The 48368-nt window shown below is 66.0% G+C and carries 46 protein-coding genes and 1 pseudogene; 34 read left to right on the forward strand and 13 right to left on the reverse strand.

Annotation, left to right across the window (positions count from 1 at the left end; all coding sequences use genetic code 11):
* The first annotated feature begins 110 nt into the window (after nt 1-110).
* The 18 genes and pseudogenes from B4E30_RS01675 to B4E30_RS01760 all read left to right on the forward strand — a co-directional run bounded on the left by B4E30_RS01675 (nt 111) and on the right by B4E30_RS01760 (nt 15947).
* The gene (locus B4E30_RS01675) at nt 111-2126 is read left to right on the forward strand and encodes a heavy metal translocating P-type ATPase (RefSeq protein ID WP_194385376.1); all 2016 of its coding nucleotides are present in this window, start codon (nt 111-113) and stop codon (nt 2124-2126) included.
* A gap of 44 nt (nt 2127-2170) precedes the next feature.
* Nucleotides 2171-2638 carry a hypothetical protein gene (locus B4E30_RS01680; RefSeq protein WP_194384186.1) on the forward strand — a complete coding sequence of 156 codons (468 nt, stop codon included), beginning with the start codon at nt 2171-2173 and terminating at the stop codon, nt 2636-2638.
* Between the two features lie 91 nt (nt 2639-2729).
* Nucleotides 2730-3398 (forward strand): DsbA family protein, encoded by a 669-nt coding sequence (locus B4E30_RS01685; protein ID WP_194384187.1) that lies wholly within the window; start codon nt 2730-2732, stop codon nt 3396-3398.
* 26 nt (nt 3399-3424) lie between these two features.
* Entirely contained in the window at nt 3425-4417 is a 993-nt protein-coding gene (locus B4E30_RS01690; RefSeq protein WP_237673316.1) for a flavin-containing monooxygenase, read from the forward strand.
* Nucleotides 4418-4427: 10 nt separating this feature from the next.
* Nucleotides 4428-5156, forward strand: a complete 729-nt coding sequence (locus B4E30_RS01695) for a copper resistance CopC family protein (RefSeq protein ID WP_194384189.1) — start codon at nt 4428-4430, stop codon at nt 5154-5156.
* The gene (locus B4E30_RS01700; protein WP_194384190.1) at nt 5146-5688 is read left to right on the forward strand and encodes a signal peptidase II; all 543 of its coding nucleotides are present in this window, start codon (nt 5146-5148) and stop codon (nt 5686-5688) included. Before B4E30_RS01695 ends, B4E30_RS01700 begins: the two co-directional genes overlap by 11 nt.
* Nucleotides 5685-6020 carry a DUF6804 family protein gene (locus B4E30_RS01705; RefSeq protein ID WP_194384191.1) on the forward strand — a complete coding sequence of 112 codons (336 nt, stop codon included), beginning with the start codon at nt 5685-5687 and terminating at the stop codon, nt 6018-6020. The genes B4E30_RS01700 and B4E30_RS01705 overlap by 4 nt, the downstream gene beginning before the upstream one ends.
* On the forward strand, nt 6017-6622 hold the full coding sequence (locus B4E30_RS01710; protein WP_194384192.1) for a TlpA family protein disulfide reductase: 606 nt from the start codon (nt 6017-6019) through the stop codon (nt 6620-6622). The genes B4E30_RS01705 and B4E30_RS01710 overlap by 4 nt, the downstream gene beginning before the upstream one ends.
* Nucleotides 6619-7383: a cytochrome c biogenesis CcdA family protein gene (locus B4E30_RS01715; protein ID WP_194384193.1), complete on the forward strand. Its 765-nt coding sequence runs from the start codon at nt 6619-6621 to the stop codon at nt 7381-7383. Before B4E30_RS01710 ends, B4E30_RS01715 begins: the two co-directional genes overlap by 4 nt.
* Nucleotides 7364-9055 (forward strand): cytochrome c biogenesis protein ResB, encoded by a 1692-nt coding sequence (resB, locus tag B4E30_RS01720; RefSeq protein ID WP_194384194.1) that lies wholly within the window; start codon nt 7364-7366, stop codon nt 9053-9055. The genes B4E30_RS01715 and resB overlap by 20 nt, the downstream gene beginning before the upstream one ends.
* Nucleotides 9052-9312 (forward strand): zf-TFIIB domain-containing protein, encoded by a 261-nt coding sequence (locus tag B4E30_RS01725; RefSeq protein WP_194384195.1) that lies wholly within the window; start codon nt 9052-9054, stop codon nt 9310-9312. Before resB ends, B4E30_RS01725 begins: the two co-directional genes overlap by 4 nt.
* A gap of 21 nt (nt 9313-9333) precedes the next feature.
* On the forward strand, nt 9334-10275 hold the full coding sequence (locus B4E30_RS01730; RefSeq protein ID WP_228480878.1) for a cytochrome c oxidase assembly protein: 942 nt from the start codon (nt 9334-9336) through the stop codon (nt 10273-10275).
* The gene (gene lnt, locus B4E30_RS01735; protein WP_194384196.1) at nt 10275-11888 is read left to right on the forward strand and encodes an apolipoprotein N-acyltransferase; all 1614 of its coding nucleotides are present in this window, start codon (nt 10275-10277) and stop codon (nt 11886-11888) included. The genes B4E30_RS01730 and lnt overlap by 1 nt, the downstream gene beginning before the upstream one ends.
* A 98-nt stretch (nt 11889-11986) precedes the next feature.
* Entirely contained in the window at nt 11987-13258 is a 1272-nt protein-coding gene (locus tag B4E30_RS01740) for a M23 family metallopeptidase (RefSeq protein WP_194384197.1), read from the forward strand.
* A 189-nt stretch (nt 13259-13447) separates the two neighbouring features.
* On the forward strand, nt 13448-14146 hold the full coding sequence (locus B4E30_RS01745) for a M23 family metallopeptidase (protein WP_286793236.1): 699 nt from the start codon (nt 13448-13450) through the stop codon (nt 14144-14146).
* 36 nt (nt 14147-14182) lie between these two features.
* On the forward strand, nt 14183-15190 hold the full coding sequence (gene ccsB, locus B4E30_RS01750; RefSeq protein WP_194384199.1) for a c-type cytochrome biogenesis protein CcsB: 1008 nt from the start codon (nt 14183-14185) through the stop codon (nt 15188-15190).
* Nucleotides 15191-15226: 36 nt separating this feature from the next.
* A pseudogene (locus tag B4E30_RS01755) lies at nt 15227-15517 on the forward strand (cytochrome c oxidase assembly protein); the annotation flags it as partial.
* 34 nt (nt 15518-15551) lie between these two features.
* The gene (locus B4E30_RS01760; protein WP_194384200.1) at nt 15552-15947 is read left to right on the forward strand and encodes a DUF4307 domain-containing protein; all 396 of its coding nucleotides are present in this window, start codon (nt 15552-15554) and stop codon (nt 15945-15947) included.
* 46 nt (nt 15948-15993) lie between these two features.
* Here B4E30_RS01760 and B4E30_RS01765 read toward each other — a convergent pair whose 3' ends face one another.
* Nucleotides 15994-18027 (reverse strand): heavy metal translocating P-type ATPase, encoded by a 2034-nt coding sequence (locus B4E30_RS01765; protein WP_286793237.1) that lies wholly within the window; start codon nt 18025-18027, stop codon nt 15994-15996.
* A 78-nt stretch (nt 18028-18105) separates the two neighbouring features.
* On the opposite strand from B4E30_RS01765, the gene B4E30_RS01770 reads away from it, so the two are divergent.
* The 3 genes from B4E30_RS01770 (at nt 18106) to B4E30_RS01780 (ending at nt 20863) form a co-directional block, all read left to right on the forward strand.
* Complete coding sequence (locus B4E30_RS01770) at nt 18106-18447, forward strand: ArsR/SmtB family transcription factor (protein WP_194384202.1); 342 nt, start codon at nt 18106-18108, stop codon at nt 18445-18447.
* 933 nt (nt 18448-19380) lie between these two features.
* Nucleotides 19381-20211: a hypothetical protein gene (locus B4E30_RS01775; protein ID WP_286793238.1), complete on the forward strand. Its 831-nt coding sequence runs from the start codon at nt 19381-19383 to the stop codon at nt 20209-20211.
* A complete protein-coding gene (locus B4E30_RS01780) occupies nt 20204-20863 on the forward strand; it encodes a uracil-DNA glycosylase (protein WP_286793239.1) in 660 nt (219 codons plus the stop codon). The genes B4E30_RS01775 and B4E30_RS01780 overlap by 8 nt, the downstream gene beginning before the upstream one ends.
* A 226-nt stretch (nt 20864-21089) precedes the next feature.
* Here the strand turns inward: B4E30_RS01780 and dndA are convergent, their stop codons facing one another.
* Entirely contained in the window at nt 21090-22256 is a 1167-nt protein-coding gene (dndA, locus tag B4E30_RS01785; protein WP_286793240.1) for a cysteine desulfurase DndA, read from the reverse strand.
* Nucleotides 22257-22344: 88 nt separating this feature from the next.
* Between dndA and dndB the strand changes: the two genes are divergently transcribed.
* Genes dndB through B4E30_RS01820 form a run of 7 tightly spaced genes read left to right on the forward strand, consistent with a single transcriptional unit; the run spans nt 22345 to nt 29827 of the window.
* The gene (gene dndB / locus B4E30_RS01790; RefSeq protein WP_286793241.1) at nt 22345-23478 is read left to right on the forward strand and encodes a DNA sulfur modification protein DndB; all 1134 of its coding nucleotides are present in this window, start codon (nt 22345-22347) and stop codon (nt 23476-23478) included.
* The gene (gene dndC / locus B4E30_RS01795) at nt 23475-24989 is read left to right on the forward strand and encodes a DNA phosphorothioation system sulfurtransferase DndC (RefSeq protein WP_286793242.1); all 1515 of its coding nucleotides are present in this window, start codon (nt 23475-23477) and stop codon (nt 24987-24989) included. The genes dndB and dndC overlap by 4 nt, the downstream gene beginning before the upstream one ends.
* The gene (gene dndD, locus B4E30_RS01800; protein ID WP_286793243.1) at nt 24986-26956 is read left to right on the forward strand and encodes a DNA sulfur modification protein DndD; all 1971 of its coding nucleotides are present in this window, start codon (nt 24986-24988) and stop codon (nt 26954-26956) included. Before dndC ends, dndD begins: the two co-directional genes overlap by 4 nt.
* A complete protein-coding gene (gene dndE, locus B4E30_RS01805; RefSeq protein WP_286793244.1) occupies nt 26953-27336 on the forward strand; it encodes a DNA sulfur modification protein DndE in 384 nt (127 codons plus the stop codon). The genes dndD and dndE overlap by 4 nt, the downstream gene beginning before the upstream one ends.
* A gap of 1 nt (nt 27337) precedes the next feature.
* Nucleotides 27338-28777 carry a DNA phosphorothioation-associated putative methyltransferase gene (locus B4E30_RS01810; protein WP_286793245.1) on the forward strand — a complete coding sequence of 480 codons (1440 nt, stop codon included), beginning with the start codon at nt 27338-27340 and terminating at the stop codon, nt 28775-28777.
* Nucleotides 28778-28805: 28 nt separating this feature from the next.
* Nucleotides 28806-29441 (forward strand): hypothetical protein, encoded by a 636-nt coding sequence (locus B4E30_RS01815; RefSeq protein ID WP_286793246.1) that lies wholly within the window; start codon nt 28806-28808, stop codon nt 29439-29441.
* Nucleotides 29438-29827: an HIT domain-containing protein gene (locus tag B4E30_RS01820; RefSeq protein ID WP_286793247.1), complete on the forward strand. Its 390-nt coding sequence runs from the start codon at nt 29438-29440 to the stop codon at nt 29825-29827. The genes B4E30_RS01815 and B4E30_RS01820 overlap by 4 nt, the downstream gene beginning before the upstream one ends.
* Before the next feature lie 6 nt (nt 29828-29833).
* Here B4E30_RS01820 and B4E30_RS01825 read toward each other — a convergent pair whose 3' ends face one another.
* From B4E30_RS01825 to B4E30_RS01855, 7 genes are all read right to left on the reverse strand, one after another.
* The gene (locus tag B4E30_RS01825) at nt 29834-30274 is read right to left on the reverse strand and encodes a DNA phosphorothioation-associated protein 4 (RefSeq protein WP_286793265.1); all 441 of its coding nucleotides are present in this window, start codon (nt 30272-30274) and stop codon (nt 29834-29836) included.
* Between the two features lie 23 nt (nt 30275-30297).
* A complete protein-coding gene (locus B4E30_RS01830; protein WP_286793248.1) occupies nt 30298-32361 on the reverse strand; it encodes an AAA family ATPase in 2064 nt (687 codons plus the stop codon).
* Complete coding sequence (locus tag B4E30_RS01835) at nt 32358-32519, reverse strand: hypothetical protein (RefSeq protein WP_286793249.1); 162 nt, start codon at nt 32517-32519, stop codon at nt 32358-32360. Before B4E30_RS01835 ends, B4E30_RS01830 begins: the two co-directional genes overlap by 4 nt.
* A 27-nt stretch (nt 32520-32546) precedes the next feature.
* On the reverse strand, nt 32547-34607 hold the full coding sequence (locus B4E30_RS01840; protein WP_286793250.1) for a DEAD/DEAH box helicase family protein: 2061 nt from the start codon (nt 34605-34607) through the stop codon (nt 32547-32549).
* Between the two features lie 65 nt (nt 34608-34672).
* Nucleotides 34673-36868 carry a sigma factor-like helix-turn-helix DNA-binding protein gene (locus tag B4E30_RS01845; protein ID WP_286793251.1) on the reverse strand — a complete coding sequence of 732 codons (2196 nt, stop codon included), beginning with the start codon at nt 36866-36868 and terminating at the stop codon, nt 34673-34675.
* 208 nt (nt 36869-37076) lie between these two features.
* Nucleotides 37077-37340, reverse strand: coding sequence for an antitoxin Xre/MbcA/ParS toxin-binding domain-containing protein (locus B4E30_RS01850; RefSeq protein WP_286793252.1), 264 nt, complete (start codon nt 37338-37340; stop codon nt 37077-37079).
* A gap of 70 nt (nt 37341-37410) precedes the next feature.
* Nucleotides 37411-37692, reverse strand: coding sequence for a helix-turn-helix domain-containing protein (locus tag B4E30_RS01855; RefSeq protein ID WP_286793253.1), 282 nt, complete (start codon nt 37690-37692; stop codon nt 37411-37413).
* Nucleotides 37693-37753: 61 nt separating this feature from the next.
* On the opposite strand from B4E30_RS01855, the gene B4E30_RS01860 reads away from it, so the two are divergent.
* Together B4E30_RS01860 and B4E30_RS01865 are read left to right on the forward strand one after the other, a co-directional pair.
* Complete coding sequence (locus B4E30_RS01860) at nt 37754-38179, forward strand: hypothetical protein (protein ID WP_286793254.1); 426 nt, start codon at nt 37754-37756, stop codon at nt 38177-38179.
* A 68-nt stretch (nt 38180-38247) separates the two neighbouring features.
* Complete coding sequence (locus tag B4E30_RS01865; RefSeq protein ID WP_286793255.1) at nt 38248-39024, forward strand: metallophosphoesterase; 777 nt, start codon at nt 38248-38250, stop codon at nt 39022-39024.
* Here B4E30_RS01865 and B4E30_RS16560 read toward each other — a convergent pair.
* The 4 genes from B4E30_RS16560 to B4E30_RS01880 form a co-directional block, all read right to left on the reverse strand.
* On the reverse strand, nt 39013-40575 hold the full coding sequence (locus B4E30_RS16560) for a zinc-ribbon domain-containing protein (RefSeq protein WP_414683177.1): 1563 nt from the start codon (nt 40573-40575) through the stop codon (nt 39013-39015). The two genes, B4E30_RS01865 and B4E30_RS16560, sit on opposite strands and share 12 nt — an antisense overlap.
* Nucleotides 40576-40934: 359 nt before the next feature.
* A complete protein-coding gene (locus B4E30_RS01870; RefSeq protein WP_242086716.1) occupies nt 40935-41984 on the reverse strand; it encodes a TniB family NTP-binding protein in 1050 nt (349 codons plus the stop codon).
* Nucleotides 41981-44017 carry a Mu transposase C-terminal domain-containing protein gene (locus B4E30_RS01875; protein WP_286793256.1) on the reverse strand — a complete coding sequence of 679 codons (2037 nt, stop codon included), beginning with the start codon at nt 44015-44017 and terminating at the stop codon, nt 41981-41983. Before B4E30_RS01875 ends, B4E30_RS01870 begins: the two co-directional genes overlap by 4 nt.
* Nucleotides 44014-44841, reverse strand: coding sequence for a hypothetical protein (locus B4E30_RS01880; RefSeq protein WP_286793257.1), 828 nt, complete (start codon nt 44839-44841; stop codon nt 44014-44016). The genes B4E30_RS01875 and B4E30_RS01880 overlap by 4 nt, the downstream gene beginning before the upstream one ends.
* Before the next feature lie 249 nt (nt 44842-45090).
* Here B4E30_RS01880 and B4E30_RS01885 point away from each other — a divergent pair, with 249 nt between their 5' ends.
* The 4 genes from B4E30_RS01885 to B4E30_RS01900 all read left to right on the forward strand — a co-directional run.
* Nucleotides 45091-45474 (forward strand): ArsR/SmtB family transcription factor, encoded by a 384-nt coding sequence (locus B4E30_RS01885; RefSeq protein WP_286793258.1) that lies wholly within the window; start codon nt 45091-45093, stop codon nt 45472-45474.
* 10 nt (nt 45475-45484) lie between these two features.
* Nucleotides 45485-46465 carry an SRPBCC family protein gene (locus tag B4E30_RS01890; protein ID WP_194384255.1) on the forward strand — a complete coding sequence of 327 codons (981 nt, stop codon included), beginning with the start codon at nt 45485-45487 and terminating at the stop codon, nt 46463-46465.
* A gap of 63 nt (nt 46466-46528) precedes the next feature.
* Complete coding sequence (locus B4E30_RS01895) at nt 46529-47428, forward strand: TerC family protein (RefSeq protein ID WP_194384256.1); 900 nt, start codon at nt 46529-46531, stop codon at nt 47426-47428.
* A 38-nt stretch (nt 47429-47466) separates the two neighbouring features.
* Nucleotides 47467-48368, forward strand: a 902-nt coding sequence (locus B4E30_RS01900) for an ABC transporter ATP-binding protein (RefSeq protein WP_286793259.1), incomplete at its 3' end; no start/stop codon positions are given.

A 48368-nucleotide genomic window follows, 5' to 3' on the forward strand; every position in this document is an offset into this window, starting at 1 on the left:
TCAGACCAAACTGACACAGTCACAAGACCACGACGATCGTGAAGCGGCTGCAGCTGAGCAAGCCGCTGGCCACCGGCGACGCCTGCTGCGGCCCGGTCGACGAGCCGGCCATGGCCGGCAAGGCACGTCGCGCACACCACGATGCCGGTGACGCATGCTGCGGACCCGACGAGAAGACCGCCACGCACGCGCCCGGTCACGACGACCACGATGATGACGACGGACTCGAGGTGCGGCCGCCGTGGTGGCGGGACACCGCGCTGCTGCCCTCCGCGATCGCCGGGGTCACCCTGCTGGCCGGGTACATCTTCGCGTGGACCGGCATCCCGATCCCGGCGCTGATCCTGCAGTGGGTCACCCTGCTGGCCGGGGCGTACACGTTCGTGCCTAGTGCGATCCGCCGCCTGTTTCGGGGCAGGCTCGGCGTGGGGCTGCTGATGACGATCGCCGCGATCGGAGCGGTGCTACTGGGTCACGTCGGGGAGGCGGCAACACTGGCGTTCCTGTTCTCGCTCGCCGAGGCACTCGAGGACCGTGCAATGGATCGCGCGAAGGAGGGGCTGCGCGCACTGCTATCCCTCATTCCCGAGACCGTTCGGGTCTCGCGCCTCGCGGGAGACGTCATAATCCCTGCGGCGGAGGTGCGTGAGCTCGACATCTTCGTCGTCGGCGCCGGTGAGCGGATCGCCACTGACGGCGTGATCGTGGAGGGCCGCTCGAGCCTGGACACATCCGTGATCACCGGTGAGTCCATTCCGGTGGAAGTCGGTCCCGGCGCCGCGGTCGCCGCGGGCTCTGTGAACGGGTCGGCGACGTTGCGGGTGGAGGCGACCGCGGATGGGCGCGACAACTCACTCACGCAGATCGTCGCCCTTGTAGAGCAGGCTCATGCTCGCAAGGGCGAGCGGGCACGACTGGCGGACCGGATCGCGCGGCCGCTCGTGCCGGCGGTGCTGATCGCGGCCGCGCTCGTCGCGCTGTTCGGTCTGGTCGTGGGCGACCCGTGGACGTGGATCGAGCGGGCGCTCGTGGTGCTGGTTGCGGCATCCCCGTGCGCATTGGCGATCGCGGTGCCGGTGACGGTAATCAGCGCGGTCGGGTCTGCATCGAAGTTCGGGGTGGTGATCAAGTCCGGGGAGGCCTTCGAGCAGCTCGGCACGATCCGCACCGTCGCCCTCGACAAGACCGGAACCCTCACCCGCAACGAGCCGACCGTCGTCGACGTGCGCCCCGCTCCCGGCATCAACCGGGACGAGCTGCTCGGCTGGGCCGCCGCGCTAGAAGCGACGAGCACGCACCCCCTGGCTGCGGCGATCGTCGCCGCCAGTCCCACGACCCCCACTGCGGCCGATGTGATCGAAGAGGCCGGGCGGGGCATGACCGGACGCGTCGATGGGCGCGCCGTGCGAGCGGGCAACGCCCGCTGGCTCGACCCCGCCGCGCTCCGGGACGCGGCCGAAGAGATGGCCTCCAAAGGTATGACCGTCGTGGTCGTCGAGGCCGAGGGGCAAATCGCCGGTCTCATCGGGGTGCGGGACGAGCTTCGCGCAGAATCGGCCGAGACGGTGCGGATGCTGCAGGCTCAGGGCATCGAGACGGTCATGCTCACCGGCGACAACGAACGCACCGCCCGCGCGATCGCCGGGGAGGCGGGGATCACCGACGTGCGTGCGGAACAGCTGCCCGCGGATAAGGCTGCAGCGATCGAGACTCTCGTGATGACGCGCCCGACTGCGATGGTAGGCGACGGCATCAACGATGCGCCCGCGCTTGCGACCGCGACGGTGGGGATTGCGATGGGCCTGAAGGGATCGGCCGCGGCCATCGAGTCTGCCGATGTCGCCTTCACTGGCCACGATCTGCGTCTCATCCCCGGGGCGCTGGCACACGCCCGCCGAGGTCGGCGGATCATGACCGTCAACATCGGCCTCGCCCTGGCGATCATCATCGGACTCTTCCCCCTTGCACTGTTCGGTGTGCTCGGACTGGCGGGCGTCGTGCTGGTGCATGAAGTCGCCGAGGTCATCGTCATCCTCAACGGTGTACGCGCCGCTCGTCGCCCCCGCTCGGTCCCCGCCGCTCACGATTCTGCGTCTGTGAAGGAGCCTCACCTGGTAAGTGTCTGAGCCTGTTTACAGACCTGGAATAAACCCACGGTAAGCTTTCGGTGATGATCCCGACGACTCGAACCCAGCACAATACTGTGCTGAGCGAGCGTCTTCTGATAACGAGGATCATTACTGGTCTAGGGTTGGCACTCCTGCTCGTGCTGGGCATCGCCGCTGCAGGACACCTCGAGACCGATGGCACCACACCTGTGCCGCTGGGAATATCCGCACTCTTGGACCCGCACGTCGAGCCGCTGAGCGACAACGCTACCGATCCGAGCGGCGCCGGCGAACATCAAGCGGCGGTTGGCGAATCCTCGGGGACCAGCGCTCTGATGGGGGCAGCGCTATGTGTTCTCGGGGTTCTCTGCGGGCTGGTGTTCGCAGTGCTGACTCACCGGCTGTGGCGTCGCCGCGTCCTTCCTGAACGCGGGATCTGGCCGCGGATACTGTCGCTCTTTCCCCACCCGTCGACATTTTCGCGGGTGCGCACCCTCTCACTGACGCAGCTGAGCATCTCCCGAACCTGACATTCGGCATGCCGTCCTCTCTGGACGGCGCTTCGCCCCGGGCTCACGCCCGGGTCCTGTCATGCGCCGTGTCTTGGTTTGGAGTACCCGAATGAAAACCCCTGTGAAAGCGACGTTGATCTCCGTCGCCGTTGTCGTCGTGCTGGTGCTGGTCGCGATCATCTACGCCCTGGCCAATCAAAGCCCCGCCCCACCCCCGGAGGAAGGAAGCAGCACCGGCGGCTCCTCCGTGGTGCGGGAGAGCTCGCACGTGCTGGACGACGGCGGACCGGATGCGGTGACCGTCGTGGAGTTCCTGGACTTCGAGTGTGAGGCGTGCGGGGCGTTCTACCCGATCGTCGAAGACCTGCGCGAGACGTACGCCGGTCAGATCACCTACGTGGTGCGGTACTTCCCCCTGCCCGGTCACTTCAACTCGAAGAACGCGGCGATCGCTGCGGAAGCGGCCGCACAGCAGGACCGATTCGAGGACATGTATCACCGGCTGTTCGAGACACAGGCGGAGTGGGGCGAGGCGCAGGAATCCCGCGCCGACCTGTTCCGCGGCTTCGCCGAAGAGCTCGGACTGGACATGGCCGCCTACGACGCAGCCGTCGCCGATCCCGCCACCACCGAACGGGTGGAGCTCGATTTCAACGAGGGACGCGCTCTCGGAGTCGACAGCACGCCGACCTTCTTCCTCGACGGGGAGAAGCTCGATCTGCAGACGCTGAACGACCTCGAAGACGCCATCGCGGCTGCCGTCTCCGGTGGTCAGTGATGCGGACGGGCCTGTCACACCGGCGAGTGATCATCGTCGGAGCCGGGCAGTCGGGACTAGCCGTTGCCGCGGCGTTGAACGCCGAGGGTCTGCGTCCGCAGCAGGACTTCGTCGTGATCGACGCCGCCGGCAAGGGGCAGCGCAGCTGGGCATCCCGATGGCATTCGATGGAGCTGCTCAGCGACGCCCGGCATAGCGCGCTCCCGCCTCGCGGACTCCCCGGGGATCAACGCCGGCGTCCCCGCGTAGACGAGATCGTCGACTATCTCACCTTCGTCGAGGCGGGCCTCCGCGTCGAGACGGTCTGGGGTGTCCGCGCCACCGGGGTAGAGCGTCCCGGCACCGGAACCACACTGCTGCTGTCCACCACCGCAGGGGAGGTGCAGACCCGCAACGTCGTGTGCGCCACCGCCGCCGCGGCGTATCCGCGCATGCCGGAGTGGGCCGCACGTGTGAGCGTCCCTGGCATCGTGCTGCACAGCAGCGACTACCTGTACCCGAACCAGATCCCGCCGGGCAAGGTGCTCGTCGTAGGAGGCGGCAACAGCGGCGTGCAGCTAGCCCGTGAGCTGACCGCGTCTCACACGGTCACCATGTCCGTGCGCAGCCCCCGCCGACACCGGCCGAGCAGCAGCTACCCGGCAGCTGCTGGACCGGCCGTCTCGTGGCTTACCCGCCGGCGGCATCCCGAACCGATCTTCAGCGACAGCTACGACCAGCTGCGACGCGCCGGCGTCACCATCGTCCCCGCCGCAACCGCCGCAGACGGTGGCGTGGTGACACTCGCCGATGGCAGCGAGCTCGCACCGGACTCCGTGATCTTCGCCACCGGCTACGAACCGGGCGACGACTGGCTGCCCGATGCCGCGCGCACCGATCGGGCAGCCCGCACCCAGACCGGGATCCCGGGACTATTCGTGGCCGGCATGCCGCAGTACAGCGGCCGCGGCGCAGACACGATCACCGGGGTCTGGCGAGACGCCACCACCATCGCCCACCACATCATCAACCGTCCCTGAAAGCCACGCCATGACACCCTCCTCACCTACCGACACCAGCCCGGGCATCGCGCGGATGCCGCACAGGTTCCGCCCGGCCGCGTTCCTCGGCCTGTTGGCAAGCCTGCTGCTGGCAGCCGGCATAGTGCTCTCCACCGCATCGTCCGCGGCCGCTCACGACAGCATCGTCTCGGCCACCCCCGAGGCTGACGCGACCATCGGCGTGGTGCCGCAGGAGATCTCGTTGACGTTCAGCGGCGAAATCCTCACCGTGGGCAGCGCCGTCGTCATCGAAGTGATCACCCCGGGCGGTCAGAACCTCGCGACCGAACAGCCGCAGATCGACGGCACGACGGTCACTCAGGCTCTCACCGGCGATCAGGAGCCCGGTCTCTACACGGTGCGGTGGCGGGTCGTCTCCAGCGACGGCCACCCCATCAGCGACGAGTACACGTACACCCTCGAATCCGCCGCGATCCCCGACAACACCCCCACTCCCGCGCCCACCGCCACAGAGCACACGCCCGAACCATCTCCCACATCCTCCACCGCCGAATCCGCGGATGACGGCTACGGCGGTCAGGCCTCCGGCGGGGGAGAGATCTTCCCCGTTCTGGCTGTCATCAGCGGTGTGATGATCGTCGGCGGGGCACTGGTCGTGGTGCTCATGGTGGCCAGGGAACGGCGCCGCCGCGACCGCGCCGCCGCAGCAGCGGCCCAGGCAGATTCCTCGACGAGTGGCAAGACAGATGGCTCGTAACCGAGGCACACGACTCGCGATCGCCTGCGTGATCGCCGCGGTGGTGGTGCTGATCGACCAGGCCACCAAGGCGGCCGCGCTGTCCGGGCTGAGCACGGAGCAGCGCATCCCGCTGCTGGGAGATCTGCTCGGGCTGCAGCTCGCGTTCAACCCCGGTGCGATCCTCTCCCTCGGCGCCGGGTTCACCGGGCTGCTCACCCTCCTCGGGGTGGCTGCCGTGGTGCTGCTGGTGATCGCCGTCGTCCGAGCTCGCACCGTGTGGTGGGCCGTGGGGCTCGGGCTGATCCTGGGCGGCGCGATCGGGAATCTCATCGACCGACTGTTCTCCCCGCCCGGGTTCGGTGTCGGGCACGTCACCGATTTCCTCGCCTACGGCACCTGGTTCATCGGTAACCTCGCCGACGTCGCCCTCGGCGCGGGCGTCATCGTCCTCGTCGGCGTGCTGTGGGCACGGCGGCGAGCTGCCACCGCGCAACGCGCCGACACGACGCAGGACGGGCAGGAGCCCGTCGCGGAGGGGCAGAGACCATGATGGCCAAGCAACGAGTGCCGTCCGTCTATCAGCGCAATGCGTTCGCCCCGGGATTGCTCGCGGCGGTCGTCCTGTTCCTGGCCCCGGTGCTGATGGGCGGAGACTGGTTCCTGCTGGTGCTGTTCGTCGCCGCGATCCTCGCCGTCATCGTCGGCTGGTTCGCCGTGCAGGCTCGGCAGTGGTGGTGGCTGCCGGTGTTCGCCGCGATCGCGGTGCTGTGGAACCCGGTGTTCCCGTTCCCGTTCTCCGGGCCGGTGTGGACGGCCGCGCAACCGGCTGCCGCGGTGGTCTTCCTGGTCGCCGGAGCGATGATCAAGGTCCGCCGCTCGTGACCCGCGGCCGCGTGTTCGCCGCAGCCGTGGTGCTGCTGGCAGTCGTCGTACTGGCCGGGTGCGCGAGCAGCGATTCGCTCGCCCAGCAGTACCGGGACGGGAACGAGAAGGGCTACATCGCCGGCGAGTTCCAAGTGGTGGAGATCCCGGAGCCCGACCGCGGCGAACCGGTCGCGTTCGAGGGGGTCACCGAAACCGGCGAGCGCGTGTCCAGCGACGACTACCGCGGCGGGGTGCTGGTGGTGAACTTCTGGTACGCCGCATGCGGACCGTGCATCGTCGAGGCGCCGCTGCTGGAAGAGGTCTGGCAGGAGTACCAGGACCAGGGCGTCTCGTTCCTCGGCGTGAACACCTACGACCAGCCCGCCACCGCCCTGTCGTTCGCCCGTGACAACAACGTCACCTACCCGAGCGTGATCGACGTGAACGACGGCAAGGTCAAGCTCGCGTTCGCCCAAGTCACCCCGATCCAGGCCACCCCCACCACCCTCGTGCTCGATCGGAACGGGAGAGTCGCCGCCCGGGTCATCGGGCAGCTGGCCAGCGCCTCCATCCTGTCCACCCTGGTCGCCGACACCCTCGCCGAGGAGAACCCGTCATGAACCCCGGGCAGCTGGTCGTCGACGGCGCCCTCTGGATCGCGATCCCGATCGCGGCCCTCGCCGGCCTGGTCTCATTCCTCTCCCCCTGCGTGCTGCCTCTGGTGCCCGGTTACCTCGGCTACCTCGGCGGCGCCGCCGGCAGCAACCCAGGTGCCGCCGCGACCGGGTCGACGGTCACAGCGGAACGCACCCGCCTGCTGCTGGGGGTGGGCCTGTTCATCGCCGGGTTCACGGTGGTGTTCGTCACAGTGACGATCCTGGGCGGCACGTTCGGGTTCCTGCTGCTGCAGTACGGCAACATCCTCACCCGGATCCTCGGGGCGGTCGTGATCGTGCTCGGCCTGGTGTTCATCGGGTTCTTCGGCATCGCCCAACGCACCCTGCGCCCCCGGGTGCAGAGCCGCGCCGGCCTGATCGGCGCCCCGCTGCTCGGGTTCGCGCTCGGAGTGGGGTGGACCCCCTGTATCGGTCCGACGCTCGCGGCGATCCTGTCGATGTCGTGGAACCTTGGCGACCCCGCCCGCGCCGGCCTGCTCGGTCTTGCCTACTCGCTCGGGTTGGGCATCCCGTTCCTGCTGCTCGCCGTGGGCTGGGGATGGGCGTCCCGCTCGGTGTCGTTCCTGCGCCGCCACATCCGCGCCCTGAACATCGTCGGCGGCGCCCTGCTGGTGCTGCTCGGAGTGCTGATGGTGACCGGGCTGTGGACCACGCTGATGTCTGCTCTGCAGCAGGTGGTGATCAATGTTCCCGCCCCGCTCTGAGACCGACACGGTCGTCGACCCACTGCGCCCCGCCGATCACCTCGACTCCGACGCCCCGTCCGAGATCACCGGTCCTGCCCTCGGCATGGTGGGTTGGGCACGGTGGGCGTGGCGGCAGCTGACCAGCATGCGTACCGCCCTGGTGTTGCTGCTGTTCCTCGCGATCGCCGCCGTCCCCGGGTCGCTTTTCCCGCAACGCACCGCCGACCCGAACGGGGTCACCCAGTGGCAACGCGACAACCCTGACGTGTTCCCGTTGGCGGACGCGGTCGGCCTGTTCGACGTGTATTCCTCGCCGTGGTTCTCCGCGATCTACCTGCTGCTGTTCGCGTCCCTTATCGGCTGCGTCATCCCCCGCGCCAAGCACCACTACAAGGCGCTTCGGTCCCTGCCGCCGCGTACCCCCGCACGACTGTCCCGCCTAGTCGACTACCAGGACACGACGGTCGCGGCCGATGAAGCCGCCCCGGATCCGGCGGAGGAGGCGGTGCGGCTTGCGGAGCATCAGCTGCGCCGCGCCGGCTACCGGGTGCACCGATACGACGGACCGGGATGGGCGTCGGTCTCGGCCGAGCGTGGGTATCTGCGGGAGACCGGCAACCTGGTCTTCCACGTCGCCCTGGTCGGGGTGCTCGCCTCGGTCGCGATCGGCGGCGGGTTCGCCTACACCGGGCAGCGTGTCGTGGTGGAGGGCACCACGTTCGTCAACGCGCTCAGCGACTACTCCTCGTTCAACCCCGGCCGGTTCGTCGACGGCGCCGGCTTGGCCCCGTACTCGCTCACCCTCGACGACTTCCGAGTCTCCTATCAGCTGCCCGGCAGCCCGGGGGCCGGGCAGGCGGGTGACTTCTCCGCCGACGTCACCATCCGCAGCGCCGGTGAGGACGCCCGGGCGGAGAGCGTGATCGTGAACTATCCGATCACCGTCGCCGGCGACCGCATCTACCTGCTCGGCAACGGGTACGCCCCGACCCTCACCGTCCGTGATGCCGCAGGAGAGATCGTGTGGAGCGAATCGCAGCCGTTCCTGCCGCAGGACTCGAACATGACCTCGCTCGGGATCATCAAGATCCCCGACGGGCTGCCCGAGCAGCTCGGCCTGGTCGGCTTCTTCTATCCCACCCAGGGTGTGCTGCCCTCCGGCGCGTTCACGTCGGTCTATCCGGACGTGGTCAACCCGGTACTCACCCTCAACGTGTTCAGCGGCGACCTCGGCATCGACGACGGCACACCCAGGTCGGTGTACACCCTCGAGGTCGACGGACTCACCCAGCACACCGGCGGCGACACCGGCCTGGACTCCCTCGAGCTCACCCCCGGCGCCACCGTGGACCTGCCCAACGGGTGGGGAACGATCACCTGGGAGGCGGCGTCCGAGCAGGAGCCGGTGAAACGGTTCGCGTCACTGCAGATCCAGAACGACCCCACCAGCGGATGGGTGCTCGCCTTCGCGATCCTCGCCACGGTGGGACTGTTCGCCGGACTGTTCGTGCCCCGTCGACGCATCTGGGTCAAGGCTCGCACCACCCCCGAGGGCGTGCACGTCGAATACGCGGGACTCGCCCGCGGCGAAGATCCCACGCTCCACAAGGCCGTCCGCGACATCGCGAACGACCACGCCGCCGCCCTGGATCGCGCGCGCGGCGCGAACCCCGAAGGAGGAACCCGATGAAATGCCCCGTTGATGACACTCAGCTCCTGGTGAGTGAGCGTTCCGGCGTCGAGATCGACTACTGCCCAGGGTGCCGTGGCGTCTGGCTGGACCGCGGCGAGCTGGACAAGATCCTCGACCGTGCCACCGACACCCGCGCCCCGAGCAATCCCGCACCCGATAGCCGGGACTCCCACCACGGCCGAAGCGACTCCCACCACGGCCGGAACGGGCGCCGCCGCCGCGACGGCTTTCTGGGAGAGCTGTTCGACTTCTGATCCCCTGACAGGCATGACACCGTGAACGACTGGATCCCCGGGACGCCGCCGACTCTGCTCGGCTTCCTCAGCCCCGCACCGTTGCCGTTCCCACTGCTGCCGGTGATCGCCGCAGTGATCGCCGCCGCTTACCTGGCCGGCGCGATCCGGCTGTGGACCAGCCGGCGGCGGTGGCCGGTGTGGCGCACGATCAGCTTCCTGCTCGGGTGCCTCACCCTGGCCGCGGTCACCGGCCTGGGCGTCGAGGCGTACGGGTACGCGCTGTTCTCGGTGTTCATGTTCCAGCAGCTCACCCTCATGATGGCCATCCCCCCGCTGCTGGTGTTGGGATCCCCGGGCACGCTCCTGCTTCGAGCCACCCCCCATCACGGGCTCGGCCGGCTCGCGCTCCGGGCCGCTCACGCGGGGCTGCGCAGCCGGGTCGCGCGGTGGGCGCTGAGCCCCTGGGTCGCGCTCCCGCTGTACCTGTTCGCGTTCTACGGGCTCTACCTCGCCGACGCCGCCGACCGCATCCTGCAAGCACCCGGCGGGCATGTCGGCCTCGAGTTCGGGTTCCTGGTCGCTGGGATCCTGTTCACCATCCCGGTGCTCTCCGCCGACCCGCTGCCGGTGCGGCTCAGCCACGGCGGCCGCGCGCTGGACGTGTTCGCCGAAGCCGCCCTGCACGCATTCTTCGGGGTGTTCCTGATGATGGCCACCACGTTGCTTGTCGACGCGTTCGCCGCGCCCACGCTGGCGCTGGGCATCGACCCGATCGAGGACCAGCGTCTCGCCGGCGGCCTGGCCTGGTCCTACGGAGAAGCACCGACTCTGCTGATGCTGATGTTCGTCATGCACCGCTGGTTCCGCGACGACACCGCCCGCGACGCCGCCGCCACCCGCTACGCCGACACTCACGGAGACCCCGAACTGGACGCCTACAACGCCTACCTCGAAAAGCTCCGCCAAAAGGACAGCCGCTGATGGCCACGACTACTCTCGTCACTCCGGCTCGGCCGGTCACGACCACGGCGACGCCCGTGGATCGCACGGCGCGGCTGCCGCTGTGGGCCGCGATGGCGGTGGCGGGCGCCGGCGGGTTCGCGCTGGATCTGGCCACCCCGGCGATCGGCTGGTGGCCGCTGGCGTTGGTGGCGGTCACGATGTCGCTGATCAGTCTGATCGGCCGCAGCATCCTCACCGCATTCCTCGTCGGCACGGTCTTCGGCGTCGTGTTCTTCTTCACCCATCTGGCCTGGGTCGGGCAATTCCTCGGCCCGATACCCTGGGTCGCTCTCGCCAGCCTGCAGGCTGTCCTCTTCGGCGCCGGCGCCATCCCGCTCACCCTCGCCTACCGGTGGACCGGGCGGTATCGACCGCGCGGGACCGTGCAGCTGGTCGCCGTGCCGCTGCTGATCGGCGTCCTCTGGGCTACGCGTGAGGTCGTGATGGGGGCGTGGCCGTACGGCGGGTTCCCTTGGGTGCGGATCGGGATGACACAGGTCGAGGGCCCGTTGGCGCAGGCCGCGTCCTGGACCGGGGTGACCGGACTGAGCCTGCTGGTCGTGGCGCTGTGCGCGGGCATCCTGCAGTGGGCCCGCGCGGGCGGCCTCCGGTTCCTGCGCGGCATCATCCCCGCCGCGATCCTCACATTGATCCTCGTCGTGACACCGCAATTCCCCACCACCGACGCCGGGACACTGCGGGTCGGGTGGGTGCAAGGCAACGGCCCGGCCGGCTACTTCGATCCCAAGGCGCCCGGCGACATGCTCGCCGCGCAAACCGCCGGCTCCCGGCCGCTGCTGGGCCAGCAGATGGACCTGCTGGTGTGGCCGGAAGGCAGCGTCGATGCCGACCCGCTGCGAACCCCCGCGGTCGCGACTCAGCTGGATCGTGTCGTAGCGGGGGCGGGTGCGCCGCTGCTGATGAACGCGGCCACCACCCGCGGTGAGGACGTGTTCAACACGTCGCTGCTGTGGACGGCTGATGCCGACGCACGCCAGTGGCACGACAAGGTCAACCCGGTCCCGTTCGGCGAATACGTGCCCGACCGGTGGCTGTACGAACGTATCGTCCCCGACCTCGTCGGGCTGATCCAACGGGAGTACACCCCCGGCAGCAACCCGCCGATCGTCACCGTCAACGACATCGACGTCGGGCTGGCGATCTGCTTCGACGTCATCTACGACCAGGTGATCTGGGACAGCGCCCGCGCCGGCGCGGAACTCTACGTCTTCCAGACCAACAACGCCGACTTCCGCGGCACCGACGAGAACCTGCAACAACTCGCCTTCGCAAGGATGCGCGCCATCGAGACCGGCCGGGCCGTGGTCAACGTCTCCACCGTGGGCACCAGTCAGGTCATCGCCCCCGAGGGTGCCACGACCGACAGCGTCGGCGTCGACACCGCGGCCGCGCAGATCAGCACCATTCCGTTGCGCACCGGGCTCACCGCGGCCGTGGTGATCGGCCCGTGGCTGACATTGCTGATCCCCGTCGCCGCGTTCGTCGCCCTCACCGCGCTCGGGATCCACCACCGCGCCCGGCCCGCAGCCCCTCGTGTACACGCCGATTCAACGAGGTCAACACGAGCATGAGACCAACAAACCCCATCGTGGATGCCCGGTCCCACCCGCCAGGTGAAGGGCCGCCGAGCACAGAGTTGGGCTGCGGCTCATCGCCTGCCGAGCAGCGGATGCTGGGGCTCCCCCTGACCCGCCGTGGGGCGCTCAGGGCGGGGCTGCTCGGTCTCGTCGCCGGGAGCTCGATCGTCGGCTCCGCGCGGCCGCTGCCCGCCTTCGCCGCCGACTACCCGTCGTGGGATGACGTGCAGGCGGCGAAGGCGAACGAGACGGCGAAGACCGCCGAGATCACCCGGATCCAAGGTCTCATCCAGAGCCTCACCAGCGACGTGCAACGTACTCGCGCGGTGGCCGAACAGGCGGCCGATGCGTTCTACACCGCACAACAGGACTACTTCGCCGCCGTCCAACGAGCTGACGCGCTCCAATCCCAGGCAGACGCCGAAGCCGAAGCCGCCGCTGAGGCCTCTGACCGGGCGGGACGGCTCGCCGCGCAGCTGTACCGCACCGGCGGCGACGACACCGCGCTGAAGCTGTTCTTGTCCGGGTCCGCGGCGAACGCTGACGATCTGCTGGCACGACTGGGCACGATGGACAAGCTCCTCGAACGCAACCAGGGCGTGTATGCCGCCGCGCTCACTGCGCGCAACGCGGCGCAGGGGTTGAGCGATCAGGCGGCCGTGGCCCGTGACGAACGTGACCGGCTGCAGCAGCTCGCCGAGCAGAAGATGCGCGAATCGCAGCAGGCCGCCGACGCCGCTCAGACGGCGCTGGACGCGCAGACCCTCCACCTCGGCGAGCTCGAAGCGCAGCTCGCCGCCCTCCAAGACACCACCGCGCGGACGATTGCCGACTATCAGGCCGGAGTAGAAGCAGCCCGGCTCGCCGAAGAGCAGCGCAAGGCCGCCGAACGCGCCGAAGCCGCACGCCGTGCCACGGAGGGGAGTGCTGGCGGCGGTGTCGCCAGCTCCGGGTGGGCACGTCCCACATCTGGACCCCGGACATCCGGCTTCGGCCCCCGCAGCTCGCAATGCGGCAACGGGTATTGCTCCACCAGCTACCACTACGGCGTCGACCTGAGCGGAGGCTGCAGCGCCGGAATCTACGCGGCCGCTGCCGGCACGGTCGTCTACGCCGGATACAACGGCGGCTACGGCAACTACATCAAGATCGACCACGGCGGCGGGATCGGAACCGGATACGCGCACATCCGCAACGGCGGGTTCTTCGTCGGCTACGGCCAGCGCGTGAACGCCGGAGATCTGATCGGCAGCGAAGGCAACACCGGGAACGCGTTCGGCTGCAACCTGCACTTCGAGGCCTACGTGAACGGCGCTCCCGTCAACCCCATCGACTTCCTGGCCGCCCGTGGCATCTCCATCTGACCCGAAACGAAGGAGGACATCATGACGGAACAGCTCACCCCCGAAGCTGACCAGCCTCAGACGCCCCCCACCCGCCGCAGCCTCCGACAACAAGGCTCTCCGCCGCGCAAGATTGTCGCCCCCACCCGGCGACAGGCCGCCGCCGCCGCGCCAGCGCGCGGACCCCGGACGATGCGTCCGGTGCGGAGCGTGGCTGCCCTCGCCATCGTCAGCGGCCTGATCGCGACGGTGGCGTTGCCCGCATACGGCGCCTGGCAGACCACAACCCCCGAGCCGCTGACCCTGCAGCAGATCGCCTCGGACAACGCCCAATCTCTCATCGTGGCGTCCGACGCGACGCAGACACAGCTCACGCGGGACAGCTACGCGGCCACCACCCAGGAGGAGATCGACCGGAAGAAGGAGGCAGAGGCGGCCGCTGCTCGCGCCCGCACCTCGACCCGCGTGGCGTCGGTGCCGTTCGACTACAGCATGGTCGCCCCCGGCAGCGGTACGGTGCGCTGGCCAGTGGGCGGCCCGTTCACCGTCACGGACCGGTTCGGCGACCGGGGCGGTGCGCACATGGGCACCGACATGGTCGCCGCCGGCGGCACCCCGGTGTACGCGTCCGTCGACGGCGCCGTCAGCGTCTCGCAGGACAGCTATGGCGGCTATGGGGTCACCGTCGTGATCGAGTCCGTCCTGAACGGTCAGCGCGTCCGCACCGTCTACCCGCACATGCAGACCGGAAGCCGACAGGTCACTGTCGGTCAGACGGTCACCGCCGGTCAGACGGTCGGGCTGGTCGGCAGCACCGGACGCTCCACCGCCAACCATCTGCACTTCGAGGTGTACATCGACGACACGGCCGTCGACTCACTGGTATGGCTCCAAGCAAACGCCGGCTGAAACCGGCATAACCCTGAAGAAGAGGACACCTACATCATGACCGGATCACTCACACTCGACGGCATCTCGCTGCTGCTGGTCTGGACCGCGATCGCTACCTACCTGCTCGCATTCATCGCCTACACCATCGACCTCGCCCGCCGCTCCGTCCCCGCCGCCGTGCCGCTGCGTGAACCGGCGCTGGTCAGCGCGGCGACGGCACCCGCGGTCACGGAGGCCTGGCAGGAACAGCACCCCGGCGCCCCCGAGCCGCGAGCATCTCAGCCGCGGCTGCTGTGGGCACGGATCGGGACGGCGCTGACGATCCTCGGTTTCCTGTTCCACCTGGCCGGCACCGTTCTGCGGGGGATCGCGGCCGGGCGGGTGCCGTGGGCGAACATGTACGAGTTCGCCCTGACCGGCACCGTCCTGATCGTCGCCGTCTACCTCGCCGTCCTGCGCCGCTACGACCTCCGCTTCCTCGGCGCGTTCCTGATCGGCATGGTGGTGCTGCTGCTGGGCGGCGCCACCATCACCTTCTACGTCGACGTCGTTCCCCTGATGGATCCGCTCAAGAGCGTGTGGCTGGTCATCCACGTATTCGTCGCATCCCTGGCCACTGCCCTGTTCGCGATCGGATGCGGCCTCTCCGTCACCCAGCTCCTGCAGGCCCGCCGCGAACGCCGCACGGCAGCCGCCTCTGCGGATGGCGCACCGCGCAGCGGCCCGCGGTTCCTGGCCACGTTGCCGCCCGCGGACGCGCTCGAGTCCCTCGCATACCGGTTTGTGATCGTCGGGTTCGTGTTCTGGACCTTCACGCTGATCGCCGGCGCGATCTGGGCCAACGACTCCTGGGGAAGGTACTGGGGGTTCGATACCAAGGAGGTCTGGACCTTCGTGATCTGGGTGCTCTACGCCGGTTACATCCACGCTCGCGCGACACGCGGCTGGCGAGGCACCCGCTCCGCGTGGCTGTGCATCATCGGCTTCATCGCGGTGCTGTTCAACTTCACCATCGTCAATATGTTCTTCAAGGGACTCCACGCCTACTCCGGCCTCAGTTGACCCCGAATAGAACCACGTTCTACTGAAACTGAAACCATCATGATGCAGTCCGGGCTGATGGTCGCCGAGTGGTTCGGGGCAATGGGGCGCACCTGGGGGGCGACACCACTGGAAGACCAGTACACCGGCGGCGGCATCGCCTGGTCGATCGGTGAGATCCCCACCCTCATCCTCGCGATCACGGTCACGATCCAATGGAGCCGCAGCGACGACCGCGAGACGAAACGCCGCGACCGGCACGCCGATCGGACGGGAGATGCCGAGCTCGACGAGTACAACGCGCGCCTACTCGACCTTGCCGCCCGAGACGCCCGCAGCCGCAGATGAGATCACCGAGAGACTCCACAGAGAAGCGCATCTGGTGACCACGAAGCAGCAGCTCGACGACCGCTATGGCCGCAGGCCCCGCCCCGCTCGCCGCCGCGCGTTCTGGATCATCGTCGGAACCATCGCTGTAGCGTCCGTTGCCGGACTGTCGTGGCTGACCATCTCCAATTCTCTCGATGACGTCGGATACGACGAGACAGGTTTCGATCTCGTCGACGCTCGCACCGTGACGGTGTCATTTCAAGCGACCCCGCCCGCTGGCATGAGCTTCGCCTGCGCGCTGCAAGCGCTCGATGAAGACTTCGGCATCGTCGGCTGGCGTGTCATCGAGTACCCCGCATCCGAGACGATCACCCGGACATTCGTCGAGACGATCCCCACCGTCGCGCAGGCCACCACCGGCACCGTTCACTCCTGCTGGGCGACCTAGCCGGAGTCCCGCCCTGCGCCGTGCTAACGGTTCTCGAGTCTGCAGCTCACGCCGTGGGCTTGTCTTCGTGGTCGATGCCGTGGTGCTCCTTGCCGCGCTCGAACGCGAGGAGCCGGAGAGCGTTGCCGACGACGATGAGCGTGGATCCTTCGTGGATGAGAACGACGGCGCCGATGTTCAGGCCGACGAAGGTGGCGATGATCAGGAAGAGGACGACGGCGAGACTGGCGATCAGGTTCTGGCGGATGATCCGGCTGGTGGCGCGGCTGAGCCGGACGGCGAAGGGGACGCGGCCGAGGTCGTCGCTCATCAAGGCGATGTCGCAGGTCTCGAGCGCGACGGTGGAGCCGGCGGCGCCCATCGCAATGCCGATGTCGGCCCGCGCCATCGCGGGCGCGTCGTTCACCCCGTCGCCGACCATCGCGATCGGCCGGTGGCTCTGGGCCAGCCGGGTGATCTTGGCGACCTTGTCCTCGGGCAGCAGCTCTCCGATGGCGGTGTCGACGCCGACCTCACGGCCGACAGCGTCGGCGACGCGCTGGTTGTCTCCCGAGATCATCACGAGCTGCCCGACATTCGCTCCGCGAAGCGCGGTGAGCACCTGGACGGATTCCGCGCGGGAGGCGTCCATGACGCCGACGAGACCGAGGAACCGGTCGCCGCGCCGCACGATCATCAACGTCTGCCCGGAGTCGCGGGCCTGTTCGTACGCCGCGTTGAGCGCAGCGGGGAGGGTGAGCTGCTGTTCGTCGAACATGCGGAGGTTGCCGACCTCCACCGTCTCACCGTCAATGGTGGCGCGCACACCCCGGCCGACGACCGCGTTCAGGTCTGTCGCTTCGACCCGGTCGGAGTCGGAGATGCGGCCGGTGAGGTCGCGGACGATCGCCGCGGCAAGGGGGTGATCGCTGAGCGACTCCACCGCGACCAGGGTCGGGATCAGCAGCGCCCCGTCGTCGCCGTCGACCGGGGCGACGGAGGTGACGCGGGGAAGGCCCCAGGTGAGCGTTCCGGTCTTGTCGAACGCTATCGCCCTAACCCGGCCGAGGGTTTCCAGTGGTGCGCCACCCTTGACGAGCACGCCGGCGCGTGCGGCGCGGGCCACCCCGGCGAGCACGGCCGCGGGGGTGGCGATCGCGAGAGCGCAGGGGCTTGCCGCGACCAGCACGGTCATGGAGAGGTAGAACGCGTCGGGGAACTGCTGCCCGAACCCGAACATCGCCACCAGCAGGGTGGCCGCGACGCCGACGATGACGGCGGGCACGTACCAGCGCTGGAACCGGTCGATGAACTGCTGGGTCGGGGACGTGGCCTGGTCGGCGGTGCGGACCAGCTCGACCACCTTGCTCAGCGTCGAGTCCGCCGCCGTGGCGGTGACCTTGACCTCGAGCACCCCCGAGCCGTTGACCGTGCCCGCGAAGACGCGGTTCGCGGCCGGCAGGGTGTCGACGGTGCGCATCGCACGCTCTGGATCGGTGACAGGTTCCTTCTCCACAGGGATGGACTCGCCGGTGACCGCCGACTGGTCCACGGCAGAGACCCCGGAGATCACGAACCCGTCCGAAGGGATTCGCGAGTTCGGACGGATCACGATAATGTCCGCGACCGCGATCTGCTCGACCGGCACCTCAACCGGCTCGCCGCCGTCACGGCGGACCAGTGCCGTGCGGGGAGCGAGTTCCGCGAGCGCCTCAATGGACTTGCTCGCCCTGCTCAGCGCGTACTCTTCCAGGGCGTGTCCCAGGCTGAACAGGAACAGCAGCACCGCACCCTCGGCCCACTTCCCGATCAGGGCGGCACCGATCGCCGCGACGAGCATGAGGAAGTCGACCTCGAACTTGCCCCGCAACGTCGAGGCGATCGCTGAGCGGAAAGTGAAGAACCCGCCGAAGAAGTAGGTGGCGAGAAAGAACACCAAGGGCAGCCCCAGCAATGGCATGCCCAGCACGAACTCCGTGATCATCCCGGCCGCGTACGTCAGGCCGGACGCGATCGCGAACCACAGCTCCCACCGAGCCGAGCCGTGCGCATGCTGCTGCACGTCGGTGGCAGATGCCGTGGTTGAAGAGGTGTTCATCATGCACCCACAGTACATCACAGTATTGTGATATGTTGTAAATGTGAATTATTATCGCGTTCGGCAGGCACAATAGTGTCCATGACACATGAGACCCTGCGCGAGGCGGCGGGCGTGCTGTCCGTAACGGAGGCCGAGCGACTTGCAGAGATCATGCAGGCTCTCGCCTCACCCGTGCGCTTGCGCATCCTGAGCGTGCTGCGCGCCCGCCCGAGCACCGTCACCGAGCTCAGCGAAGAGCTGGGGTCGGGACAGACCACCGTGTCCAACCACCTGCGACTGCTGCGCCACCCCAGCCTCGTGGTGGGCAGTCGAGACGGCCGCCACGTCCACTACGCATTGTTCGACGAGCATGTCGCGGAACTGCTGGACGAGGCTGTGGGGCATCTGTCTCACCTAGCCTCCGAATCCAAGCGGGGGTAGCGGGCCAGGTTCAAAATCTGTGCATAGGCAACGGCCAGGACTAGCCATATGCGGGACCACATGGAAAGGAACGCGGTGAGCGCGAGCGGTTCACGTCGATCCAATCGGCGGAGGTGGACGTCTGCTGAGTACGCCTACGTGGCCTTGGGACTGAATGGCCTGTGCCTGCTGATCTTGTTTTCCAACCTGCTAACCGGCAACACCTGGTGGCGGGTTGCAGTGCCGCTCGCTGTGCTGTGCCTCGTCCTCGGCGCCGTGTCAGGGTTTCAGACGAGGCGACTGAGAACGAGAGAGCGGCACGAACCCAAGACTTAGAGACGCCGGGGGCTCCGCGGTGTTCCACTTCCCCTGAACCTACTGAGCGAGTACGCCGGGAGGAGTCTGCCGGCTCGCATGAAATGCTGGGGTACGCCACCGACTCCCACTCCTTGCCTTTGTCGGCGCTGCGGATGATGCCCAGACTTGGAGCCCGAACTCTGCCGGAGTGCTCGATCCCGGATGCCCCGAAGCCAGCAGCGCTTCATCGGTCGCGACCAACCCCATCGCGTCGAACGCGAACCGCTGCATTTAGTGCAACGACAACGGAGACCAGTGCAACGAAAAGGTCGAAAATGCAACGGGAACACGTTCCCGACAAATCGTGTCGGGAACGCGGTGAGATGACACTGGATGTCACGTACAACGCGCGGCTTCGGGTGATCAGGGTCGACTTTGTCGTGACACTTTCCTGAGCAAGTCTGCTCAGTTCTGTATTCGAGTGAGTCTTCTGACCCAAAGACGCCGTCGCTCGCCGACGCAGCCCTCAACTTGACCACTGCGTCGAAGCCCAAGAGCATCGCAGAGCCTCAATGGTTGGCGGCGGTATCTTGGCGCTGAGCCTGCCGTGTACTTCACGTGTCGAAGGCAAGGTCCCGACAACAGGATGAGACAGCCGTGAATCAGGAACGCCCGAACGAACTCGTCGCAAAGCAGATCGTCGAAGCCAAGCTCGGGGTACTGCTCGTACATGCTGACACACACGGTGGCGTCGACTACAAGTCCGCCGATGGGAAGATCGCGCTCGAGGTCACGGCGGTGACCGAAGGCGGGAACAAGGGCGCTCGCGACGCTCTGAAGAAGTCGGTCAAGAAGGGCGTCCCGGGAGCCACGCTCGCGTCATGTTGGATCGTTTTTGCGCCCGAGGGACAGGCGAACATGAAGACATTCCTACAGCGGGTGCAGCCGGCACTGGTTGAACTCGAGCGCGCCGGTGAGACGTTCTTCGAACGCGAGCGGGCGGGGTTACATGTGATTCAGCGCGGGCCCCTTGCCGAGATCTATCGGCCGCTGCTCGATGCCGGTGTAGAGAGGGCGACTCATGCACCGCACAGGGTGAGCATGGAAGATCCGGATCATGTGCATGAGGTGTGGGTGACGACAGGCAGCGGAGGATCGGTCAGCGGGAGCAACGAGTCCCTGGAGCGGCTACTGGATGCTCTCAGCGACAAAACCGATAACCCGCACAAACTGGCGGCCACGGGCGCCGAGCAGCGGCATCTGTTTGTGTGGGTGAACGACGACACCTGGTACAACATCGCTCGGCCCCTGAGTAGGACGACCCCATCCTGGGCCGAAGAAGGCTGGGGCGTGCCGTCGATAGCCCCGGCTCTGGATCCCGCGATCACTCACTTCTGGGTCATGCATGAGCGATCGCGGCTCGGATGGCTTTGGGATGGTGAAACGTGGCAGGCACTTGGGCCCGAGCCTAGCGACGACCATGAATGATCACGGCAGCCTTCGCGGCCATTGGAGCTCGCTCCTTAGCGCGCACGTACCGGACTTAGATCGGATCTATTCGTCATCTGAACGGGTCTTTCCGGCGCGCGATCGCGTTTTTCGAGCCTTCAGCGCGACGCCGCACGAGAAGGTGCGGGTTGTTCTTCTCGGTCAGGACCCGTACGACACTGCTGGGCGCGCGGACGGGCTCGCGTTCTCCCAGCGGGGCCCGATCGCGAAAGACTCCGCGCTTCATCGCATATTCCTGAACCTGGAGCGTGATCCGGAGGTCTCGTTCTCCCGTCCCGTTCAAGGCGACCTCACCAAGTGGGCACACGAAGGCGTCCTCCTCCTCAACGCTGCGCTCACCGTCGTGGAGGACACAGCGGGCTCCCACCTCGCAGCCTGGAAATCGTTCACGCGTGCTGTTCTGCGTAGCCTCAGTGACCCTGGTCGCAAGATCGTGTTCATTCTTCTTGGCGGCGATGCTGTGAAGTTCGGGCTCCCTGCGCTCAAAGGCGTTCCGATCGATCGCATCATCCGCGCGGCGCATCCAATGGCGGGCTTTCCGGGCAACGAACGGCCATTTCATTCTGCTCACGTGTTCAGCGAGACGAATCTCGCGCTCCGACCTCGCGAACCTGTGGATTGGTCGCTGTGATGAGGCGCGATAGCCGTTCCGAGCGCTGGGTCAAGCACGCCTCGGCTGAGCTCCCGCGCCGAAGCGCGTGAACGGACTAGCTGACCCCTTTAGTGCGCGTCGTTCTCGCGCAGCACTGTCGGCGCTGTCAGTGAACAGGTTGAACTCCGCGACGGGGTGCCTGGTCCGATGAGACGCTTGGCGCTGGTGAATAGTTCGGAGCGCGAACCGAGGATGCCGTTAGCGCCTAGGAGCGGCTGAGGCTGCGAAGCCGACCGACGAGCTCGTCGACGTTGGGGAGCGTCTGGTCGTACCCCCAGGACAGGCGGAGCGCGCCGGCGACGCGTTCATCGCCGATGCCGCTGGCCAGCAGCACGTGGCTGGGTTCGTAGGTCTGGGATGTGCAAGCGGAGCCGTTGGAGATCGCGACGATGTCCTTGAGCGCGACGATGGCAGCCTCAGAGTCCACGCCGGGAATGGAGAAGTTGAGCGTCGAGTCGATGGTGTGCTCGAGATCACTGTTGAACTGAGGGTTCAGGGGTGTCAGCGCCTCGACGAGAAGATCTCGGGTCTCACGGGCTCGCGCGTGGCGCTGGGCGAATTCCTTGACTGCGAGCGATGATGCCAGCCCGAGTCCGGCGATGAGCGCTACGGGGAGTGTTCCGGGTCGCAGTCCGCGCTCTTGCCCGCCGCCAAACATCAAGGGGGTAAGCGGTGGGCGCTTGTACCCGCGTCTGCGGGTGAGGAGTCCGCCGATGCCCTTTGGGGCGCCGATCTTGTGGCCAGAGAACGACAGCAGGTCCACGCGGTCGTGTCGTAGCGGCGCGATGAGCTTGCCGTATGCCTGCGCAGCGTCGACATGGAAGAACGTGTCCGTTCCGCGGAGTGCGTCAGCGACCTGCTCGATGGGCTGGATGACGCCGGTCTCGTTGTTGACGGCCATCGTCGAGACCAGCAAAGTATCGGGCCGGACGAGTCGGATGATCTCTTCCGGGTCTACCCGCCCGCCGGGTCCGGGAGCGGCGAGATCGACCTCAAATCCGCGCTTCGCCAGTTCGTCGAGTGGTTCGAGGACAGCCTTGTGCTCGATGAGGGTGGAGACGATGTGCTTGCGGCCAGTTTCTTCTCCGTGCGATGCGAGGCCAAGAATGGCGAGGTTGTTACTCTCCGTGGCTCCGCTCGTGAAGATGACCTCCGCCGGGTCGCAGGCGAGCAGATCAGCGATCTCCGTCCGGGCCCGCTGCACGCGCTCCTTCGCCGTCTGCCCGAACGTGTGGGTGCGACTGCCTGCGTTGCCGTAGTCGAGGAGCATGAACTTCATGACCTCTTCGGCCACGCGCGGGTCGACTGGAGTGGTCGCGTTGTGGTCGAGGTAGGCGACCCCGGTAGCACTAGTGTCGGAGACCTCAGGCATGTTCGAAGTGTATCGGTACGGAAGCGTGTATGGACCTAGATCCGCCTCCTGTACGGACATTGTCTTCCGTACATGCCATGATAGGTTCATGGCCAGCAAGAACCTCTTAGCGACCGACGACCGTCCGGCGCCGAAGGCAAGGCCGCAGTTTGAGTACAACTTCCCGGCCATCCGCGGCATTCAAGCGGGGCGGACGTACTTCATCACGATGTGTCCGCTGCGGATGATTCCACGGCTGTTCCTCTTCGATGAGGAAGAGCTGCCGGCGGAGATGCGCGCTCAGCGCTCCCTCAACCGAGCGCGTGTACCGGAGATCGCGCGCTACATGACGGAGAACCCAGAGAACTACATCTTCTCTGCTCTCACGGCGTCGGTGGATGCCGAAGTGACCTTCGAGTCACTCGTCCCGGAAGCGTCTGGTGCAGGGGAGCGGGTGGGAACGCTCAGCATCCCGATGGAAGCGAAGTTCGTCATCAACGACGGACAGCATCGTCGTGCCGCGATCCAACAGGCACTGGCGGAGAACCCTGAGCTCGGCGACGAAACCATCGCCATCGTGCTGTTCATCGACATCGGGCTGGAACGCTGCCAGCAGATGTTCGCAGACCTGAACCGGTATGCGATCCGGCCATCTAAGTCCATCAGCGTGCTCTACGACCACCGGGACGAGCAGGCATCCGTGACCCGGCTCGTCGTCGCACAGACACCGGTGTTCCGTGACCTCACCGATTTCGAGTCGAACAATCTCGCCGCACGTTCCCGGAACCTGTTCACCCTGTCTGGGCTGCATACGGCCACCGTCGCGCTCCTGGATGGCGTCGAGGAAGAAGAGCCGGCGCAGCTTGTGGAACGCGCATCGGAGTTCTGGACCCTGGTCGCGGAGCAGTTCCCGCAGTGGCAGCAAGTGCAGCGGGCGGAGATCACCGCGGGCGGGGTACGGCAAGACTTCATCCACACGCACAGCGTCATCCTGCACGCACTCGGGATCGTCGGGAACACGTTGCTGACTGATGTCCCCGAAGACGACTGGGCGGGAATCCTCAGCCGCCTGCAGAGCATTGACTGGCGACGCAACGCGACCGACACCTGGGAGGGGAAGGCGATGACGGGCGGACGCGTTGCCAAGAACCGCGCGAACGTGCAGCTGACCAGCGACTACATCGCCGGAGTCCTCGGCCTCGACCAGACGAGCCGTACCCGGCGGATCGGAGCACACGCATGAGCACGACCATCAAGCTGCCCATTCGGCCGAAGTCCGCGTTCGACGACCTCGGGTTCAACGAGACCGTCGACGCCCTTGTCGAACAGACCAAGGAGCTCTACCTCGCAGACTCCGTCCCGTGGGTCGTCGGTTACTCCGGAGGCAAGGACTCCACCGCGGTGCTTCAGCTTGTGTGGCTCGCACTCAAGTCGCTGCCCGTTGAGCAGCGCACCAAGCCGGTGCATGTCATCAGTACGGACACGCTGGTAGAGAACCCTGTCGTCGCCGCGTGGGTGACCCACTCGCTGGACCAGATGGCGGAGCAAGCGCGTGCACAAGCGCTGCCCATCACCCCGAATCGGCTCACACCCGCCGTCGCAGACACGTTCTGGGTGAACCTCATTGGCCGCGGCTATCCGGCCCCTCGACCGAAGTTCCGCTGGTGCACCGAGCGGCTCAAGATCAAGCCGTCCAACACGTTCATCCGAGAGATGGTGAAAGCCAACGGGGAGGCGATCCTCGTCCTCGGCACCCGAAAGGCGGAGTCCTCAGGCCGCGCCGCGCGTATGAAAGCCCTTGAATCTCGGCGTGTGCGTGACCTGCTCAGCCCGAACGACTCGCTCCCGAACTGCCTCGTCTACTCACCGGTCGAGAACTGGACGAACGACGACGTGTGGACGTTCCTGATGCAGGCAGGAAACCCGTGGGGCTACTCGAACAAGGAACTGCTCACGATGTATCAGGGGGCATCGCCCGACGGTGAGTGCCCGCTCGTCGTGGACGCCAGCACACCCAGCTGCGGTGACAGCCGGTTCGGCTGCTGGACGTGCACGCTCGTCGAGAAGGACAAGTCGATGAGCGCGATGATCCAGAACGACGAAGAGAAGGAGTGGATGCTTCCGCTCCTCGAGCTGCGAAACGCGCTCGACGTCGCCGACGACCGGCACCTGCGCGACTTCCGCCGCATGAACGGCAACGTCCAGCTGTTCCACGACCGCACCATCCCCGGCCCGTACACGCAGGCCGCGCGGGAGGACTGGCTTCGTCGCCTTCTGGAAGCGCAGACATGGATCCGCGCGAACGGGCCATCGTACGTGCAAGACCTCGAGCTGGTGAGCCTCCCCGAGCTGGAGGAGATCCGCCGGATGTGGGTCGTCGACAAGCACGAATTCGAAGACAGCGTCCCGCGAATCTACGAGAACGCCGTTGGTGAGACCTACCCCGGCCGTCCCCTTGACGAGCACCTCCCGCTCGGCGCCGAGATGATGGCCGCGCTCGAAGAGGTGGCCGGGGACGACCGCCTCCATCTAGAGATGGTGCGCGAAATGCTTGACATCGAGCAGCGCCACCGCGCACAGGTGCGCCGCGCAGGTCTGTTCGAGTCGCTGAACAAGGCGGTCCGCCGCGGGTTCTACGACGACGAAGAAGACGCGCTCGAGCGCGCTCGCGCTCGCGCCGCCGCAACCGCGGGCCCCTCGGAGCCTGACCCCGTCGACGTCGCCGACGGATACGTGCGCCAGGTTCCCGCGTGATTCTGAATCGACTCACCCTCAGTAACGTCGGAACATTCGGCGGACGGCAAACCCTCGATCTCACCCCACCGGACCGCAACCACCCGATCCTGCTCATCGGTGGTCTCAACGGGGCGGGGAAGACGACACTGCTGGAAGCCATCCAGCTCGCCCTATATGGCCCGCTCATGCGCACGCACGCACGCGGAAAGGGCAGCTACGAACGGTATCTCCGCGGCCTGGTCCACCGCCACTCCGACCCCGCCAAGGGCGCCGCCATCGAGCTGGAGTTCACCGCATTTCAGGCCGGCGAAGAACACCGCTACTGGATCCGACGCAGTTGGAAACCCGCCGGCGCGTCCCTTCGCGAGATTCTCCTGGTATCCGTGGACGGCCGCCACGACCCCGTTCTCACCGACAACTGGCAAGAGTACGTCGAGACCTTCCTTCCCCGCGGCATCGCGGGACTCTTCTTCTTCGACGGCGAGCAGATCGAAGCACTCGCGGACCTGGACCGTTCCCGCGAAGTGCTGCGGTCCGCGTTGGACGCCCTGCTCGGCATGGACCTAGTGACGAGATTGACTGCCGACCTCACTGTCCTGCGCAAGCGACACCAAACCGAACAGCTGTCTTCCGCTGACCAGGACGCGCTCACGCAGCTGGAAGCCGCTCTCCACGCAGCCCGCGGGGCGGAGGAAGCTGCACTCCACACTGTCGCCGACGCGCGCACCAATGCGGCGCGCACCGACGAAGCGCTCCGCCACGCCGACGACGCCTACCGGGATGCGGGCGGACACCTCGCAGACCGACGAGAGGACGCCGAACGTGTCGCCGACGATGCCAAGAGCACTAAGCGCGGCATCGAAGACAACCTGCGCACTATCGCCGCTGGTGAGGCACCACTCCTCCTCGCCCTGCCGCTTCTCGAAGGTCTGCTGACGCAGGCGCAGAAGGAGGAGAACTCCGCGCGCGATAGCCTGCTCGTCGACGTCCTCGACGACCGCGACACCGACGTTCTCCGTTGGCTGAAGGAGTCGAAGGCCGACCCGGCCGTGATCGCCACTGTGCGCGGGAAGCTGGACGCGGACCGCTCCGGACGTGCGAGCGCCGCGGTCGTGAACATCACCGGCCTTCCCAGTGCGGCGCCCGTCTCCCTCCTCACCTCTCACTTGCTCCCCGGAACCGGTGACACCATCGCAGCCCTGCTGACCGCCCACGCGGCAGCAACGGACGCGGCCGACGAGGCTGACAGGGTGCTCGCGTCCATCCCTCACACCGACGCCCTCGCCCCGGTCGCCGCCGCTCGCGACGCCGCCGCCGACGCGCGAACCCTCGCTCAGGCCGCTCTCACTGTCACCGAGGACGCCGCCGAGAAGGCCAAGGGAAACCGCGAGCGTGCGGCAGCAGCGTACGAGAAGTCGATGGAGCGGCTCACGCAGGCAGACCTCGCCGCAGCAGACGACCGTCGAGTAGTCGAACATGTGAGCAAGGCGCAGGACACACTCGCCCGGCTGCGAGTCGCCGCAACCCGACGGCAGCTGGCACGCATCGCCGATCTCGTCCTAGAGGCGCTGCAGATGCTGCTGCGCAAGGACCGCCTCATCACAGGGGTGAGCATCGACTCAGAAACCACATCCGTCGAGCTGGTCGGCTCTGACTCGCTACCCCTCTCCGCCGGCGACCTGTCGGCCGGAGAAAGGCAACTTCTCGCGGTCGCCCTACTGTGGGGCCTTGCCCGAGCGGCGGGACAACCTCTCCCCGTCGTCATCGACACCCCACTGGGCCGCCTGGATCGGTCGCACCGCGACCGGCTCCTGGACCGCTACTTCCCCCATGCGAGCCACCAGGTGATCCTGCTGTCCACCGACACGGAGATCGACCAACCATCTCGGCAGGCACTGAACCCGTTCATCGGACGGGAGTATCGGCTCGAATTCGAAGACGGAGCGACCACCATCGTGGCCGGCTACTTCTGGGAGCGCGCATGACACTCGAACACATCCGCGTCACCCAGCAAGCTCGCGACCAACTCATCACCTTGAAGCGACGCACCGGTATCGCACACTGGAACGTGTTGTGCCGGTGGGCTCTGTGCAGGTCCCTTGCCGAGCCGAATGTGCCTCCCGCAGTGAAGCTGACTCTCGACAGCAACGTCGAGATGTCCTGGCGAACCTTCGCCGGCGACCACGGTGACGTTTACTGGGCCCTCGTCCGCTACCGGTGCCAGGTTGACGGTTTCGACCTGGACGACGAGATTCTCGCTCAGCAGTTCCGACTCCACCTCCACCGGGGAATCGGATACCTGGTCGGCGACACAACGCTCACGGACATCGCGTCACTCGCTCGAATGAGTTCCACCGCACACTGACATGCGCGTCGAGCGGCACCGTACAGCGATAAAGCGGACAGCTCTGTCTAGGCCGGTCGCCACCGCCCTCGCCGACGGCATCATCCGCGACGGGTCATCGGTCTTCGACTATGGCTGTGGTCGCGGCGGCGATGTGGACCGCCTGCACCGCCTCGGGTACCAGGCGACAGGGTGGGACCCCGTCCATCGCCCACAGGGAGCCAGGTCGCCCGCAGATGTTGTGAACATCGGCTACGTCGTCAACGTCATCGAGAACCCGCGAGAGCGACGCGCGGCTCTCACCGACGCATGGAGGCTCGCAACCCGAGCTCTCGTCGTCGCAGGCCGCACCATCGGGGAAGACCGCGCACCCGCCGGCATAGTCCACGGAGACGGGCTCCTCACTGCGCGCCGGACATTCCAGAAGCTATTCACGCACACCGAGCTTGGCGACTGGATCACCGACGTTCTCGGCGTCCGCCCATACGCTGCGGCACCGGGAGTGTTCTACGTGTTCCGTGACGACGAGGACGCGCTGACGTTCTTGCGTTCGCGGATAGCGGTCTATCGCCCACGTGTTCGCATCGACCCGCACGACGAATACGACGCTCACCGCGACGTCATCCAGCCACTCCTGGACTTCATGACAACACACGGCCGGGCCCCACGCTCCACCGAGCTCACAGACGAGCAGCGCCACGATCTCCGCATTGCGGTCGGCGGCGCCGCCCGCGCGACGCGGATCATCCGCTCCGTCACCGACGACAGCTTCTGGGAGGAAGTCGTCGTGCACCGACGCAACGAGCTGCTCGTCACACTCGCCCTCAGCAGGTTCCGCGGCGTAGACCTCCGCTCCGACCCCACGACCCGCCTGGACGTCAAGCAGCTGTTCGGGTCGGAGGACGCCGCGCACGCGGAAGCGCATCGGCTACTCCTCGCGAGCAGCGATCCCTCCATCCGCTACGTCAACGCCCTCGCATCCCCAGTCGGCAGGGTGAGTGGGACGTCGCTTTACGTGCATACCTCGGCGCTTGCGCAGACTCCCCCGGTGCTCCGAGTGCTCGACGGCTGCGCACGGCTCCTCGCTGGGGCCAGCGTCGGCGTCAATATCGTGCGCCTGTCGTTCGTGAAAGCGGAAGTGGAGTACCGCGTCTACGAAGACTTCGACCGCCACGCGCACCCGCAGATGCTCTCCTCGTCAACCGTCGCCATCGGCGACCTTGACGTGACATGGGCACGCTATCTCGACCCACGCACCCGACCCGTCCTCCACCGCAAGGAGGAGTTCGTTGCCAAGGACTACCCACGTCACGCGCTGTTCGCGGCGCTATCCCGCGCCGAGGACCGCCACGGCCTATACAGCGACCCAGCAGTGATCCGAACTGCCGGCGAATGGGATGCTGTGCTCCGCGAGCGGGGACTCAAGATCTCGGGGCACCGCCTCAGCGCTGCACCCAATTGATGTCGGGGCCAGGCGATAACCTCAACCCGTGCTCGAAATTCTGCTCGCCACGGCTCCCACTGAGACACCGCCGACCGTCGGCCTCGACGGCGGCGCTATCGCAGCGCTTATTTTCGGTCCCGCCGTTGTAGCGGCGTTCGTGAGCGGCGCCGTCACTCTGCTGGCACCTTACATTTCGCGCAAGCTGCGTCGCGACGAAGCCACCGAAGCTGCGGCTCGTGAGATGAACGTCCGCGCCCTTAACGAGTTTTACTCGCCGATCCGTGAGCTGCTGAACGAGGTGAAGGTGCTCCGCGACGAAATCAGCCGCCGCGTGAACAAGCCGAAGAACCCGGACTGGCACACCCTCGACCATGTACCCGAGATCAAGGCAGACAAGGTCTCCTGGGCACTGTTCGACGCGATGGTCCAGGTGAACCTGCGCATCAAACAGATCCTAGATGAGAAGTCCGGCCTTGCCCGTGGGGCAGTGACTGCCTCAGGTCTGTGGCGAGTACACCAGTCCTTGCTGGCGAGGGCTCTGGCGAACCCTGAGGATGTACCGTCCACCGAGCTGAGCTACTTTCCGACGGAGTTCGAGACACAGATCAACGCGAAGTTCGACGCGTTGAGCGCAGAGCTCGACGCGCATAGTGCAACCGACAAGAAGGCGAAGAAATCATGAGTCGTGACACTTGCCGGTTCTGCACGCTCCGGGACAGCGACGAAGCCGTGCGCTACGGATCCGTGTACGTCATCCCCGACGCTTACCCCGTTTCCGAAGGTCACCAACTCATCATTCCGGTACGCCACCGTACGGACGTGTTCGACCTCAGCCCACAGGAGATGCTCGACACGCAGGAGGCGCTGCACGCGCTCCGCGAAGAGCTCGGGGCGGACGGCTGGACGGCATTCAACGTCGGATGGAACGCCGGGACCGCCGCCGGTCAGACCGTCGGCCACGCGCACTGCCACCTCATCCCGCGAAAGGCTGGCGATGTCACCGACCCGGTCGGCGGTATTCGAGGCGTCATCCCCAGCCGCCGGAACTACCTCTCCGTGGCCGGCTGACGCTCGTCACCACTTCAAGCCGTCGAGGAGTTCATCGACGGACACCGCTTCTGCGCCCTTCTCGTTGTCGAGAGCTTCGATGACGAGGTCTCGCACGACAAGCGCTGCCGGCTGATGACGAACGTTGGTTTGCTCCTGGATGTACTCCAAGCCGCCGTTCGCGAACTCCTCGAAGATCCGGACCCGCTCCTCCAGTCGGCTCTCGTCCATGACCTCCGGGTCATCGACGGTGTTCACCGCGATCATGTTGATGAGCGTGTCGCTGAAAGTGCGCGCGCTCAACGTCTCGTACCTGATGGGATCCCCAGCAGTGAGGGTGAACGCGGCCCGGCGGCCCTGACGGAAACCGACAGCACCAGCAAGGAGCAGAACGTCTCGGAAGGTCGGGAAGGCCCCTTCGTCTTGGAGCTCCTTCATCAACGCTTCATGGGCGGCTGGACGCCGCATGCGGACATCTGCAGACGCGGTAGTCACTGGATCTCCTTCAGCTCGGAACGGTCATGAGAACTCTTGACGATGTACGGGTAGGAATTGCCCCTCAGCTCAATGTTGTCCGCAACGTCACCATCGCTCGTGGTGTACGTTTCGATGACTCCGACGTGGCTTACATGGGGCAGCAGCTGTTCGACGACTTTGCCGAGTCCCTGGCTCTTGCTTACGAGAACAACGAGCTGCGGCGCCATCTCTGCAAGTGCACGCGCGACCGACTCCTGGTAGTCGTCGTCGAGCGAACCGAACGCGGCATCCATGACGATGGGGTACTCGCCGGCGCCCTCGGGGGATGAGCCTTCTGCGCGCCCTTCAGTGCGAATCTGTCTGGCGATTTGAGAGACGGCCGTCACGAAGCTGAGGCTGAGGATCTGGTTCTCACCGGTCGACTTGGGCACGGGCAGCATGACCCCGTCGACTTCCTTCTCGAGTCGCAGCTCAAACCCTTCGTCAAGGATCGGCTGGTGATTCTGGTGAGTGATCTTCGCGAAGATCGACTTCAGCTCGGCATCGAGACGGCGCCGCATGTCTTCCTCGCGGATGCTGAGGATCTCTTTCAAGGCGCGCGTCACCGACTGGACGAGGTCGGAGCGCCGACGCGCCTTCTCTGCGAGCTCGTCCTCGACCGACGCCCTCGAACGGTCTCTGGTCTTCTGCTCGATCTCCCGCTCGAGACTTTGTCGCAGCACGCTGATCTGCCCGAGCCGCTGTTGGAGTCCCGCGATGCGCGTGTCCAGACCCATGGATTTGGTTTGAAGTGCTTGAACGTCCTCGGCAGGGCTGTCTTTGAGCTGCCCAGTGAGCTCGGCGTGGCGCTCCTGGAGGCGGGTGAGGCGTTCCTTCTCGCTGTCTACTCGACCGAACTGTTCAGTGAGCAGCTCTCGAAGTTCGGCGCGCGAGGAGGCGAGGGGGCGCAGCTGCCCGGACAGCTGCTGCCAGGACGTCTCGACTACCTGCAGGCCGGCCCGATGGCGCCACTCGCGCACATGCGCTGTGCCGTCTGAGTCTGCCTTGAGCTCAGCACCACAGATGCACACCCCGTCTTCGAGCAACTTGTCCACGAACTCGCGTTTGAGCGGCGCGGGCAATGCCCCCCTCTCATACAGGCCTTCGGCCATAGTCGCGGTCGAGTCTCCGAGCGACTTTGTGAATGCCTGGAAACCTCTGGTCGCGACGAGGGTTGCGCGAGCGGTCTCTGCTGCCTCTAGAGACTGCCGCGTTTCGGCGAGCTCGCGGCTTACTGCGTCCAGGGCGGTCTGGATCGGTGCGGAGTCGGCGTGCTTGCGGAGGAGACTCGCTACCTCCTCACGTTCCTCTCTGAGTGCTGCGATGTTTCGTTGGGTGAGAGCCGTTTCCTCCGCGAGCTCCTTTTCCTCTTCCTGCTTCGCGTCGATGACATCCTGGATCTCGGAGGCGCGGGCACCGCCGTATCGGCGGAGTTCGGTGGTCAGTTTCCGGTCGACCTTCGGGAGATGGTCCAGCGCACGTTCCACTTGCTCGAGGCCGAGGAGCACCTTGATGTCCTTCTGAACCTCCGCGTACGCGCTCTTCTTCACGAGGTTCTCGATGCGCTCACCGTTGAAGAAGAAGAAGCGGCTGACCCCCGGAGGCAGGATCGACGAGACCATTTCCTGTGGGGCGCCGAGCATTTCCGACGCGCCGGAGGCGCCCGTTCGCCACCCCTCGAGCTTCACGGATGCAGCACGCACTGACTGCTGGTCCGAGTCCTTTCGCACCGAGGCTGACCGCAGAATCCGATACGTCTCGCCCTCGTGTTCAAAGACGAGGTCTACTGACACCTCGACGGTGTCTCCCATCGAGGCATCCCGCCACACCTCGTCGTTGATAAGGCGTCGATGCTGCTCGACGTCATCAGACAGGGTTCCGTACAGCGCCCAGGTGAACGCGTTGAGGAAGGTGGTCTTACCGGAGCCGTTGGCGCCGAAGATCAGCGACACCGGCTTCAGCGAACTGGAGTCCAGATTGAAGGTCTGCTCGCCGGCAAACTGTCGGAAGTTTCGTAGGGTGATCCGTTGCAGCTTCACGGGAGGACCGCCTTCACGGCCGCGAGGAGTTCTTCGGTTGCGTCATGGCCTGGCAGGTGGAGCTTCGACCGTTCGATCTCAAGTGCGCGCGTGAGGAGTGCTCTCTCCTCGTCGGACAGTTCTTCGAGCACGCGTCGCTCGGTTCTGTTTTCAGGCACGTCGGCTTCCTTTCGTCGCGACCGGGGTCACATGTCCATAAGTTGGTAGCGCTCCTTGAGCGGTCGCAACACGCTGAGGGTCTCGCCATAGTTCTCAGACAGTCGAGCGAACTCGTTCGTCCGTTCAAGCTCCCGAATCAGCAGGCGTCGTTCCACATTGAAGTCCACGGGTGCGTCCGCTGGGGGGACGGCGAGGTAGTCAACGATCTCGGCGTGCCTCTTACCCTCAGCCAGCCGTAGGAGCCGTCCTCGGCGTTGGATGAACTGCCGCGGGTTGCTGCTGCTGGCGAGTAGGTAGCCGATTCTGGCGTCGGGGATATCTACCCCTTCGTCCAGGCACCGCATGGCAATCAGGGCTTGGAGGTCCGTTCCTGTCGCGAATCGGCGCATCAGGGCTTTGCGTTCTGTGCGTGGCGTCTCTGAGGTGTACTGGTGTGCGGCGAGGCCGAGGTCTCGGCCAACCAGACGCAACACATCCTGGAGCTGGTTGGGTCCTAGTTCTTCGCCGGGCGGTGCGGGCCGGGAACCCTCCGCGCAGTAGACGAGCTGGAAGTGTGCGTCGCGCCGTGCCGCGACGTCCGTCCTGACCGCGCCGAGTTTGCCGGCGGCGTGACCCAGAATGCCCGCACGCTGCCGCAGGAGGTATCCCAGGGTCGCATCCGAGTCCGGCTTCTCCGGATCACTTCCCATTGCCATTCGCGTGGCGATCTGCGCGGTGAGATCGACGTAGAACTGAGTTTCCTCGTAGTCCAGTTCCACGAGCCTCGGCCGATAGTGGTAGCGGGTGAGCGCCCCCATCTCGATGGCATGTTCCATGTCCAGCTCGAACACCACATCACCGAAGTAGTCGACGAGAGCATCGGTACCCTCTTCATCGAACCAACGTTCCGGCGTGGCGGACAGCGCCAGCCGATAGGCGGCGTTGTCGGGGAGGCTGCTGCGGTACGCGACCGATCCAAGGTTGTGTGCTTCGTCGGCAATCACCAGCAGGGGAAGAGTCATCCGCTGCAAGATCGACTGGAACCGTTCACCGGCAAAGGAACTGTTGGTCGCAACGAGTGCGACCACCGGTCGGCGTCCGAGCCGAGCCGCCGCGAGCTGCTCTTCAACCAGGGGGAGCCACGTCGCGCTCGATTCGTAGACCGCGATGGGCCGGACCCCGAAGTCCTCGACTTCGGAGATCCACTGATCAACGAGGTGCTGGAGTGGCGCGACGATGAGGACTACCAACGGGTCCTCGCGCCTGCGAAGAACCTGGCTCAGCTGGGTTGCCGCAATCATCGCGGTTTTCGTCTTGCCGGTACCGGTGGCCATCTTCAGCATCCCACGACCGCGGTTACTCAGCCAGCTCTCGACGGCTTGCTTCTGATAGGCGCGGGGAGCAAGCCACGTCGGGATCTGAAGTTCGACGGGCGCGGTCTCGACCACTCGCGGTGTGAGCGCATGCTCGGACGCTTCCAGCTTTCCCGACGGTCGTCGCTGGCCGATCTCGATTAGCCGTTCACGCGCAACGTCTGGGAAGTATTCGACACTCAGCCCCGGTGTCTGGTTCGCCCAGAGCATCCCGAAGTCGGCCTCGAGACGCAGCGCCCGCTCTCCGTCCCCTTCGTACCATCCGGGATACACCTCGACTGATTCGAAGTTGGCGAGAAGGCCCCCGAGGGTTTCGTTGCTGCTTCCGGTGAAGCCGACGACATCTCCTTCATGGTCGCGGAATATGCCGAGCTTCTCGTGGTAGATCCCGACGCGACCTTCGCTCTGCACGAACGCCAGTTTGATTTCGAGTCGACCCTCTGCAACGAACCGTCCAAGCTGCCCGAGACCGTCGAGGAGCGTGTCAGGTTGTTCGTCCGTCAGCTCGCGAAGAGCAGCGCGTTCGATAACGGCGCGGAGGTCGTACCCGCGCTCGATGTCGGTGATGTCGTCGCTGTTGAGGTTCGGCGAAGCGATGAGCTGCATACGCCCGCCTCGTTCGGCGAACTCTTGGAGACCGCGCGAGTACAACGCGAGGCTGGTTGATGAGAAGTATCCGACCGCGCGCTTGTACACCGATGCGGCCGAGAATGCGGGCAGATAGAAGGACGCCACGACGTCCTCCATACCGCTGCGGTAACGCGTCGAGAAATTGATGGACCGCAGACCCCTCAATCGCGTCACAGGAGGTCCATGATGTAAGACACGTCCGGTGCGGCAGCAGAGATTACGGCCTCCTCTGCCCCGGGATCCAGTTCGTGCCGCTGACCGACGAGTATGTCTGCGATGTCGTCGTCGCCCCGGCTACGGAATACGTCAACCACGCTGACGAACGGTGTACTCGGGTCCTGATTTGCTGCCAGCGCCACACGCTCCCACACGTCTCCCGTGTTCTCGGGTGCCCCGATGAGCGCGAGAAGGTCGTGCGTCGGATCGCCCGTCTTTGCGCGTACTGCCTCGAAGTCGAAGACTCGGTCGATGCTAACGGTCAGGAAGGCGTCCGTGTTTGCTTCGACATCAGCATCCAGGAGAAACCGTCGGATGCTGCCGAAGGAAGGCTGAAGCCCCGTCCAGGCGATGACCTGTGGTCCGAGTCGTGAGTCGAGCTGGAGGGTGGTGCCGGCGCCGATGTCTAGTAGGTTCGCCATCGCGGTCGGCGCGACAAAACCACTGCCTCGGAGGTGGTCTGGCGACACGGTGATCCGGTACGCCCAGCCGTTGGGGCGTCGGAACAGGCGGCGCGTGCGCTCCGGCGGCTTGTCTGCCGTTCTGCTCGAGCGCATGGTTCGCACGGTGCCCTCGACGGTCTCGAATGGAGCAGCGTTCGCGTAGGCGATGACGCTGCTGGCGCTGACGGAGTATCGTCCGGTAATTCGCTCGACCAGTTCGTCGAGATTAGCTTCGCCGCCGTTTCCGGCGAGGTGCTCCCGGATCACGGAACGGATCCCGCCGTAGGAGCCCAGACCCCACTCCTTCAGCCCCCATAGTTCGCGGTCCACCCGTTCGAATCGCTCGTCCTGGCTCATCGCATTTCGGAGGGAGCCTGCGGTGCGTTCAAACGCGAAGCGTTCAACAATCGCTGGCAGGCTCATCGGACTTCCAACGATGGACAGCACGGCGGCGCCGTAGTCACCGACGGACCGAGTGCGCAGGAGCACGAAGTCGCCGTCGATGATGTATCCACACCGGGTCAGCCACGCCTTCGCCGCGCTATCGGTGTCAGTCGGGGACGAGACCGAGACGAGGTTCAGCTCAGAAATTCGGGCGACACCGTACGCGTCGGCGGACTCCGTTATTAGCGCGAGTGTCGCCGCTTCCGCGGCGGCCATCGATGGGGACACCCGCCAACCGTCGATGATCTCGTAGGCGTCGTCCAGCTGATCTAGAACACGCCACGCCGGCTGGTCAGCGCTGGGTACCGTCTCAGCCAGGGACGGATACGCGTCGAGCAGATCCGAGAGCGGACGGATGGTTCCAGTGGATGAGGAAATTGACGCGGCGACCTCTGCAAGCCCCTCCGACTCGGACACCGCGGTCAGGAGTGCTCCGCGGGCCTTGCCCTCGATCTGGCGCACGCGCTCACGAGTAACGCCGAACTGCCGCCCTAGGTCCTCCAGAGTCATCGGAGTCTCACTGAACAGTCGTACTTTCAACACCTCGAGGGCTCGCGGCTCCAGGCGCGTGAGCGCGTCGTTCAGGACGGCAGAGAGCGACTTTGCGCGAGCATCTGCGTCGATATCCCTCAGGCGGATCGCGAGGAGCCTCTCGGCTGCATCTCTCACCCCACCTGGGGCGGAAGAGAGCGTAGACAGGTCAAGGAGCGCGTTGTTATCTACTCCGATGAGGGCGCACCAGTCCGCGATGCGTTTGACGTCGTGAGCTACCTTCTGCAGCCAGTGGTCGTTGGGGAAAGTGATGTCTGCTTCGGCTGCCGTCGGCACACCGGCGCTCATGACGGACGGGGACGATGACGTCGACGCCTGAACGAGTCGGGCAAGGACGCCGTTGATGGTCCCCGCTCCGATGCCACGCCATCCCATGAGCGACTCAAGGAACTCGTTCGCTAGCTCCCCGGTCGTGAAGATTCCATGCCGGCTCATTGAGTTTGCGGCCCTCGTTGGCAGGTCGAGCGTGGAAAGCTCGATGTCAGGAGGAAGGCTGGGAAGGATCTGACCGATGGTCCAGTGGGTCAAACGCTCGCCTGCGAGCTCGGCAATGACTCCGGCGAGCCGCTCAGCGGTCTCCTCGTCCGCAAGCTCAACGGGTGAGCTCCACACCCCGTCAGCAGCGCGGGCGATTGCTGGCAGCCACGGGAACGCGTCCAACCACGTCGACCCCGACCGTGACGAGCTCGATTCGTCGAGCGTCTCGAGCATGTCGTGCTCCTCCCAAGTGCCCTGCCAGATCATTTATATCCGGGTGCCCGACACGCGGGAGTCAGCGATTCGCTCGATGGGGTTCTCGACATGGGCCACGAGTTACACCGTAGCGGCGCCGGGGATCGCTGCTGGGCGGGCTTCGCAGTGGCAATTCGGAGACGCGTGCTGACGATAGCGAGCGGTGGTCGGTGCCGCTCCAAGAACCTCACCGTGAGCCGCCGACTACCTCGATCTCGATGGCCTCTATGACGGGTCCCAGCCCGCCGAGTGCCAGCACGTCAATAGGGCGCGCTCCATCCAGATGTGCGTTGGCGCTCGTCAGCCAGACGTCGATGGCGGGATCGGTCCAGAGTGCCGACAGTCGCTCTCGGACCGCCTCGACGTCGGACGCGATGGCTTCCGCCATGAGGTCACGCCCGAGTCGCGCGGCATCCTGGCCGGACGCTGCTTCGTCGCTGCCGTCGCTCATAGGCCGAACCTATCGAACACGAGGCGGCGTCGACAGGCTCGTAGTCGCCTGACGTCGTCCGACGCGGCTGTCAGCGGGCAGTGAGGTCAGGCGTGCCGTCCGGGAGGAGGTCGTCGAGCGGAACCTTCAACACCTGTGCGATCGCGAGGAGGGTCATCAGTCTGGGGTTGGAGGTGCGCTCGGGGCTCGACCGGCCGCGCTCGAGCTGTTGGTACGTGTAGCGGCTGAGGTTCGCCTCGTACGCGACGCGGTCTTGGCTATATCCGCGAGCGATCCGAAGGCGGTGGATGTTCGCACCGATCTCGGCGACATACGCGTCCCAACCGGACTGAAAGGCCAGAGGACTACGCACCTTCTCAGGCTGACGGCGAGGCCTGCCCGCGATGGCTCGATCTATCTGGCATTCTGCTTGTATGGCGACGCAGCTCGTCGAGGTCGAGTCCTTTCAGATGGCCGTCCGCGATCCCTTCCTCGAGGCGCTGATCAGTGTTGTCTCCGAGCCGAACGGCTCGTCCACAGCGCAGCAGGCATTTGAGACGACGCGGGACTGGTGGGACAAGCACTCGGACGGCCCAACCGTCGCTGAGCTGCTCGAGGCGATGTTTGAACCGGCGGACTGGCTGAGTGTCATCGCCGACCACAACAGACCGATCGCCGCACAAGAGGCGCAGCTCGAGCTCATGCGCAGTTGGCTTCTGCTCTACTGGTGCAGGCTCGGGGCGATCAGCTTCGTCGCCGGGGTCGACTTGGTCGTCCGACCCGGCGCCGCTTTCCCCGTTGGCGGTGTAGCGCAGCCCTCCAATGAGCTGTGCGTGTCCAACGCCCCGTTGGACAATTGAGCAGCAGCGCTCCTGGCCGAGCCAGTCGCCAGGCCGGCGGGGCCGCGGATGACGGAGGTGATGAATCTATGGCGTACGAATATCCGACGTTTGACTTCGATCAGGTCGACTACGTCACGTCGGACACGCACTTCAGTCATGCGCGAATCAGCGAGCTTGCTGATCGCCCGTTCGCATTGGCCGCTGAGATGGACGCTGAGCTCGTTCGCCGATGGAACAACACTGTCGGCCATGACGACGTGGTCCTGCATCTGGGCGATGTCGCTCTGGGACCGATCGCCGAGTCGATGCCGCTGACTTCTTCTCTGAACGGCCGGAAGTTCCTCGTCCCGGGCAACCACGATCGGGTGTCTCCGGCAACGCAGTCTCGCGCCGCGATCGAACGCTTCACACCGCTCTACGAGCAAGCGGGCTGGACCCTCCTCCCCGAGGTCATCGAGGGCACGCGGCATGGGATTCGCGTGCTGGCCTCGCACTACCCGTACGCCGGTGATACTCAGGACTCCGACCGGCACATCTCGCATCGCCCTGTCGACCGCGGTATCCCTCTGCTCCATGGTCACACTCACGACCGGGAGAACGGCCCCGTGGGGCATCAGTTCCACGTCGGCGTCGACGCATTCGACTACGCTCCCATCCCGTTTTCCCTCATCGACGCGTGGCTTGCCGACCTTCGTCGGGAGGATGACGAGATTGTCACGCTCGTTCGTGAGCGGACAGCGGCCGGCGAGAGTCGGCCTCTCGCGGAGCTCGCAGCGAAGTTCGGTGTCGATCTCGCGGCGCTCCACGACCCCGCGCATTCCCTCGGCCAGAGCTTTGACGTCGAGGGAACTTCAGAGCGGTGACGGTACTCCGTGCTTGTTCTGCGAGCGGCAGTGCGGGCAGCGAACCCCTCTCGATCGGCTCGCGACGGTTGCCTCCCACGAGTGCCCTTGAGCGCACAGCCACTTGACCTTTCGTTTCGTGAATGGCTTCACAGCTGTTGGCTTCAGCGCGTTGTCGGGGCTCCACTCCTTGGCGATCTCTGGGCTGACGGAAGCCAAGTCCGTCTCGCCTGCGATGACCCGGTTGCCCGCGCAGTAGGGGCAGCCTCGGCCGTTCGATCGCTTGTGAGGTGTCGTTTCCCAGGTGTGGCCTCTCGCGCACCGCCACGTCGCCCTGCTTCCCGATTTCGGGAGCACCTGATCCGGGCGAAGCTGATTGCTCACGTCCCACTCGGCGGCGAGATCGGGGCGTACCGTGGCGAGATCGTTGTCGCCTGGCAACACGCGCTTTCGTGAGCAGTAGGGGCAGTTCTGTCCGGCCAAGGCGCGCTTGCTGACCATCGCTTGCCAACCGTGACCGCACGACGCGGTCCACCATGCCTTCTTGCTTGAGCCGATCCCGACCATCGTTGCGGCCAGGTCGCCGTTGCGTTCCTTATCCCACTCGGCGGCGAGATCCGGTCGGAGGGTGACCAGGTCCGTCTCGCCGGCGATCGCGAAGTACCCAGAGCAGTATGGACATCCCGCACCGAGTCTCGTCCGGTTCCTAATGGTCGCCGTCCACTGGTGGCCTCTTGTGCATCTCCAGGTCGCTCGGCGGGCGGACTGAGCGCCGACGTGGTCGGGGTCTCCCGCGTTGGCGCCAGGGGTGTCGTCCCATTCGGCGGCGACGGCAGGATGGTGCGTGCGGAGATCGTTGTGCCCGGGCCAGACGGATTGGCCCGCGCAATAGGGGCAGCCTGCCTGTGCGCGGGTCGCGATGACGGCTTCCCAGGAATGGCCAATGTCGCAGACCCACCAAGCTCGCTTGGACGAGCTCGACGCCTCCCAGGGGTCCGAGCTCGGGTCGTTGCGAACCCAGTCCCATTCGGCGACGGCCTGTGGGCGGCGCTGTATCCACCTCGGATACTGCGCGGCGGAGTCAACGATCCTGGGCGTGTCTACGAGATCCATTGGCACATCCAGTGGTTCGCGGCGAGTTTCGCGGAGCACACGGCGCATCGGCCTGAGCCACAGGACAACCCGCTCTACGAGGACCTCACAACTCCCGATGTCGGCGGGGAGGGATCGGGCGATCTCGCGCCGAAGAGTTGCTGGGGATTCGGATCGCCAGCCGTCGATGGAGGCTTTGTCGGACAAGGCCGTCATGAGGGCGACAGTTCGCGGGTACTGCTCCGCACGTGCTCGGACCTCAAGGGCATCGACGTCAGTTGCGCCGCAATCCTGGTGGTGCCCATCGGATACGAGCCGACTACTGTCGCGCACCATCTCCCACACACGGGAGTGCAACCGGGCGTTCACGCGACCCGAGGCAACCATGCGCCGAAACGCGCGCTCAGCTCTTGCTTGGATGCCGTCGTAAGCGACCACGAGCTGGGATTCCGGAGTACTGCCCGGCCCTGTCCACACCATCTGCCCGGGGTGCCGCAGGCACCAGTTCTCGCGGTCGTGGGGAATCTGCTCGACTCGATCACCAGCGGCGCAGAGTCGACAGAGGAACCGCGGGCGATACTTCACGGCCTGGTCGGGCTGGGCGATGCGCCGGAGCCGAAGATAGTGGCCTGGGGCGCGTCCAGCGGCAGCCTCTATGGTGACCGCTGCTGCGGCCTCGTCCTTCCACACCCGATAGATGTACGGCTGCGCCGGGGAGGTGAGACCTCGTTCGACGTCCTCGAACGGAACGCCCGCGGCTCGACATTGGCGTTGGGCGTATGAGCGCGGTGACTCTAGGCGATGCCACTTGGGCCGGATCGGCCACGCTCTGGTGTCGGTCACGCGGCGTCGACCAGGTCTTCGAGTCTCACCTTGTGGCGGATCGGAGTGGTGTGCCGAATTCCATCCAAGACAGCGAACAGCTGCTGCTTGGTGACGTCTTCGTGTTGACGGAAATCGTCGTCGAGGATCGATGCGACCAGGCGCTCGACCACCATTGCAAGCACCGCGAGTCGCCCTCGAGTCGCTTTATGGAGCGAGAGGGCGTTGCGGGTGAGCATGCCGGGGGTGTGACCACAGAGAGGGAGGTTTCTGTCGAAGGTTGCCACCCAGAGAGTCCAGAGCGCGAGTCCCGCGTCGTTCTCGATGTTCACTTCACGCAGCTCGACCATGTCGCATCTCATGGTGACCTGCATCCCGTGACCCGATCCGAATGCCGTGCCACTGCCGAGGTCGATTCCTACCAGGGCGACTGTCGTCGTCGACTCGTTCTGCAGTGCCTTGATGACGCTGGACGGCTCTTTTCCTCCCAAGTGGTGCGCCTCATCGATCACAAGCAGCTTGGTTCGATGGGCGCGGAGAAGGTTCACCGCGAGCACTCGGAGTACATCTGTGTTGCTCGATGCGGCCACGGTCGCCGTCGGCGCCAGGAACCGGATGATCTGCGTCAGCAGCGACTTCCCCGTTGCGTTCTCCGTCATCTCCACCCAGACAACCGGTACTTCACCGTCAACGCGGTAGTTCGGGGCGTGCCTTGCGTGATCATTCTCAACGGATCGGGCGAGGAGGAGGGCGAGCTCGGTCTTCCCGTAGAACAGCGGCGCTGAGATCATCAGGCCGCGGCGTGAGTTCTTGCGTCGCGGGTTCGATCGGATGAGTCGCGCCAGGATGCGCGTACTGAGATCCTGCTCCGGGGTTGGCACCCTTAAGGTGAGGCGCACGAAGTCATCCCGCGCCTGATCGTGGAGCTCGCGTTGATCCGCAGGCAGTGCTTGATAGTCCGTGAACGAGATCGAGGGGGGCGCTGCTGGCAACGCGAAGAGCGCCTCGCGCAGACCGGGGAGTGTGGTCTTGCTCGCGTGCTCAAGCACCAGGGCGTCGAGAGTCACGGGCGCAGATCCTTGACCGTGACGATGTCGTAGCGCGCGGAGCTCCAGTCGATGTCGTCGATGCTGATTGGAACGGTCCCCTCCGCGAGCTTGAACGCGACAGGTTCCACGGGCGAAGGTGCAGTCTCTTCGAGTTCAGCTGAACCGCCCTTGAGCTGGCGGCTTCGAGCCCGCTTGTCGTTGCGAGCACGCCGTTCGATCTCGTCGAGGAGCTCAGCCGTCATCGGCCTCTCGCTCGGCGCGCCGGTTCCAAAGCGCTCGACCAGCCGGACCTCGGTCTCGGCCGCCATCCACGCGCCCCGATCGTCGATTCCTTTGTCCCAGCACTCGATCCATTCCTCCGTTTCGGGGTGCTGGACCCAGACGGCATTGTCGTTGCAGGGATCGAAGCGGATAGCGAACGTGCGTGCCTGCCGCGAGCCGGCGGGAGCACCTGAGAGAGAGCGATTTCGAAGGTCCGCCAACAGCGGCGAGTCGTACTTCCGATTCCGGAACTCGATCCCTTCGTCACTGATGATCCGACCTTCGGAGGGAAGAAGAGCAAGGAAGTCCTCCGCTCGGAACGGAAGCTGAACTCCGGGGCCGACTTCGAACAATGCCGCGTACATCTGGCTCGGCGTCCACTCGCGACCTGGGAACAGCGGAGAGCGCAGTCCGCCGTGCTGCTTGTTCAAGAAGACCGTCGTAATCCAGGCATCGAAGGCGAGCCGTACCGAATCCAGCGTGAGAGTCGGATTGTCGCGCTTCCCCCGGTTAGCAACTGAGTTGCCCGTCGAGCCGACCAACCACTGTGCGAAGTCCGTCGACGTCGTGCCGAAGTTTCGTTCGACGTGGGGCTTTGTGGCCGCGGCGTTCGGCGGGGCGAGGACGAGCGTGATTCCGTAGGCCCGACAGGCGGCCTCGAAGGTTGCTGACCGAAAGTCGGCGCCGCCGTCGACGGTGATCGCGTGCGGAAAGATCCATGGCACGGCGAGCGATTCGTCGTCGAGGTAGGGATTGATCCTCTTCATCAGCTCCACTGGGAGCGTCGCGGAACCCGAGAGCGCAGCTGCCGATGAGCCGGGCAAAGCCCTGCGTCCGACAATCGCTCTGGCCAGGAGCAGCGCGTGATCGAACCCGTTCGGCCGATTGGCGTGGATTGCCCACGCCAACGGAACTCTGCTTGCGACGCAGAAGAGCGCGGTCACGACGGGGCGAAACTCGTTGCCCTTCTCATCCCACACCAAGACGTCCAGCGTCGTCGAGTCGATCTCGCACACCTGTCCGAGACGATGAGTGTTGCCGGAGAAGTACTCCCGATCCGGACTGTTGGATGTGTTGCGACGCGTCGTCGCTTTCGCGAAGCTGTATCGGCCGGCATCCCGCTCGTTGATGTATCCCTGGAGGGTTGTGGCCTTCACGTCGCAGATCGCGTCGCCTGGGTACATCGCCTCTAGCGTGCGCCGCACGAGGGCGGCGCAGTGACGGCGGCTGCTCGTGTGCAGGTTGGTTCGACGGTCGAGCTCGCGATCGATGACGGCGACGAGGCGAGGATCCGCCTTGCTGATCACCAACCGTTTCTGACCCTTCGGGTGCAACCGAGCATCCACCCCGGCGACGCCCTCCGACTCGTAGACCTTCCAGTAGTTGAACAGCGCTTTGCGGCTGCGCGCAAGCGAGGTCCCAGCCAACTCAGCGACCTTCGCAGTGATGCGCTGCTCCTGCGTCGTTTGGGTGAGGTCGTACCCCGGACGCGCCCCGACCGCGTTCGGGTCCATTGGCACGCCGCGGAAGACCTCGAGCAGGTGCTTTTCCATGTCGAGCACGTCAGCTGGCCAGTCCCCTGCGGTGGGGCGAAGCGGCGTGCTCGACTGTCGACGGGCGGTGCCAGCGAAGCCTATGAGTTCGGGCATCGAGATGACCAGCCAATCGTCCTCGGCGCCGTCGCGTCGAAGTGTTGCCTCCACGCCTCGGCGCACCCGCTCCCATACCCAAAGATCCCCACCTATCTCGACCTTGTCGCCGAGCTTGAGCTTGTACTCCTCGCTGGTCATGCCGCCGCTCCTGTCGATGCCGCTTCGGTTGTCGTATAGACCGTCTCGCTACTGAACACACCACCGAGATCGACGTGAAGTAGTCGGCGCCATGCAAGGTTGTCTACCCACGCGCACGCGAGTGGCGGGCAATCGGGAGAGGCGATCTGACAGAGATCGCCGCGGCTTCGCCCTCCGCGCGCTGCGCTCAGGATGAGCGTTTCCGTCTGGTGGCCAGGTCGGCAGCGGTCGTGGCGAGACGCCGACAAGCTGTCGAGGTTGCCGGTCGCTCGTTTGTCGTGGCCTGTCAGCACCCGGTAGCGCCACCCGAGCGCATCGCAAACGGCCGCGGTCTCACCGAACTGAACGCGCGCCGCGTCGTCGATCAGATCGGCGGGACGCACGTCGAGCAGGCCGTACGAGCCATCTGTGAAGAACGCCATCAGATCAGGAAAGTGCGAGTACCCCGATAGCCGCGATCCGTGCCCGAAGGTAATCGCTACCGGCTGCGCCCACAGCTTCTCAACCTGTCCGCTGAACTCCAACCAGAGGACCTCCCAGCGCTCCTCCTGAGACTCGCACCACACGTGTGTCCCGGTCGGTTGCCAGAAATACAGGCTGGGCGTGAATCTGAAGCGGACGCCCTTCGACCTACGCAAGGGCTGAGGATCAATCGCCGCCCAGTCTCGATCGCCGAGATCCCGTCCGACGACAGCCCATCCGTGATGGCCGGACTTCTGATGCGTGCTGTCGTCCTGGCGCGAAATCCAGTGAAGCTCAGTCGACGATGTCTGGCGTCGGGGGACGATCTGCTGAGGTCCAGCTACTGGGAGCACCCGCATCACCTCTCGCAAGCGAAGTCGGCGTCTGACGTTGCGAGGACGATGGGCTGATCGGAGCCCCATCGCTCCTCTATCCAGTTCCGATGTTCTTCCTCGGCGAAGTACTACCCGTCGTCGTCATCGGCGTGTCGTGACACTCGATGTCATTCGACCGCCCGCCTGTGTCACGCATGGCCGGTTTGTGTCACTCGAACGCGTTCCCGACAAATCGACCCTTGACGCGGAAGATCTCGATCGCTAATGTACAACCAAATGGTTGCACAAACGGAGCTCACCGATGACGAGATCGACCGCGTCTTCCAGGCGCTCGCGGCGGCTACCCGCCGCGACATCCTGCGGCGCACCCTCACCGGAGAGCATTCCGTCTCGGCCCTCGCGCGCGACTACGACATGTCGTTCGCGGCGGTGCAGAAGCACGTCGCCGTGCTCGAAGCCGCGCAGCTCATCATCAAGCGCGCGGAGGGACGCGAGCGCCTCGTGCGCGCGGATCCGGCCATGATCGCTCGCGCTCGAGCTCTGCTGGCCCGCTACGAAGAGATGTGGCGTGCCCGCATCGACCGCCTCGACGCGCTCCTGGCCGAGCCCGAAACCCCGCCGTCATCCACACCCACGCCGCCACCGGCATCCACCATCTGAGGAGCACGTCATGCCCGTCACCGCCGTCACCAGCGATCCAGAAGCTCTCACCATGACCCTCGTGGGCGAGTTCGCCGCCCCCGTCGACAGGCTCTGGCGAGCGTTCACCGAACCTGCTCAGCTCGAGCGGTTCTGGGGCCCTCCGGGCTACCCCTCCACCTTCCGCGAATTCGACTTCGCGCCCGGCGGCCGTGCGTCGTACGTCATGACCTCCCCGAAGGGCGAGCGCTTCGGGGGCGTCTGGGAGTTCGTGCAGATCGACGACGGAACCTCGTTCACCGTGCTCGACTCCTTCGCCGACGAGCACGGCGTCGTGAACGCCGACATGCCCACCGGGCGGATGGTGTTCACCTTCGAGGCGACCGACGCCGGATCGCGCCTGACCAGTGTGAGCCACTATCCCTCGGTCGAGGCGCTCGAGCAGGTCGTCGCCATGGGCGCGGTCGAGGGCTCGACGCTCGCGATGAACCAGCTGGACACCGTGCTGCAGGGGCTGCGCGAGTACGCGCATGGCAAGGGGACCCGCACCGAGATCCTCACCGACACGCACGTGCGCATCACCCGCCTCATCGACGGCCCGCGCGAGCTGGTGTGGCGTGCGCACACCGAGCCCGAACTCATGAAGCAGTGGCTGCTGGGCCCGGACGGCTGGCGCATGTCGGTCTGCGAGATCGACCCGGCCGTCGGCGGACGCTACCGCTACGCGTGGGAGCCGCTGGAGGGCACCGAGGGTGAGCCGTTCGGCTTCGACGGTGAGACGCTCGTGAGCGAGGCCCCCCGCCGTTCGGTCACGACCGAGCACATGACAGGCACCGACTTCCCGTCGACGACGAACGACCTCTCCCTCTATGAGGAGGACGGCGCAACGCTCACCACCACGCTGATCGAGTACCCCGACAAGGAGACCCGTGACATGGTTCTCGCCACCGGAATGACCGACGGCATGGAGGCCAGCTACGCCCGCCTCGAACGCGAGCTCATCTCCGCCTGACCAGCGCGCAGGCAACGCGACGGGCTCCGGTCTTCCCCGGGGCTCGTCGCCTACGATGGCGGCGTGGACTTCTCGTTCGACTTCACCCCGGACCTCATCGCCGTCTTCCTGACGCTGTTCGTGCTCGAGGTCGTGCTCGGGGTCGACAACGTCATCTTCATCTCCATCCTCGCTTCGAAGCTCCCGCAGGAGCAGCAGGCCCGCGCACGCAACCTGGGCCTTACGCTGGCGATGCTGATCCGCGTGGTGCTGGTGCTCTTCGCGGGATGGATCATCACGTTGACCGAGGAGGTCTTCACCCTCTTCGGCATGGGCTTCTCGTGGAAGGACATCATCCTCATCGCCGGGGGTCTCTTCCTCGTCTACAAGGCCGTGACCGAGATCCACCACAAGCTCGAGGGGGCCGAAGACGAGCACGGTGCGGGCGGCAAGGTCGCCACCGTCACCTTCGGCTCCGTCATCGCGCAGATCCTGCTGCTGGACATCGTCTTCTCGCTCGACTCGGTGATCACCGCGGTCGGGATGACCGAGAACCTCGTGATCATCATCACGGTCGTGGTGCTCTCGTTCGGCATCATGCTCTTCGCCGCCCGGTTCATCTTCGCGTTCGTGAACAACCATCCGACGGTGAAGATGCTCGCCCTGTCATTCCTGCTGCTGATCGGTGCGTTCCTCGTCGCGGAAGGCTTCGGCTTCCACATCGACAAGGCCTTCATCTACGGCCCGATGGCGTTCGCGATCTTCGTCGAGGTGCTGAACCTGGCCTACAGCTCGCGCAAGGCCAAGCGCGAGCAGAAGACGCCGCACGCCGTGCAGCTGCGCCCCCGCTATGTCGACGTCGACGAATCGGTCGCCGTCGGAGCCGCGCTGTCGAAGAACCCGGCATCCGGATCGGTGGGTCTGTCGGGCAAGCCCGTCGCCGGCGCATCCGACCCCGAGGAGCACCGCACCGGCCTGGGCTGATCCCACCGCCGGCACGCGCCGAGGAGTAGGGTGCGGGCATGGCGGATGCGACGGCGATCCACACCCGCGGCCTGCGCAAGGCCTACGGTGCGCACATCGCGCTGCACGGCCTGGATCTGACCGTCGCGAGAGGATCGGTCTTCGGCCTCATCGGCCCCAACGGCGCGGGCAAGACGACGACCCTGCGGCTGCTGCTGGATGTGATCCGGCCCACCGACGGCGAGATCACTGTGCTCGGGCAGTCGCCGCGTGCCGGCGGCGCGGCGCTGCGACGACGCATCGGATTCGTGCCGGGAGAGCTGCGCCTGGAAGGACGCGTGAAGGGCGGCGCGCTCCTGCGCCACCTCGCCGAGATCAGCGGGCCGGTCGAACCGGGCATGATCGAATCCCTCGCGGAGCGCCTGGGTCTGGACCTCACCCGCCCGGTGCGCACCCTCTCCAAGGGCAACAAGCAGAAGCTCGGGCTCGTGCAGGCCTTCATGCACCGGCCCGAGCTCCTCGTGCTCGACGAGCCGACCAGCGGCCTCGACCCGCTCATCCAGCGCGAGTTCCTCGCCATGGTGCGCGAGGCGTGCGACGCGGGCCAGACGGTGCTCCTCAGCTCCCACGTGCTGAGCGAGATCCAGCAGGCCGCCGATGACGTCGCGGTGCTCGCCGACGGCCGGCTCGTCGCCGAAGGGGATGTCGCGTCGCTTCGCATCGCGAGTGTGCGGCGCATCCGAGCCACCGTCGAGGGCGCCGCGGAATCCGTGCGCGACGCGCTCGCGCCGACCGGCGTGGAGGCGATGGATGTGCGAGCGGTGGGGAGCGACATCCACCTCGCCGCCACGGCGCGCGGCGACATCGACCCCGTCGTCAAGGCGCTCGCGCGCTTCACGGTGCGCGAACTCACCGTCGAGGAACCGGACCTCGAGGAGTCCGTGCTCGACCTGTACGGACG

It is taken from the genome of Microbacterium sp. UBA3394, from assembly GCF_002358725.1.
Lineage (GTDB): Bacteria > Actinomycetota > Actinomycetes > Actinomycetales > Microbacteriaceae > Microbacterium > Microbacterium luteum.

Bases quoted from the DNA above. Each gene is read 5' to 3' on its own strand.
- B4E30_RS01825 (WP_286793265.1), bottom strand. From the start codon at position 30,274: ATGCGGCGTCCAGCCGCCCATGAAGCGTTGATGAAGGAGCTCCAAGAC.
- resB (WP_194384194.1), top strand. From the start codon at position 7,364: ATGTTCCCGCCCCGCTCTGAGACCGACACGGTCGTCGACCCACTGCGC.
- B4E30_RS01675 (WP_194385376.1), top strand. From the start codon at position 111: ATGGCCGGCAAGGCACGTCGCGCACACCACGATGCCGGTGACGCATGC.
- B4E30_RS01680 (WP_194384186.1), top strand. From the start codon at position 2,171: ATGATCCCGACGACTCGAACCCAGCACAATACTGTGCTGAGCGAGCGT.
- ccsB (WP_194384199.1), top strand. From the start codon at position 14,183: ATGACCGGATCACTCACACTCGACGGCATCTCGCTGCTGCTGGTCTGG.
- B4E30_RS01875 (WP_286793256.1), bottom strand. From the start codon at position 44,017: ATGACCAGCGAGGAGTACAAGCTCAAGCTCGGCGACAAGGTCGAGATA.
- B4E30_RS01865 (WP_286793255.1), top strand. From the start codon at position 38,248: ATGGCGTACGAATATCCGACGTTTGACTTCGATCAGGTCGACTACGTC.
- B4E30_RS01820 (WP_286793247.1), top strand. From the start codon at position 29,438: ATGAGTCGTGACACTTGCCGGTTCTGCACGCTCCGGGACAGCGACGAA.
- B4E30_RS01705 (WP_194384191.1), top strand. From the start codon at position 5,685: ATGATGGCCAAGCAACGAGTGCCGTCCGTCTATCAGCGCAATGCGTTC.
- B4E30_RS01885 (WP_286793258.1), top strand. From the start codon at position 45,091: ATGGTTGCACAAACGGAGCTCACCGATGACGAGATCGACCGCGTCTTC.
- B4E30_RS01685 (WP_194384187.1), top strand. From the start codon at position 2,730: ATGAAAACCCCTGTGAAAGCGACGTTGATCTCCGTCGCCGTTGTCGTC.
- lnt (WP_194384196.1), top strand. From the start codon at position 10,275: ATGGCCACGACTACTCTCGTCACTCCGGCTCGGCCGGTCACGACCACG.
- B4E30_RS01890 (WP_194384255.1), top strand. From the start codon at position 45,485: ATGCCCGTCACCGCCGTCACCAGCGATCCAGAAGCTCTCACCATGACC.
- B4E30_RS01700 (WP_194384190.1), top strand. From the start codon at position 5,146: ATGGCTCGTAACCGAGGCACACGACTCGCGATCGCCTGCGTGATCGCC.
- dndB (WP_286793241.1), top strand. From the start codon at position 22,345: ATGGCCAGCAAGAACCTCTTAGCGACCGACGACCGTCCGGCGCCGAAG.
- B4E30_RS01695 (WP_194384189.1), top strand. From the start codon at position 4,428: ATGACACCCTCCTCACCTACCGACACCAGCCCGGGCATCGCGCGGATG.
- dndC (WP_286793242.1), top strand. From the start codon at position 23,475: ATGAGCACGACCATCAAGCTGCCCATTCGGCCGAAGTCCGCGTTCGAC.
- B4E30_RS01765 (WP_286793237.1), bottom strand. From the start codon at position 18,027: ATGATGAACACCTCTTCAACCACGGCATCTGCCACCGACGTGCAGCAG.
- B4E30_RS01725 (WP_194384195.1), top strand. From the start codon at position 9,052: ATGAAATGCCCCGTTGATGACACTCAGCTCCTGGTGAGTGAGCGTTCC.
- B4E30_RS01850 (WP_286793252.1), bottom strand. From the start codon at position 37,340: ATGAGCGACGGCAGCGACGAAGCAGCGTCCGGCCAGGATGCCGCGCGA.
- B4E30_RS01740 (WP_194384197.1), top strand. From the start codon at position 11,987: ATGCTGGGGCTCCCCCTGACCCGCCGTGGGGCGCTCAGGGCGGGGCTG.
- B4E30_RS01860 (WP_286793254.1), top strand. From the start codon at position 37,754: ATGGCGACGCAGCTCGTCGAGGTCGAGTCCTTTCAGATGGCCGTCCGC.
- B4E30_RS01810 (WP_286793245.1), top strand. From the start codon at position 27,338: ATGCGCGTCGAGCGGCACCGTACAGCGATAAAGCGGACAGCTCTGTCT.
- dndE (WP_286793244.1), top strand. From the start codon at position 26,953: ATGACACTCGAACACATCCGCGTCACCCAGCAAGCTCGCGACCAACTC.
- B4E30_RS01715 (WP_194384193.1), top strand. From the start codon at position 6,619: ATGAACCCCGGGCAGCTGGTCGTCGACGGCGCCCTCTGGATCGCGATC.
- dndA (WP_286793240.1), bottom strand. From the start codon at position 22,256: ATGCCTGAGGTCTCCGACACTAGTGCTACCGGGGTCGCCTACCTCGAC.
- B4E30_RS16560 (WP_414683177.1), bottom strand. From the start codon at position 40,575: ATGGTGTGGACAGGGCCGGGCAGTACTCCGGAATCCCAGCTCGTGGTC.
- B4E30_RS01780 (WP_286793239.1), top strand. From the start codon at position 20,204: ATGAATGATCACGGCAGCCTTCGCGGCCATTGGAGCTCGCTCCTTAGC.
- B4E30_RS01770 (WP_194384202.1), top strand. From the start codon at position 18,106: ATGACACATGAGACCCTGCGCGAGGCGGCGGGCGTGCTGTCCGTAACG.
- B4E30_RS01845 (WP_286793251.1), bottom strand. From the start codon at position 36,868: ATGCTCGAGACGCTCGACGAATCGAGCTCGTCACGGTCGGGGTCGACG.